Below are 42,652 nucleotides of genomic sequence, written 5' to 3'. Positions count from 1 at the left end.
CCGCCGCGATGGCCGCCGCCGCCGCCTCGGCCGCCGCGATCCCCGACAGCATCGCATTGTGGTTGCCCTTGATCCTGGGCACGTTCACGAGGCCCGCCGAGCAGCCCAGCAGCGCCGCCCCCGGCACGGTCAGCCTGGGGATCGACTGCCAGCCGCCCTCGCTGATCGCGCGGGCGCCGTAGGCCACGCGCTTGCCGCCTTCCAGCAGGTCCGCGACCAGCGGGTGATGCTTGAAACGCTGGAATTCCATATAGGGGTAAAGATAGGGGTTCTTGTAGTTCAGATGCACGACAAAGCCGACAAGCACCTGATTTCCCTCAAGGTGATAGATGAAGCTGCCGCCGCCGGCATTGCCGCCCAGGGGCCAGCCCATGGTGTGGGTGACGGTGCCGGGCTTGGCCTTTTCGGCCGGGATCTCCCAGATCTCTTTCATGCCGAGGCCGAATTTCTGCGGCTCGTGGCCCTTGGACAGGTCGTATCTGCCGATCAGTTCCTTGGCGAGGCTGCCCCTCACGCCCTCGGCGATCAGGACATATTTGCCGCGCAACTCCATCCCCGGCTCGTAATTCGGGCCGGGGGTGCCGTCGGCGTCCAGGCCCATCTCGCCCGCGACGACGCCGACCACCCGGTCGCCCTCATAGACCAGGGCCGAGCAGGCCATGCCGGGAAAGATCTCGACCTCCAGCGCCTCGGCCTGTTCGGCCAGCCAGCGGCAGACATTGCCCATGCTGACGATATACTTGCCGTGGTTCGACATCAGCGGAGGCATCGGCCAGTTCGGCACGCGGACCTGGCCCTGTGGGCCCAGGACGTAGAAATTGTCCTCGGTGACCTCGGTGGCGACCGGCGCGCCACGCTCGCGCCAGTCCGGGATCAGCCGGTCCAGCCCCGAGATGTCCAGAACCGCCCCCGACAGGATATGCGCCCCGATCTCGGACCCCTTCTCAAGCAGAACCACGCTCAGGTCCGGGTTCACCTGCTTCAGACGGATCGCCGCCGAAAGACCGGACGGACCCCCGCCAACGATCACGACATCGTATTCCATCGACTCGCGGTCGATCTCGGACATGGCTCGGCTCCCGTTTCCTGGCTCGCGATTTCGGCATAGACCTATCCCGTAATGCCGCCAGCGGCAATCTTGCCGCTGCGGAGTTTGTGCCGGTCGCGACCTTTTCCGGGGTGCGGCCGAGGCTGGAACGGTCGCGGGGACTTGCAACGGGCACAGGAAGTCGCCACCATGCGCCCGGTTTTCAGCGAACGCCCTCGGCCAAAGGCCGGGGGCGTTCCAGCAAGTTTGATGGGCGCCGGCAGCTTGATTGGCGATCAAGGCAGGCCGCGCTTGGCGACCGAAAGGACTGGGAATGGAAAAGATACCGATGACCCGCGGGGGTTTCGACCAGCTTGACGAGGAACTGCGCGAATTGCGCGCGGTCGAGCGTCCCGCCGTGATCCGCGCCATCGCCGAGGCGCGCGAGCATGGCGATCTGTCGGAAAACGCCGAATATCACGCCGCGCGGGAAAAGCAGAGCTTCGTCGAGGGGCGCATCAAAGAGCTTGAAAGCATCATCTCGCGCGCCGAGGTGATCGACCCGTCCCGCCTGTCGGGCAGCATCAAGTTCGGCGCCACCGTCACGCTTCTGGACGAGGATACCGAGGAAGAGCGCACCTATCAGATCGTCGGCGAGGCCGAGGCTGATCTTGAGCGGGGGCTGCTGAACCTGCGCTCGCCTTTGGCCCGCGCCCTGATCGGCAAGGATGAGGGCGACAGTGTCGAGGTGGTGACCCCTGGCGGCGGCAAGTCCTACGAGATCATCTCGATCCGTTTCGTCTGATCCAGCGAGGAGAGGCCGATGGGCGCGCCGGAAAAATTGCAGCAGATGCTACTGGGCCAGGGCCGCGACCGGCTGAAGCTGATCGGTGTGCTGGTCAGCGTGGCTTGGCTTGGGCTGGTCTTGCTGGCCGCCTGGATGGCCCCCGAGGCCGAGGCCGAGGGGGCGCAGGCCATGGCCTGGTTGATCTGGCTTCTGGAGGCGCTGCTGCCGCTGGGCCTGATCTGGCTGGCCGTGGGCACCGCCCGCAGCCTGTTTGTCCTGCGAGACGAGGCCGAGGCCCTGCGCGGCCAGCTCAAGCTGATGCGTGAGCCGGGCGAGCCCCAGGCGCGTGCGTCCTTGGGTGCCGCCGTCGCGCCGCCGATGCCCGCGCCGGGGGCGCGGTCGCCTTTGCCAAAGCCCGCATCGACCCCTGCATCGGCCTCCGTGGCGGATCAGGTGGTCGAGAGCGCCGCGCCTGCCCTGCGCTTGACCCCGGCCGAGCTTTATTTCGCGCTGAACTTTCCCGAAGGCCCGGACGATCACGAGGCGATCCGCTGCCTGCGCTTGGCGCTGGGGGATCCCGAACTGGCCAAGCTGATCCGCGCCGCGCAGGATGTGATCACTTTGCTGGCCGCGCAGGGCCTTTATATGGATGACCTGACCGTGCCCGAGACCGACGCCGCCCTGTGGGGGCGCTATACCCAAGGCGCGCGGGGCGAGGAATTGCAGGGCCTGGCGGTGATCCGCAGCCCCGCCGCGCTGGCCCAGACCGGCGCCATGCTGGGACAGGACGAGGTATTCCGCGACGTGGCGCATCACTTCATGCGCCATTTCGACCGGCTTCTGGTCCAGCGCGCGCAAAGCGATGCTCCGGCCGTGCTGGCGGTCCTGTCCGAGACCCGCTCGGGCCGGGCCTTCATCCTGCTGGGGCAGGCCACTGGCACATTGGGCGGGCATGCCGCCGCATCGGCGTCCGGATCCCAGGCCGACGAGATCCCGGCCGAGGAACCCGAAGGCAATGGCGACGGGGCCGAGGGGGGAACCGAGGGCGGGGCCGAGTGGCCGCGCCAGGACGGTTGAGGCGGCGTCTCAATCGCCGGGCCGGACCTCGCGGCGCATGACATGCGCGGGCGAAAGCCAGGGCCAGCCCATTCTTTCACGGTAAGCCGCGCGGAAGCCCATCGCCGTCCAGGCATGCAGCGCCGCGCCATTGGCCGCGCGCACCTCGACGCGCAGGGCGGGGTGGCCCAGGTCGCGGGCCTGGACCTCGGCCTGGGCGATCAGGCTGCGGGCGACGCCCCTCTGTCGCCAGGACGCGGCAACGGCCACGCCGTCCAGGATCAGGTCCGGGCTGGCGCGGCCCTCAAGCATAAGAAGCTCCGTCGCACCATGGCCCAGCCGGCCCCGCCATGGTCCCAGCACCTCGCGGAATGCCTGGGGCCGCAGCGCCAGGAACCCGCCCTCGGTCCCGCGCAGACCGGCAAGGCCGATCAGCCGGCCGCTGGGCGCGATGGCGGCCAGCGCCCGCCTGGGCTGCATCAGCGCCCGGATCAGCGCCGCCCCCAGGTGCCGGGACAGGGGCCAGGGTTGTAGTTCGGGGCCGAAGCAATGCCAGTAAAGCCGCGCGGCCTGCGGCGCCAACTCGGGCGGGATGCCCGCCCGTATGGTCCAGCTTAGGCTCAATTCTCCGGCTCCCTTGCGCCGGCGCGGCGCTTTGGCCAATCTGCGCCCAATCCCTGGTGCAAGTCACGACGCAATCCATCATGTTCCGATCCCAGCCCTTTGCCGCGCCGACGCCCGAGGCCCGGCCCCTGACGCCCGAGCAGGCGCGCGTCCTGGCGCGCAGCCCGGCGCAATGCTTTCGCCATGGCCTGATCCAGGCGCTGCCCTTTCTGCTGGTGCTGGCGCCCTTCGGGCTGCTTTTCGGCGTGGTCTCGGGCGAGGCGGGGTTGGACCTGGGCCAGGTCATGGGCTTTTCGGTGCTGGTCCTGGCCGGAGCCTCGCAGTTCACGGCGGTCCAGCTTCTAAGCGATCATGCGCCGACCCTGGTGGTGATCCTGTCGGCCTTGGCGGTGAACCTGCGCATGGCGATGTATTCGGCCTCGCTGGTGCCCTGGCTGGGCAATGCCCGTCCGCGCCAGCGGGGGTTGATCGCCTATGTGCTGATCGATCAGACCTATGCGCTGGCGATCCAGCATTACGAGGCGAATCCCAGGCTGCGCATGGACCAGCGCGTGGCCTATTTCCTGGGCACGGCGCTTTGCGCCTGCGTGCCCTGGGCCGCCGCCTCGGCGCTGGGGTTCACGCTGGGCCGGGCGATCCCGGAAAGCTGGGCGCTGGATTTCGCTTTGCCGATCACCTTCATCGCCATGGTCGCACCCATGCTGCGCACGCCCGCGCATCTGGCGGCGGCCTTCGTCTCGATCACGGCCTCGCTGGCCTTCAGCGGGCTGCCCGCCGGGATGGGCATCCTGCTGGCGGCTCCCCTGGCCATGGCGGCGGGATCGTGGGTCGAGACCCTGGCCGAGCGGCGGAAAGGAGCCGGCGCATGAGATCCGATCTGACCATCTGGCTGGTGATCCTGGTCCTGGGCATCGGCACCTATCTGATCCGCTGGTCCTTTCTGGGCGCCATCGGCAACCGCGCCATCCCGGCCTGGGCCAGCCGCGCGCTGCGCTATACGGCGGTGGGCGTGCTGCCCGCTCTGGTCGCGCCGCTGACGCTTTGGCCGGCCGCGACCCAGGGTCAGCCCGATCCGGCGCGGCTGACGGCGGCGGGGGTGGCGCTGGCCGTGGGGATCGTCAGCCGCAACGTGCTGCTGGCGATCCTGTCGGGCATGGCCACGCTTTTCGCGGTGATTTACTGGACGGCGTGAAGCGCGCCGTCCGCCCCGTATCCGCGCACCACGCCGTTCTTCTGGCGCAGCAGCACGTTGTGGTTGTTGTCCGGGTCGCCATCCATGTGCTTTTTCGAGGTGACGCCGGGCAGGGTCAGGAACCAGCTTCGCAGCTTCAGCGGCGAAAAGCCCGTCGGCGCGCCCTGAAAGCCCGGCACCCGGCGCAGCGCCTCGCCGGTATTCACGGCGCAGAAGCTTTTGTTCGCGGCGCCCTGGGCCTCGACCGCGCGGATGGCCGCATCGGCGACGGAAAGCGGCACCTGCACCGTGTCCTCGGCGACCCAATAGGTCTCACGCGCGTGATAGTCGATGTAGAAATTCTTGAAGTTCGGCGTGATGCCGTAAAGCACGTCATGCCGTTCGGGGATGTCGGGATGGCGCCAGCTTCCGGCGGGATCGTAGATCACGCGCTGGCTGCCGTTGATCATCAGCGCCGAATGCCCGCCCTCGCCGCGCGGAATGCCGATCACCGTCAGCAGCGTGATCGAGGGCGGCTCGGGCGCGACATAGCGCGCGCGTCGCACGGCCTCGTCGCTGGCCCAGATATTGTCGGCACCGCAGGCGCCAAGCGCGACCGGCAGGGCCAGCGCCAGGAAGGCACGTCTTTGCATGAATGGCTCCGAAGATGGTCAGCTATTGGCCAGCGCCATGAAGATCAGCACGCCGATTGCCAGCCCCGCAACCCAAGTCGATGCCTTGATGAAGCCTGCGAAGGTCTTTTCGTGGTCGCGGATGTCCATTTCGCCGTGCTTGTGTTCGGCGATTTCGTGATGCGAGGCCATGGCTTCCCCCTGTTCGGCGCTGCTTGGCGAAAGGGATAGCCCAAGGCCGCGCCTCTGTCACGCCCCCCAAAGGACGGCGCCGTCCGAGGTGGTGCCGACCTGCTCCACCAGGCCCCGGCGGCGCAGGTGGTTCACATGGCCCGCCGCTTCGGCCAGGGCCAGGCCGAACTCGGCATCGCCGATCAGCCGGCGATAGAGCAGCTCGAAGCAATCGACGGTGCTGCGCGGCCCGACCCGCAGCCCGGCAAGCAGGCGCCGCAAGGCGGCCTCCTGGTTGTCGATCAACTGCGCCAGCCGCGTCGGCAACCCGCGATAGGGCAGGCGGTGGCCGGGCAGGATCAGGTGGCGGGCTTCGGCATGGGGCTGGAAGCGGCGGCAGCTTTCCAGCCATGCGCCGACCGGATCGGCGTCCGGCTCGTTCGGCTGCACGCCCAGATTGGGCGAGATCGCGGCCAGAAACTGATCGCCGCCGATCACCAGATCGTCATCCTGGGACCAAAGGGTCAGATGCTCGGGCGCGTGGCCCTCGCCCATGCGGACCAGCCAGGCGCGGTCGCCGAAAACGATGCGCTCGCCCTCGGTCAGGCGCTGATAGCCGGGTGGCAGGGGCGCCGCGCTGTCCGACATGTTGAAGGGGCGTTCTGCGGCGCGCCGGGCCAGCATCTTGGCCGGCATCCCGGCGCGGGTCCAGAAGGCCAGCGCCTGGGGTGTCGGACGCTCCTGCACGTCGAGGATCGCCATGCGCGCGGTCAGCCAGGCCGTCCGCGAGGTGATCAGCCGTGCCCCCTGCGCCTGAAACCAGCCCGCAAGGCCCATATGGTCAAGGTGGTGATGCGTGACGATCAGCCGCGTGACCGGGGCGCCGCGAAGCGGCCCGTCCAGCAGGCGCCGCCAGGCCGCGCGGCTGCGGGCGCTGTCGATGCCGGTGTCGATCAGGGTCCAGCCCTCGCTGTCGCGGAGGGCATAGACGTTCACGGTATCGGGCTTGAAGGGCAGGGGCATCTGCATCCACAGCACGCCCGGCGCGATCTCATGCGCTTCGCCCTCGGGCGGGGGGGTATGGGGTTCGGTGCGGATCACACGGTTATCTGGCCCAGCAGCAGCGCATCGTCAAGCTGTTCCAGATCCGCGACGCCCGCCCGCGCGGCGGCAAGATCCCCCGCCACCTGCGGCAGCACGCGCGAGGCATAGACCCGCGCCAGCGCGACCGAGCCGCCCCGCGTCGCGGCGCGCAGATGGAAATGCGCGCCCAGCACGCGGGCGAAGGCCGAAAGATAGGGCACCGCCCCGGCGAAACGGTCGGCCATGCCCAGATCCACCATGGCCCGCGTGGCGTCATGCAGGCTTTCGGCCGCATGCCAGACCTGATGCGCCAGTTCGGGGTGCGCGACCTGCGCGGCCTTGGCGCCGTCCAGCACCTCGTCCAGCAGCGCCAGCCCCGCCGCGCCCGCGTCCGAAAGCTTGCGCCCCACCAGGTCCATCGCCTGGATGCCGTTCGTGCCCTCATAGATCGCGGTGATGCGCACGTCGCGCAGGTATTGGGCGATGCCGGTCTCTTCGATATAGCCCATGCCGCCATGGACCTGAACGGCGGTATCGGCGACGCGGCAGCCGACATCGGTGCCATGGGCCTTGGCGATGGGGGTCAGGAAGGCGGCGCGCGCGGCCCATTCGGCGCCGCCCGTGGCCCTGGCCATGTCGATGGCGACGGCGCAGGACAGGCAGATGGCGCGCGCGGCGAAGACCTCGGCGCGCGAGACGGCCAGCATCCGGCGCACGTCCGGGTGGCGGATGATCGGTCCCATCTGCACCCGCTCCGCGGCATAGGCCACGGCCTTTTGCAGCGCCGCCTCGGCCTGGGCCACGCCCTGGACGCCGACGCCCAGGCGCGCGCAGTTCATCATGGTGAACATGGCGGCCATGCCCTTGTGCTCTTCTCCGACCAGCCAGCCGGTGGCGCCCTCGAAGCTCATGACGCAGGTGGGGCTGCCATGGATGCCCAGCTTGTGCTCAAGGCTGACGACGCGCAGACTGTTCGCGACGCCGGGCCGGCCCTGATCGTCGGGGATCAGCTTCGGCACCATGAACAGGCTGATCCCGCGCGTGCCCTTGCCCCCGTCGGGAAGGCGCGCCAGCACCAGATGGCAGACATTTTCGGTCACGTCGCTGTCGCCCCAGGTGATGAAGATCTTTTGCCCGGTGATGCGATAGCTGTCGTCGCCCGCCCGCTCGGCGCGGGTGGCCAGAGCCCCCACGTCCGAGCCCGCGCCCGGCTCGGTCAGGTTCATCGTCCCCGACCATTCGCCCGAGATCAGCCTGGGCAGGTAAAGCGCCTTCATCCTGTCGCTGGCGTGATGCTCCAGCGCCTCGATCTGGCCCTGGGTCAGCATCGGGTTCAGTTGCAGCGCCAGGCAGGCGGCGGCGGTCATCTCGTTGACGGCCATGTTCAGCGTCTGGGGCAGGCCCATGCCGCCATGTTCGGGATCGGCGGGCAGCCCGATCCAGCCGCCCTCGGCCAGCGCGCGGAAGGCATCGGCGAAGCCGGGGCTAGAGCGTAGCCCGCCATTTTCAAGCCGCGCGGGGGTCAGGTCGCCCAGCCGGTTCACGGGCGCGATCACGTCGCTGGCAAGCCTGCCCGCCTCGGACAGGACCGCGCTGACCGTTTCCGGGGTGGCCTCGGCGAAAAGCGGGGTTTCGGCCACTTGGCGGAAGGCGACGACCTGGTCCAGGATGAAGCCGATCTGCTCGACGGGTGCGCGATAGGACATGGGGCCCCTTTCTCTGGACGCCTTGGCAAAGCGGGCGCCGGCGCGTAACTGGTCCCTTGATCCGCATCATATGGACGCCATGGGCGCCAGCAACCCGAACCCGACGTAACACCATGCATACCCGCCTGCTTTCCCCCGACGATCAGGGCCTGGCCCAGGCCAGCGCGCTGCTGGCGCGCGGAGAGCTTGTCGCCCTGCCCACGGAAACGGTCTACGGCTTGGGGGGGGATGCCCGCGACGGCGCGGCGGTGGCGCGGATCTATGAGGCCAAGGGCAGGCCCAGCTTCAACCCGCTGATCGTGCATGTGCCCGACCTGGAGCATGCGGAACGTTATGCCCGGTTCGACACGGCGGCGCGGCACCTGGCGGAATGCTTCTGGCCCGGCGCGCTGACGCTGGTTCTGCCGCTGCGCGAGGGGGCGGGTATCGCCGCGCTTGTGACGGCGGGTCTGCCGACGGTCGCGATCCGCCTGCCCGCGCATCCGGTGGCGCAGGCGCTGCTGCGGCATTTCGGCGGCCCGCTGGCCGCGCCCTCGGCCAATCCCTCGGGGCGGATCAGCCCGACCAGCGCGGCGCATGTGGCCGACCCGCAGACGGGCCTTGGCGGCCGGATCGCGGCGGTCATCGATGCGGGCGCCTGCCCGGTGGGCGTGGAATCGACGATCATCGGCTGGCGGGACGGCCAGCCCCTGCTGCTGCGCCCCGGCGGCATCTCGGCCGAGGCGATCGAGGCCGCGCTGGACCGGCCCCTGATCCGCCCCGCGCTTGACCCCGAGGCGCCGAATGCGCCCGGCCAGCTCACCAGCCATTACGCCCCGCGCGCAAGGCTGCGCCTGAACGTCACGGTCCCTCGGCCGGACGAGGTGCTGATCGGCTTCGGCCCGGTTCGGGGCCAGATGTCGCTTAGCGAAACCGGCGACCTGACCCAGGCGGCGGCCCGCCTTTTCGACCTGCTGCGCCGCGCGGATGAAACCGGCCTTCCCATCGCTGTGGCACCCATTCCGCAGACGGGCCTTGGCGCCGCGATCAACGACCGCCTGAGCCGCGCCGCCGCCCCGCGCTGAGCGTCCCGGTCCATCCCGTTTTCCAGATCATCAGCGCCCGCCCGCCTGGCGGCGTCCCAAGGCGACAGCCTCAGGCGTGGCCCGCGCTGGGTGACAGCACCAGCGGGTCGATCCCCATCCCCTTCAGCGCCGCGCGCCATTTGCCGGGATTGTCATGGCCGAAGATGATCTCCTCGAAACAGTCCGAGGTCAGCCAGCCATTCTCCAGGATCTCGCCGTCCAGTTGCCCCGGCCCCCAGCCGGCGTAACCCAGCGCCAGCATGGCGGGCTGCGGGCCGCGGCCATTGGCGAAATCCTCCAGGATGTCGCGGGTGGTGGACATGGCCAGGCTCTCGCCGATGCGCATGCGGGTCTCGTCGATCTGCTCGCCCTTGGGGATGCGGTGCAGGACGAAGCCGCGCCCCGGCTCGACCGGGCCGCCGAAGCGCACGGGAATGTCCAGCGCGTTCTGCGCCACGTCGATGCCGAGCTGGCCCAGAAGATCGGCGAATCCCACCTCGGGCAGGGGACGGTTCACCACCAGCCCCATGGCGCCATCCTCGGAATGGGCGCAGACGAGGATCACGGAATGCTGGAAGCGTTGATCGCGCATTCCGGGCATGGCGATCAGCATCTTCCCGGTAAGGTTGCTTCTTGGGTCCAACGGACTCTCCCCTTGGCTTTCCCCCAAGATCGGCCCTTGGCGCGGTTTTCGCAAGTCCCTGCCGGTTTTGTGACTTCACCCCGCGCGGCCTGGCTGCCTATGAAGGACGCCATGAGAATGCTTGCGGCCCTTCTGTTCCTCCCCCTCGCGGCGCTTGCGCAAGAGCCGCCCCCGCCCGGCCAGCCGCTGCCGCCGGGTGTCGTCTCGGCCCGCCTGCTGCCCGGCTGGACCACCGCCGATGGCCATCGCATGACCGCCCTGGAACTGCGGCTGGAACCGGGCTGGAAGACCTATTGGCGCAGCCCCGGCGATGCCGGCGTGCCGCCGCGCTTCGACTGGCGCGGATCGGCCAACCTGGCCCTGGTCGAGCCGCATTGGCCCCGCCCCGAGGTGATCGAATCGGGCGGCACCCGCACGCTTGGCTATCATGACCGGCTGGTGCTGCCGCTGGAGATCACGCCCGTCCAGCCGGGCCAGCCGGTCGATCTGCATGCGATGGTGGATTTCGGCCTTTGCCGCGACATCTGCGTGCCGGCGCGGATCAGCCTGACCGCGCCCCCCGCCGGTCCCGGTCCCGATCCGCAGGTCGAGGCGGCGCTGGACCGCGTTCCCCACCGCGCGTCGCGCCAGCCCGAATGCCGGGTCGAGGAGATCGCCGACGGCATGCGCGTCACCGCGATCTTTCCCGAACTGGCGCCCGAGGTGGCGATGGAACTGCCCGATGTCCCGGTCTGGGTCTCGCAACCGGAACTGAGCCGCCGCGACGGCCTGCTCAGCGCCAGCGCCGATTTCGTCGCCGAGACCGGCAAGCCCTTCGCGCTGGATGTATCGCGCCTGCGCATGACCCTGATCGACGGCGACAGCGCCACCGAATACCTGGGTTGCAGCCGGGGCTAGCTAGCCGTCCAGCCGGGCCGACAGCGACAGCAGATCCGCCCATGCCTCGCGCTTGGCCAGGGGGGTGCGCAGCAGATAGGCGGGATGGGTCATGGGCAGGACCGGCAGGCCGAATGCCTCGGCCCATTGCCCGCGCAGCTTCAGGATGCCCTGCCGGTTCAGCACCGCCATGCAGGGGGTGTTGCCCATCAGCACCAGCACCTGCGGCTGCGCCAGTTCGACATGGCGGCGCAGGAAGGGCAGCATCATCGCGATCTCGGCCGGCTCGGGGCGGCGGTTGCCGGGGGGGCGCCAGGGCAGGACATTGGTGATATAGATCGCCCTTTCCGCATCGACGGCGCCGCGCGAAAGTCCGATGGCACCGAACATGCGATCCAGAAGCTGGCCCGCGCGGCCGACGAAGGGCTTGCCCTGCTGGTCCTCTTCCTCGCCCGGAGCTTCGCCGATGATCATCACCCGCGCGCGCGGGTTGCCGTCCGAGAAGCAGAAATTCCGCGCCCCCTTCTTCAGGTCGATGCCGTCGAACCCCTCTTGCGCCTCGGCCAGTTGTTCCAGCGTCATGGCCTGCGCGGCCAGCACCTCGGCCTGCGCGCCCTGGTCCTGGGCGGGGTCGGGAATGGGGTCCGGGATCGGGGCCCGCGCGGACGGGGCGGGGCGGGGCGGGGCGGCCCGGTCCGGCAGGTCATAGCGGTCGATGGGCGCGTCCAGGCACGGCTCATCCGCGCCCAGCTCTGCCTGCCATTGCAGAAGAGCAAGCGCCGTCCGCGCATCCAGCGCGAATCCCCGATAGGTCGGATCAGCCGTCATGCCGGACAGGCTAAGGCCGGCGACGGGCGGCGGCAAGTTCCTTGCGGCCGTCGGGTCCGCGCCCGGCCCCGCGCCGTGTCTTGCTCCTTGTCCCGCGCCGCCGAACTCGCCTGAACTTGACGCAGGCGCGAGGCTTGTCTAGGCGGTCTGGCAAAACGACATGCGAGGAGATGCCTGCGATGACCACCCATTCCCTGCTGATCCTGCCCGGCGACGGCATCGGCCCCGAAGTCATGGCCGAAGTGCGCAAGGTCATCGGCTGGTTCCAGTCGAACAAGGGCATCGAATTCGAGGTGTCCGAGGATCTGGTCGGCGGCGCGGCCTATGACAAGCACGGCAAGCCCCTGGCGGATGAGACCATGGCCAAGGCCCAGCAGGTCGATGCCGTCCTGCTGGGCGCCGTCGGCGGGCCGAAATACGACAATCTGGACTTCAGCGTGAAGCCCGAGCGCGGCCTGCTGCGCCTGCGCAAGGAGATGGACCTGTTCGCCAACCTGCGCCCGGCGCAATGCTTCGACGCGCTGGCCGACTTCTCGTCGCTGAAACGCGAGGTGGTGGCCGGGCTGGACATCCTGATCGTGCGGGAACTGACCTCGGGCGTCTATTTCGGCGAGCCGCGCGGCATTCATTCCGACGACAACAACCCCGAGAACGAGGGCGGCCGCGTCGGCATCAACACCCAGCGCTACACCAGCGGAGAGATCCGCCGCGTCGCCCGCGCCGCTTTCGAACTGGCGAAAAAGCGCGGCAACCGCGTCTGTTCGATGGAAAAGGCCAATGTGATGGAATCGGGCATCCTCTGGCGCGAAGAGGTGCAATGGGTCCACGACAACGAATATCCCGAGGTCGAACTGTCGCACATGTATGCCGACAACGGCGCCATGCAGCTTGTGCGCAATCCGCGTCAATTCGACGTGATCGTGACCGACAACCTGTTCGGCGATCTTCTGTCCGACGCGGCGGCGATGCTGACGGGCAGCCTTGGGATGCTGCCCTCGGCCAGCCTTGGCGCGCCTATGGCGAACGGCAAGCCCAAGGCGATGTATGAGCCGGTCCACGGCTCGGCCCCCGACATCGCCGGCCAGGGCAAGGCCAACCCCATCGCCTGCATCCTGAGCTTTGCCATGTGCCTGCGCTATTCCTTCGACCTGGGCGCCGAGGCGGATCTGCTGGAGGCCGCGATCGAGAAGGTGCTGGCCGACGGATTGCGCACCGCCGACCTGATGGGCCCCGATGGTGGCACCCCGGTCTCGACCTCGCAGATGGGCGACAAGATCCTTGAGGCTCTTTCCGGGCTTTGACGATTTCCGGGCCGCGCTTTCGGGCGCGGTCTTTTCCGGCCGGCTCGGGCAAGGGGACATGATGACGGGCAATCTGCGCGGAGCCTTGCTGGGGCTGCTGGCGATGGGGATCTATTCGACCCATGATGTCATCATCAAGTTTCTGGGCGAGACCTATCCGCCGCTTCAGATCCTGTTCTTTTCGGCTCTGCTCAGCTTTCCACCGCTGGCGGTGTTGCTGCTGCGCGATCCGACGCATGGAACCCTGCGGCCGCGCTCGCCCTTCTGGGTCGGGCTGCGCTCGCTCTGCATCGTCAGTTCGGGGATCGGCGGCTTCTTCGCCTTTTCGGTGCTGCCGATGGCGCAATGCTATTCCATCCTTTTCGCGGCTCCGCTTCTGGTCACCGTCCTGTCGGTTCCGATCCTGGGAGAGCGGGTGGGCCTGCAACGCTGGATCGCGGTAGCGGTGGGGCTGGCCGGGGTGCTGGTGGTGCTTCGCCCCGGCGCGACCTCGCTGGGGCTGGGCCATGCGGCGGCGCTGCTGGGGGCCTTCTCTACCGCCATGTCGGCGGTCTCGGTGCGCAAGCTCGGCCGGTCCGAGCGCACGGTGATCCTGATCCTGTGGCCGATCATCGGCAATTTCGTCCTGACCGGGATCTCGCTGGGCTTCGCCTATCGCCCGATGCTGGCGGGGGATCTGGCGCTGGCCGGGGCCATCTCTCTTTTGGGTCTGACGGCGGGGTTCCTGCTGATCCTGGCCTATCAGTCGGCCGAGGCGGCCAATGTCGCGCCGATGCAATATTCGCAGATGATCTGGGCCATCGGCTATGGCTGGCTGCTGTTCGGAGAGCGCCCCGATGGCGCCACCCTGCTGGGGGCCGCGCTGATCATCGGCTCGGGGCTTTACATCCTGATGCGCGAGCGCAAGGGCGGCTCGCGCCTGCGCCCGGCGACCGAGGCGAGGTTGCGGGCCGAGACCGTCACCGCCCCGCGCCCCAGCCTGCTGGGCCGGCTGTGGTGGCGCGGCTGATCGGGTTGCGGTGGAGACAGCCGGTCGTGGCGAAAACCGAAAGATGCCCCTTGCAATCCCCTGCGCGACGGGCTACCTGCCGCCTCACGGTCGGAGCGTAGCGCAGCCTGGTAGCGCACCTGCTTCGGGAGCAGGGGGTCGGAGGTTCGAATCCTCTCGCTCCGACCATTTTCCCGTTATAGCGTTTCAGATTATTTCAAAAATGCGGTCTTTCTGGATGATAGATGAGCCAAACGCGTTGGCTAATCTGTCAAATGCGTGACTTACAGCATTTTTGTCTGCTTAACGTAACGCCCGGAGCGTCGATACCGGCCCATAGCCGCTGACCTGCCCCTCGGAACCCTGACCAACCTTGCGCGGTTGGACGTCGCCATCTTGCCGAAGAGGGATCACTACCGGGGCCTGTCGCCGCCCCGATCCATCGCATGACGAGACGGACTTTACCGCCTGCAAATAATGTCGAGAACCTCGGGACCCGGGTGAGAGAGACATGAGGCGATCCCACACGAATGACAACGCTGGGAGGTCGTAATTTGAAGGTGGTCTGAAAGTTTGGGCAGCAAGACGCGTGCGATACGTTTAAAATGAAACAAGAGGCAGCCGGCAAAAAACATGCTGGTCAAAGCCGCTGGATTCGTTCAAGGTTCTTAGGAGAATAGAGCAAGATTTGGCGAAATTCCATACCGTGATGGCGTTTCAGAGAGTCTTGCCTTTTGTGTCAAAAGGTAGCCCTCTGGTGAGGTCAAGAGCTTCGCGGCTGGGTTCGCCGGACCGGACCGGGCCACTCACATGAAACTTTGCCATGTAACCCTAGAGGCGATGACCAGCCCGGCCCCATAGCGGTCGGTTGGACCGGCTCTTTGCTGCACTGCCGCATAGTTCTGACCATGGAGAGTTCGACGCCGGTTTGGGTGTGTTAATTCGGGTCGACCGAAAACTGCCTAGTGCAGAAATCTACCACACGATCGATTCGATTGGTGGAGTAACTCGGGTAGCTCAACAAAATTCCGTCGCGCGCGATCTTCAAGTTCATCGATGTCGGCTCCGTCAAGCATCGCCCCATACGCATCATAGAAAGCCGTCAGCGTGGGTGCCGCATTAATTCTAAGTCTGCGGACAGGGCCCGGTTTTGCTGCCAAGTAGCTCCGCAACGCTTCATCCGGCATCGCGGCAAGCTCTTCGGGGGACGCGTTCAAACGCAAGCAGAGCCGGCCATTGGGTTGATCCGGATCGGGGCCGAGGCAGACGACCGGCGTGTGATAGGCTTGGTTGGCAAAGAACTCCGTGAGGAAAACCCATCCTCTGAGACAACGAAATCGCCTACTGCCGATTGCTCTACCGGGTGGACGGTGACAGCGCCACGGTGCTGGCGGTCAGGCACCAGAAGGAAGCGGGGTATTCCTGAAGGCCGACCGACATAGCTCTGTCGCTGTTCTGGTCGGTTTGAGCCCTTAGCGGACGGTTAGTCGGCCTTTCCCCCGCGAAGCCATGAACGGTCCGCCGGAACGGTTTTGAACCCTTGCGCACCTTCCGGGATGACAACCCACTTCTGGGCGCTTCGCAGAAAAACGTGGTGACTGGGGTTCAGCCATGAGGTGTCGTCCAGCGTTCCGGGCTTGAGGCTGATCTGGCCGGGGCTTCGGTCGGTCTGATGTTGGATGCGGGTGCCGCAATCCGGGCAGAATGAGTTGGTGAAAACCTGACCGCTATCCGCCGTGCGCCTGAAGGTTTTTAGCGTTCCCTTCGTCAGGGAAAAACTCTCGGCAGGAATCCGCATCGCCATGCCAAACGCGCTTCCTGACTGGGTTTGGCAGATCGTGCAGTGACACGCATAAACAACTATAGGGGCGGCGCTGATCGTGTAGCGGATCGCGCCGCATTCGCAGCCGCCATGATAGGGAGGTTCCACCTGTTTGTTCCTGAAGACCCTGCGCGAGACCATGCTTTCATATTCCGGGAACGGCAGCAACGTCCGCATATCCGTATCTATGCGCGCTTGGCCAGGCGGGCTGCGGGATCTGCCCGGATGTCGGCGCGGGGTGAGTGGCCGATGCGAGCGCCCCTGCCATGACGCTCCTTTTTGTCCTGTCAGGATGCCAGCCGGGGAATCGCGTCCAGCAGCATCCGCGTATAGGGCTGCTTCGGTGCGTGGAAGATGTCCGAGGCGCTGCCTGTCTCGATGATCTCTCCGTGGCGCATCACCACCACGCGGTCGCACAGGTGATGCACCACCGACAGGTCATGGCTGATGAACAGCAGCGTCAGGTTCAGGTGGCGGCGCAGTTCCATCAAAAGATTGATGACCTGCGCCTGGATTGACACGTCTAGCGAGGCCACCGGCTCGTCGCAGACGATCACCTCGGGCTGCATGGCCAGGGCGCGGGCAATGGCGATGCGCTGGCGCTGGCCGCCCGAGAACTGGTGCGGATAGCGGTTCGCCAGTGCCGGATCGAAGGCCACGGCGCGCAGCCAGCGTTCGACATAGGCGCGCGCCTCGGCCCTTGTGCAAAGACCGTGCGCGATCGGCCCTTCGGCCACCGATTGAAAGATCGTGCGGCGCGGGTCGAGCGAGGCGAAGGGATCCTGGAAGATCATCTGGACCTTGGTGCCGCGCTTGCGCTCGCCTTGCATCACCGGCTCGCCGCCGACGCTGACCGTGCCGGCGCTTGGCGCGATGATGCCGCAGAGGATGCGCCCCAGCGTCGATTTCCCCGAGCCGGATTCGCCGACAAGGCCCAGGATCTCGCCCCGCGCGATGCTCAACGAGGCCGATTTGACCGCATGAACTCGCGCCGGCTCGCTTGCCAGGCCCAGCCGTATTCCCAGCCGCCGCAGCATTCCGGCCGGGCGCTGGAACAGCTTGTCGATGCCCCGCATCTGGATGAATTGCGGATCGGCGGGCGCGCCCACGGCCGAGCCGCTCAGCTTCGAGGGGTCTAGCCTGCCCGCCGCCTCGGTCGCGCCCGAGGCCAGCAACTCGCCCGGTTGCGAGCGCGAGGGCAGGGCATCCAGCAGCGCCTGCGTATAGGGATGCTTCGGGGTGTCCAGCACCGCGCGCACGGGGCCCGCCTCGACGATCTCGCCCCGCCGCATTACGGTGATATTGTCGGCGATCGAGGACACGGTGGCAAGGTCGTGGCTGATCCAGATCAGCGAGGTGCCCATCTCGGCGACCAGCGCCTTGACCACCTTCAGGATTTCCGCCTGGACCGAGACATCCAGCGCGGTCGTCGGCTCATCCGCGATCACCAGCCGGGGCCGATGCAGCAAGGCGATGGCGATGGCGACCCGCTGGCGCATCCCGCCCGAGAATTCATGCGGATACTGGTCCACCTTGCGCTCGGGCTCGACGATGCGCACGCGGTCCAGCGCCTCGACCGCCCGGTGGCGGAGCTCGGCATCCGAAACCTGTTCATGCGCGCGGATCGCCATGCCGATCTGGTCGATGATCCGCACCACGGGGTTCAGCGTCATCATCGGATCCTGGAACACCATCGAGATGTCCTTGCCCCGGATGGCGCGCAAGGCGCTTTCGTCCAGCCCGACCAGTTCGCGCCCCTCGAAGCGGATGGAGCTGCCTTCCTCGATCCGGCCGGGCCTGTCGATCAGCCCGATCAGCGAAAAGCCGGTGATCGACTTGCCCGAGCCGGATTCGCCGACCAGCCCCATGATCTCGCCGCGCGCCAGCGAAAAGGAGATGCCATCGACCGATTTCACGATGCCCCGGTCGGTGTGGAACCATGTGCGCAGATCGCGCACCTTCAGCAGGTCGGTCATTTGCGCAGCCTCGGGTTCAACTGGTCGCGGATCTGATCGCCGACCAGGTTGATCGCCATGATCAGGATGATAAGCGCCACGCCCGGATAGATCGCGATCCAGTAGCGGCCGGACATCAGGTATTGGAAGCCGTTCGCGATCAGCATCCCCAGCGATGGCTCGGTCGCCGGCAGGCCGACGCCCAGGAAGGACAGCGTGGCCTCAAGCGAGATCGCCGAGGCGACCTGGACCGTCGCGACCACGATCAGGGGCGGCAGGGCGTTGGGCAGGATGTGGCGGGTGATGACGAACCAGCCGCCCATCGGCACCGAAAGCGCGGCCTGGACGTAATCCTTTTGCCGCTCGGCGGCGGCGGCGCCATGGGCGGTGCGGACGAAATAGGCGTATTGGGCAAAGACCAGCGCCAGGATCAGTTGCTGCTTGCCCTGTCCCAGCACGGCGGCGACCACGAAAGCCAGAAGGATCGCCGGGAACGACAGCTGTATATCGACGATGCGCATGATCAGCGACTCGATCCGCCCGCCGACATAGGCGGCGCTGCATCCGACCACCGCGCCGATGGTGAAGGCGATGGCCCCGGCCATCAGCCCCATCTGCAGGGAGATCCGCAGGCCATAGACGATTGCCGAAAGCAGGTCGCGGCCCTGGCTGTCGGTGCCCAGCAGATGCAGGATCCCGTCGCGGCCGACATAGCCCGGCGGACGGCGCGCATCGCGCAGCACCAGCGATTTCAGGTCATAGGGATCCTGCGGCACGATGAAGGCGGCGAAGACCGCGGCAAAGACGATCAGGACCACCACCGCCAGCGCCACCAGCGCCACCTTGTTGCGGCGGAAGTCGCGCCAGAACTGCGCGAAGGGCGATATGGAACCCGTGGATGCTGCCGTCGCCATCTCAGTGCTTCCCATGCCGCAGGCGGGGATCAAGCGCGGCATAGGCCAGATCCACGCAAAGGTTGATGACCACGAACAGCGCCGAGACCAGCATGAGGTAGGCAACCATCACCGGCCGGTCGAGCGAGGTGATCGAATCCACGATCAGCTTGCCCAGGCCCGGCCAGCTGAAGATCGTCTCGGTCACCAGCGCGAAGGCCAGCGTCGAGCCCAGTTCCAGCCCGAAGACCGTGCCCAGCGGGATCGAGATCAGCTTCAGCACATGGCGGCGCAGGATGGTGCGTTCCGGGATGCCGGCGGCGCGGGCGAACTTGATGGTGTCGGTCAGCATGACCTCGCGCGTGCCGGACGCGGCCAGCCGGCACATCATCGACATCTTGAACAGCGACAGGTTCAGCGCCGGCAGGATCAGGTGCGACCAGCCGTCCAGCGTCAGGAACGAGAAAGGCACCCCGAAAAGCTCGCGCGTGGCGCCGCGCCCGCCGGCGGGCAGGACGCCCAGTTGCACGGCGAAGACCATGATCAGCATCAGCCCGATCCAGAAGGTCGGCACCGAAAAGCCCAGGATCGACGCCGCCATGATCACGCGCGAGATTTTGCCGTCGGGCCGGTAGCCCGCATAAACCCCCAGCGGTATCCCCACCGCCGAGGCGAACAGCACCGCGATCAGCGTCAGCTCCAGCGTCGCCGGCAGTTTCTGCGCGATGAGTGTTCCCACCGGCATGTTGAAGACGAAGGAACTGCCCAGGTCTCCGGTCAGAAGGCGTTGCAGGAATTGCAGGTATTGCTGCCAGATCGGCAGGTCGAAGCCATATTGCTCGATCACCTGCTGGCGGATGGCCTGCGTCGCATCGGGCGAGATCAGCACATCGACCGGGTTGCCGATGACATAGACGCCGGCGAAGACCAGCACCGACATGACCAGCAGCACGACCAGGGCTTGTGCGAACCTGTGGATGATAAACGATGCCATCGGGCCTCCGTGGGTCGGGGCTGTCAGTGCCAGCCGTGTTCGATCTCGTGCCGGGTTTCCTCGACCGCGACCTGCCAGATCGCCAGCATGTCCGCGTCGGGGCGTTGGAAGACGCCGTGATAGTTGCCCTCGGCGATGCGTTCGCGCTTGCGCCAGGCGTCCACGCGGGCGGTGGCGTCGAAGTCGATCCGCTGCTTGGCGAAGTTCGGCACCGGGGCACCCTCGATCCGGGTCCAGGGAAAATTCTCCATCCAGCTTGCATGCGAGGCGGCGGGATCGGTCTGTTGCACCTTGGCCCAGGTCCGGGGCGCGCGCCACCAGTCATGCAGCTTGACCGAGGTGTCGCGATGCGCGTTCATCCATTCGGTCAGCAGCGGATTGACCGGCGTATTGCCGCCATGGCCGTTCACGATCAGGATGCGGCGAAAGCCCGAGCGATAGACGCTGTCCAGCATGTCCTCGACCACCGCCAGATAGGTGCGCAGCCGCAGCGTCATCGTGCCCGGAAAGGCCGCGAAGCCCGAGGCCATGCCGAAGGGCAGGCAGGGATAGACCGGAACGCCCGTGGGTTCCGCCGCCTCGACCGAGACGCGCTCGGCCAGGATCATGTCGGTGGCAAGGCTAAGGTAGGCGTGCTGCTCGACCGAGCCGATCGGCAGGATGCAGCGGTCGTCCTGCGCCACGCGGGCTTCGACCTGTCCCCAGTTCATGTCCTGAATCCGCACCGCATTCCCCTCGCTTGCAGCTTGGCCCCGGCCTTAGCCATGCTGCCAAATATTTCCGCACCGGCCGATTGCGGTTCCATTAGGAACAACAATTCAGATTGACGCAAGATATTTTCCGCGCTTACGGTTCCATATGGAACTGTTGGTGAAAATGCGGGCATCCTGATGGATGATGAAATACGCCAGTCCCTGTATGAAGGCAGGGCCGGGCGGGACATGCCCCTGACTGCCGAGGGCATTCCCGAAGACAGCCCCCTGCGGACTCGCCTGTGGGGGAATCCCTGCTGGTTCTCGTTTCGGCTGAATTACCTGGCGCTGCTGTTCAACAACCCCGTCTACGGCCTCATCCAGAACAGGCTGGGCCTTTTGCGTCCCGATTTCGTCGTGCTGTGGTCGCTGTATCTGGGCGGGCCTTCAACCCTGACCGATGTCGTCCGCGCCTCGGGTTTTCCCAAGAACACGCTTAGCCGCGCGGCCAACAAAGTGCATCGCCTTGGCCTGATCGAGCGCGAGGGCGACGCGGACGATCAGCGGCGGGTCACATTGCACCTGACCGGCAAGGGCCGCGCCGCCGTCGCCTCGGTCAAGGCCGCCATGCTGGGGCACGAACGCCGGATGCTGGACTGTCTCAGCCCCGCGGAACGGCTGAACCTGTCCGAGATCCTGACGAAGCTGGTCGCGGCCTCAGGGGACTGGCCGCAATCGCTTTGCGACGACCTGGCGCCGCAAGACACCGAAAAGACCGGCCTGCTGCCGGCGGACCAATCCTAGCCCAAGAGGGAACCCATGCAACTGACCCCCATGCTTCGCGCAATCCTGCTGGCGACCGCGCTTGCGTCGCCGATTCCGGTGCTGGCCGAAGACCTGGTCATCGCGACCAAATCCGGTCCCGCCTCGATGGACCCGCATTTCACCGCGACCTCGGCCAATGCCGAGGCGACCAAGCAGGTCTTCGACACCTTGCTGAAATCCGGCAACGACCTTCAGGTCGAGCCGATGCTGGCGACCGAATGGAAGGCCATCGACGATACGACCTGGGAGTTCAAGCTTCGCGAGGGCGTGAAATTCCATGACGGCTCGGATTTCACCGCCGAGGATGTGAAATTCTCGATCGAGCGCATCCCGAACGTCACCGGGCCGAACCCGACGACGGTTTATGTCCGCCGCGTCGCCGGGATCGAGATCGTCGACCCGCATACCATCCGCATCAAGACCAACGGCCCGGCGCCGACGCTGCCCAACGACTTCGTGCGGCTGTTCATCGTCTCGCATGGGGCGGCGGCGGATTATTCCACCAAGGACAGCTCGGCCGAGGGCTTCAACTCGGGCAAGGCCGCCATCGGAACCGGCCCCTACAAATTCGTCAGTTGGGCGCCGACGCAGGATCTGGTGCTTGAGAAATTCGACGGCTATTGGGGCGGCGCGCAGCCTTGGGACAAGGTGACGCGCAAGGAAATCCCGAACGACGCCGCCCGCGTGGCGCAACTGCTGGCGGGGCAGGTGGACCTGATCTCGAAGATCCCGGCGACCGACCTGTCCAGCGTGGAACAGGACAGCGCGCTGAAGGTGGTCAAGAATCCCTCGGCCTTCATCCCCTATCTGGAATTCGACTTCCGCGAGGATACGCCGCAGGTCTGGGACAATTCCGGCAAGAAGGTCGAGAAGAACCCCTTCCTGGACCCGCGCGTGCGCGAGGCTTTCGACCTGGCCCTGGACCGCGAGACGATCATCGAATTCGCGCTGGAAGGCATGGGGGTGCCGGCCACCCAACTCGTGACCCCGACCGTCTTCGGCTATAACAAGGACATCGCCGCGCCGGTCTTCGACCTGGACCGCGCCCGCGCCTTGATGGCCGAGGCCGGCTATCCCGAGGGTTTCAAGGTGACGCTGGCCTATGCCAATGACCGCATGCCGACCGAGCTTGGCCCGACCATCGCCCAGCTTCTGGCCGCCATCGACATCAATGTCGATGTGCAGGGCGTGCCCGCGACGGTGTTCAACCCGGCCAAGACGCGCGGGGAGTATTCGCTTTACATGGCTTCCTGGGCCACGCTGACGGGCGAGGCCAACTATACCCTGTCCGCGCTGATGCACACTAACCAGCCGGAAAAGTCGCAGGGCGCGTTCAACGTGCGCGGCTATTCCAACCCCAAGATGGACGAATTGATCGAAGCCGCCGCCGCCGAGATGGACGAGGCCAAGCGCAAGGCCCTGCTTGAGGAAGCCAATATGCTGGTCGCGACGGATCGGCCGGACCTGCCTTTGGCGATCAACGTATCGGCCTGGGGGATGAAAGCCGACAAGGTGACCTATACGCCGCGCGCGGACGAAGACACCATCGCGATGGATGTTCACCCCGTGAAATGATCCCGCGCCCCCGCTGCGCCGGGCCGGGGCACGCCTCGGGCCGGCATCTTTCGCCGAAGGAGATCCCCGAATGAGCCTTGCCCCCGATACCCCACCCTATTCCTGGGACGAGCCGACCTGGCGCGGGCTGGTGGAATTCATCCGTGCCGGCCGGTCGCTGAAGCCGAAAAGCTGGCCGGGCGGGGCGCGTTGCGCCGTCGCGCTCAGCTTCGACAGCGATCACGAGACCAACGAGTTGCGTGACGGCGGAAAATCCATCGGCCGGCTTTCCTGGGGCGAATATGGCAGCCGGCGGGGCATTCCTCGTATCCGCGCACTGCTGGACCGCTTCGGCGTCAAGGCCAGCTTTTTCGTGCCCGGCGTCTGCGCCGAACTGCACCCGGACGAGCAGAGGGCGCTTGTCGATGACGGCCACGAGGTGGCGCTGCACGGCTGGATCCACGAGGTCAACACCCAGGTTCCCGCCGCGCAGGAACGCGAGTTGATGCTGCGCGCCGCCGACACGCTGGAACGCATCACCGGCATCCGCCCGGTTGGGATGCGCACCTGTTCCTGGGATTACAGCCCGGCCACGCTGTCCGTCGCCGAGGAATTGGGGCTGATCTATGACAGCTCGCTGTTCTCGGACGATGATCCCTATGAGATCCTGAACGATGGCCGCCCGACCGGCATCGTGGAACTGCCGGTGGAATGGATTCGCGACGACGCGCCTTACCTGTCCATGAACCGTTTCGGGGGGGCCAGGCCCTATACGCCGCCAACCGCCGTGCTGGACATCTTCCTGCGCGAATTCGAGGGAGCATATGCCGAAGGCGGGCTGTTCCTGCTGACGATGCATCCGCATGTGACGGGCTATCGCTCGCGTATCTTCATTCTTGAGGAATTGCTGCGCCGGATCGCCGATAAGGGCGATTGCTGGGTTGCGACCCATGCCGATATCGCCCGTTACTGTGCGCGCGAAGCTGGAATTGAGGTGAGAGGATGACGACCTTGGGCAAACCGATCTGGGCATTGGCCGTTCACGGCGGCGCGGGCACCATCTTGCGTAGCAAGATGACCCCCGAGAAAGAGGCCGCCTATCACGCCGCCTTGCACCGTGTGCTGGAGGCGGGGCAGGCCGTGCTGCGCGATGGCGGTCCTGCCGTCGAGGCGGTAACGGCGTCTGTCATGGTCCTGGAGGATGAGCCGCTGTTCAATGCCGGGCGCGGCTCGGTCTACACCTCGGCCGGCGAGCAAGAGATGGACGCCGCCGTGATGGATGGCCGCGACCGGCAGGCGGGTGCCGTGGCGGGCATCTTTGGACCGCGCAATCCGGTTCGCGTGGCGCGTCTGGTCATGGACAGCCCGCAGGTCATGATGGCCGGCGCCCCTGCCGTCGAACTGGCGCGCAAGGCCGGGCTGCCCTTTGGCGATCGCGACTATTTCTTTACCGAGGCCCGCTGGACCTCTCTTCAGGAAACGCTGGCGCTTCGCGCTTCGGGCGCGGTCGAAACCGATCCTGCCCGCCGTCACGGAACGGTCGGCGCGGTGGCGCTGGATCTGTCGGGCAACCTTGCGGCGGCGACCTCGACCGGGGGCATGACGGGCAAGGCGCCGGGACGTATCGGCGACACGCCGGTCATCGGTGCGGGCACATTCGCGGACAATGCCACTTGCGCGGTCTCGGCCACCGGCCACGGCGAGATATTCATCCGCTGGACCGCCTGCGCCGAGATCGCCGCACGCATGCGCCATGCGGGGCGGACCCTGGAACAGGCGGCGACGGCGGTGGTGATGGAGGATCTGATGCCGAACGACGGGTCGGGCGGTGTGATCGCCATAGACCGCCATGGCAATATCGCCATGCCGTTCAATTGCGAGGGCATGTATCGCGGCTCGGTTCGGCAAAGCGAAGCGCCGCAGACCTGGATCTATCGCTGAAACAAGCCGTTCCCTGATGATCGAAACGAGTATTTTGCCGGGCGCCCGAGGAAGCGGCGAGTGGCCGCTTGCCTTGGTCCGCTCAGCCACAGTTCTTGCCTGGACCAAGGCGGATCTTCTGACAAGGTGCCAGTGCCCGGGCGCGATAGGGTCACCTGACCTGTGATGCGGGCCGTGCGGGGTCAGGGTGCTTTTGCTTTTGTGCCATGGGGCGACCTTTCCGTCAGACTGACGAGACGGCGGCTTCGTGGCTTTTTCATCCACCCATGCGACATTCTGCAAGGCTGACGACCTGGATTGATGGCGTGAGGCACATGGCGCCGCGTCACCAGCCGGCTTAGATTGCGTATATCCGCCACCATGCCCGCCGGACCTAGGCCCTATCGGATAGCATGCACATCTTCCCAGGATCGGCCCGCGCAGCGCCTCTCACGGCTTCGAGGCTGCCTGACGGGCCGTGCCAAACCCCAGGAGTCAGGCGCTTTCCGGCACGCTGATCCCGCGCGCGCGGGCCAGTTCGCGGATGCGGTTCTGCAACTTCTCGAAGGCGCGGACCTCGATCTGGCGAATACGCTCGCGCGATACGTCATAGCGCGAGGACAGATCCTCAAGCGTCATCGGGTCATCGCGCAGGCGCCGCTCCATCAGGATGTCCTTTTCGCGGTCGTTCAGCACGTCCATGGCGGCAACCAGCATCTGGCGGCGGGCCGACAGTTCATCGGCCTCGGCAAAGGCTTCGGCCTGGTTGGCGTTGTCATCCTCAAGCCAGTCCTGCCATTGCGACGTGGATTCGCCATCGCCCGAGCCGACCGTCGCGTTCAGCGAGGCATCGCCCCCCGACAGGCGGCGGTTCATGTCGATGACTTCCTGCTCGGACACGTTCAGGTCATTGGCGATCTGGGCGACGTTCTCGGGGCGCAGATCGCCTTCCTCAAGCGCGCCCAGCTTGGATTTCGCCTTGCGCAGGTTGAAGAACAGCTTCTTCTGCGCGCTTGTCGTGCCCATCTTCACCAAGGACCATGAGCGCAGGATATATTCCTGGATCGAGGCGCGGATCCACCACATCGCATAGGTCGCCAGCCGGAAGCCCTTTTCCGGGTCGAATCGCTTGACCGCCTGCATCAGGCCCACGTTCGCCTCGGAGATCACCTCGGCCTGGGGCAGGCCGTAGCCGCGATAGCCCATGGCGATCTTGGCGGCCAGACGCAGATGCGAGGTGACCAGACGCTGCGCCGCTTCGGGATCCTCGTGATCGGTCCAGCGTTTGGCCAGCATGTATTCCTCCTCGGGCTCCAGCAGGGGAAACTTGCGGATCTCCTGAAGATAGCGGTTCAGCCCCTGTTCGGGGCTGGGTGCGGGAAGGTTCTCGTAACTGGCCATGACTTTCCAACTTTATGCCACCCGATGGTGGTCGATCTGGAACGCGATCAATGCGCCCCCGGTTCCCTGATGCAAGGGCCGTGGCCCGGCCCCTCGCGCAATTTGTCCAGAAGCCCGGCCATGTCGGCGGGAAGCGGGCTTTCGAATTGCAGCCAGTCGCCGCCGACGGGGTGCCGGAAGCCCAGCTCGGCCGCGTGCAGCGCCTGGCGGGGAAAGGCCGCGATCGCCGCCGTCGCCGCATCGCCCAAAGCCTTGGCCGAGGGGCGCCGGTTGCCACCATAGACCGGATCGCCCAGCAGCCCCAGTCCCGCATAGGCCATATGCACGCGGATTTGATGCGTGCGCCCGGTTTCTAGGCGGCATTCGACCAGCATGGCTTGGGTGGGGGTGCCGAAGGTCTGGATAGGCCGTGCCCGCGTCACCGCGTGACGGCCGCGGTCGAAGCTGACGGCCTGGCGCTGGCGGTCGCTGGGATGACGGCCCAGCAGGGTGGTGATGCGCAGGATGCCCCCCGGTTCGAACGCGATGCCTTTCAGGCCGCGCAGCCGGGGATCGGCCGCGTCGATGCAGCCATGGGCCAGCGCCAGATAGCGGCGATGCGCGGAATGATCGGCGAATTGCCGCGCCAGCCCCTGATGCGCGCGGTCGGTCTTGGCTGCGACCAGAAGGCCCGAGGTCTCTTTGTCGATGCGATGCACGATCCCCGGTCGGGCCGCGCCGCCAATGCCGGAAAGGCTGTCGGCGCAATGATGCAGCAGCGCGTTGACCAGCGTGCCCGAGGCGGCGCCGGGGGCGGGGTGGACCACCATTCCGGCGGGCTTGTCCACGACGATCAGATCGTCATCCTCATAGGTGATCGAAAGCGGGATGGCTTCGGGCCGGGCGTCCAGAGGCTCGGGCGCGCCCAGGCGGATCAGGTAGTCGCCGGGCAGGGCCTTGGCCTTGGCGTCAAGAACCGCGCCGGCGGGGCCGGTCACCGCGCCCTCGGCCAGCAACCTGGCCAGGCGCGAACGCGAGAGCGCCGCTTCCTCTGGCGCCAAGGCCGCCAGGGCCTTATCAATCCGGTCGGAAAACCCCTTGGGGATGTGGATGAGGATGTCGGGCATGGCACGGGATGATAGGGCCGAACCGGGGCCAGAGGAAGTGCTGCCGATGCTGCGCTGGCTGCGCCTTCTGGTCACTGCGCTGGCGGTTGTGATGGGGGTGGGCGTGCTGGCCATCGTCGCGCTGCTCTGGCTGCGCCTGTCGCAGGCGCCCCTGCCCGAGCTTCCGGCCCAGATCCACCTGCCCCAGGGCGCAAGCCCCGCCGCGATCACTTTCGCGCACGACTGGCTGGTGGTGGTGACCGAGACGGGCGAGGTGCTGCTTTACGACGCGCAGGGCCGGCTCCGGGACCGGGTGAAGCCCTAGGCCCTGGTCTTCAGCGCCTCGATCTCGGCGCGCAGCTCGGCATTCTCGGCGCGGGCCTTGATCGCCATTTCGCGCACCGCCTCGAACTCCTCGCGGGTGACGAAATCGCGCTCGGCCAGCCAGCGGTCGATCCAGCCGTTGAAGGCGGTCTGCGCCTCGTCCTTGGCGCCCTGGGCCACGCCCATCGCATTGGTCATCAATTTCGAGAGATCGTCGAAGAAACGGGTATTCGCGGTCATGGCGGGCCTTTCGGTTTCGGGTTGCCCCTTATATGGCCCCGAGAGCGCTGCGGTTCAATCGGGCGCATGTTGACACCCCCTGCCGCGCCGCTAGCCTGCGCCCGACAGCCGAGGAGCCCATGATCCCATTCCCGCAGATCTCGCCCGACATCTTCACCGTGCATCTGTTCGGCGCGTCCTTTTCGTTGCGCTGGTATGCGATGGCCTATCTGGTCGGGCTGATCGTCGGCTGGCGCATCCTGGTCGGGCTGATGAAGCGCCCCGGCCTTTGGGGCACCCGCCCGCCGATGCGCCCCGATCAGCCCGAGGAACTGCTGACCTGGGTGATACTGGGGGTCGTGCTGGGCGGGCGGCTGGGCTTCGTGCTGTTCTATGAGCCGGCCTATTACCTGGCCAATCCGGGTCAGATCCTGCAACTCTGGCATGGCGGCATGTCCTTTCACGGCGGTTTCCTGGGCGTGGTGATCGCCTCGTGGATCTGGTGCGGGCGGCACGGGGTGCCTGCGCTGCGGCTGGCCGATGCGCTGGCCGTCGCGGCCCCGATCGGGCTGGCCCTGGGCCGGATCGCGAATTTCATCAATGCCGAGCTTTGGGGCCGGCCGACCGATCTGCCCTGGGGCGTGATCTTTCCGGGCGAGGCGGCGCAGTCCTGCCCCGGCGTCACCGGGCTTTGCGCCCGCCACCCCAGCCAGCTTTACGAGGCCGCGCTTGAGGGCGTGCTGCTGATGGCGGTCCTGATCTGGCTGGTCCGATGCGGCGCCCTACGTCGTCCGGGGCTGGCGCTGGGGGTGTTCGTCGCCGGCTATGGCCTGTCGCGCTTCGTCGTCGAGTTCTTTCGCCAGGCGGATGCGCAGTTCATCACGCCCGAAAACCCGCTGGGCCATGTGCTGGGCGGGCCGGTCGTCGGCCTTAGCATGGGACAGATGCTTTCGCTGCCCATGGTGGCCGTCGGCCTTGCCTTCGCGATCCGGGCGAGGGCCGCATGACGCCTTTGGGGCGGCAGATCGCGGCGCGGATCCGGCTCTCGGGACCGATGCCGCTGGACGAATACATGCGGCTTTGCCTGCTGCACCCTCAGCATGGCTATTACGCCACCCGCGATCCTTTCGGGGCTAGGGGCGATTTCATCACCGCGCCCGAAATCAGCCAGATCTTCGGCGAGATGGTCGGGCTGGCATTGGCCCAAGCCTGGCTGGACCAGGGCCGTCCCGCGCCCTTCTGCCTGGCCGAGATCGGGCCGGGGCGCGGCACGCTGATGGCCGACATCCTGCGAAGCATCCGCGTCGTGCCCGGCATGGCCGAAGCCGCGCGGATCGCGCTGATCGAGGCATCTCCGCATCTGCGCGCGGTTCAGCGCGACAGGCTGGGATCCGTAAACCAGTTCAGGGAGGTCGAGGAACTGCCTGATCTGCCGCTGTTTCTGGTCGCGAATGAATTCTTCGACGCGCTGCCGATCCGGCAGGTCCAGCGCGTGGCCCAGGGCTGGGCCGAGCGGATGGTGGGCCTTGATCCGCAGGGGGGGCTGGGCCTTGTCCTGGCCCAAGCCCAGCCCGGTCCCGAGGCGCCCGAGGGCGAGATCCGCGAGACCTGCCCCGAGGCTGCCCCCATAGCCCGCCGGATCGCGGCGCGGATCGCCGCGTGCGGGGGGGCCGCGATCCTGATCGACTATGGCAACTGGCTGGGCCGGGGCGACAGCTTCCAGGCCCTGCGCGCCCATTGCCCCGAGGATCCCTTTCTGAACCCCGGCGAGGCGGATCTGACCGCGCATGTCGATTTCGCCCCGCTGGCGGGCGCGGCGCGGGATGCGGGAGCGCAGGTCTCGGCCATGCTGACGCAAGGGGAATGGCTGCTGCGCCTGGGTGCCGAGGCGCGCGCCATGCGGCTGCGTGATGCGGGCGACGGGGGTGCGATGGCTGCGCTTCATCGCTTGACCGCGCCCGCCGAAATGGGCGAGCTATTCAAGGTGCTGGGCTTCTGGGCACCCGGCGCTCCGCCCGTGGCGGGGCTTGACGCACTTGCACGGCAAGGCATTGGGGAATGATGCATACGACGCTGGAAATCCTGACCCACCCGCTGCTGCAACCTGTCCGGCACGGGTTTTTCACCCGGCGCGGGGGGGCGTCCTCGGGGCTTTTCGCGGGGCTGAACTGCGGCTTCGGCTCTAGCGACCTGGCCGAGATCGTGACCATCAACCGTGCCCGCGTGGCCGAGGCGATGGGGCTGGCCCCCAACCGCCTGGCCACCGTGAACCAGGTTCATTCGGCCGCCGTCGCCATCCTGGGGGATGACGATGAACCGACTGATTTCAGGAATTTTTCCGCCGACGCCCTGGTCACGGCGCGGCCGGGCGTGGCGCTGGCCGTGCTGACCGCCGATTGCCAGCCGATCCTTCTGGCCGACCGCGATGCGGGGGTGATCGGCGCGGTCCATGCCGGCTGGAAGGGCGCGCTTGCGGGCGTGATCGAGGCGACCGTCGGTGCCATGGCCGATCTGGGCGCGACGCGCATCCGCGCCGTCATCGGCCCCTGCATCAGCCAGGCCGCCTATGAGGTCGGCGACGACTTCATGGACCAGATCCTGGCCGAGGATCCCGACCACCACCGCTTTTTCGCCGCGGGTCCGAACGGACGACCGATGTTCGACCTGCCGGGCTTTGGCCTGATGCGCCTGCGCGAGGCCGGTGTCGAGGCCGAATGGACCCGCCATTGCACCTATGCCGACCCCGAGCGCTTCTATTCATATCGCCGCGCCACGCATCAGAGACAGGCGGATTATGGCCGGCTGATCTCGGTGATCGCGCTTTAGGGCGTCGGGTTCAGGCCCGGATCGTCCCGGCGGATACGGAGCACGAAGGGACGCCCGGCGAACGGATCCTGCTTCAGCACCGCCTGGGCTTGCGGCCCCGATTCGCGGCACATCTTGGGGCAGGGCAATAGTTGGATTTCCGTTCGCGCGGCCTGCATGATCGAGGCGCTTGCCGGAAGAACCCGTCCCATGCGGCATGTCCGCTTTCTGGAAAGGAAAGCGATATGAGTCAAATATAATCAGATAGTTATATCACCGGCACGCCGGAATGCTTTGCCTTGTGCTCTGGTTCGACATGGATGGTGATCTGGGCATCGGGCAGGGTCTTTTTCAGTGCCTGCTCGACCCGGTCGCAGATGTCATGCGCCTGCTCGACGGTGGTTTGGCCGTCTACGACCAAGTGGAAGTCGATGAAGGTGCGGGGACCGGCATGGCGGGTGCGCAGGTCATGCGCCTCGATCGCGCCGGTGGCTTGGTCCGAGATGATGTTGCGGATCTCGTCTAGCTGTTCCGGTGCCACGGCCTCATCCATCAACCCCGAAAGCGAGCTTGCCATCACCCGCCAGCCCGCCCACAGGATGTTCAGCGCGACCAGCCCGGCCAGCGCCGGATCCAGCATCGGCCAGCCCGTGATCACGGCCAGCGCCACGCCGACCACGACCCCGGCCGATGTGATCACGTCGGACAGAAGATGGTGCCCGTCCGCGACCAGCGCCGGGGATTGATAGACCCGCCCACGCGAAAGCAGCACCCAGCACCAGATCCCATTCAGCGCGCTGGCGCCCACGTTGACCAGCAGCCCCCTGACCGGGGCATCGAGCATCCGTGGGCTCAGGAAGCCGTGCCATGCCTCGCGCAGGATCAAGAGGGCCGCGACGATGATCATCACCCCCTCCAGCACGGCGCTGAAGAATTCGGCCTTGTGATGGCCGTAGGGGTGATCCTTGTCGGCGGGTTTGGCGGCGATGCGGATGGCGACCAGGGCCGCCAGCGCGGTGGCCACGTTCACCGTGCTTTCCAGCGCGTCCGAAAGCAGCGCGACCGAGCCGGTCAGCCACCAGGCCAGGGTTTTCAGGCCCAGAACGATCAGGCCGACGAGGATGCTGCCGCAGGCGATCTTTTCGGTCGAGGACATGCGCGCACCTTCCACCAGATTCTGCCCCGCGCGTTTTACCCGCGATCCCCCGGCGGGCCAAGCTGCCCGCTGACCGCCCGGCAAGGAATTGCCGCGATGCGGCAACAGTTTGTGCGTGGTTCGTGTGCATGGGTGGCAGGCGATGGTGCGGGCGTCCCCTTGGTCGCAGTCGCTCTGCCCTGGTGCATCGATTTTTACGGATTTCGCAGGAAAGGATGAACCGAAGGAAGGGCCATTGCCATCATGTGCAGCCCGATTTGCCTTGCCGTGTCCGCGACATCGAGTGCTGGTCTTCTGCCGCAGGGGCTTCGACAACTCGGGCATCGAAGCTTCGCGGCCTTTCAGTTTCGCCAAACCCTCTACTGCCCAGGTCCGGCCCGACCCTGCGCGTGCCCGTCACAGGCCGCCGTCAATGGTCATGAAAGCACTGCGGCTTTTCAGCCCAGGCCAGAACTGGAGCTTAAAGAAAAGCGGCGATGCCCAGGGAGGAGGAGGGGCACCGCCGCACAACGCCGGCCCAGGGAGGAGGAAGGGCCGCGTAGATGTGCGGTGTGGCAGGGAGGAGGAGCCATCACCGCGATGCACGGTCCAGGGAGGAGGAGGGACCGTCACATACCGTTCCGCCTGAGGCGGGAATTCAGCGGCGGCGCCCTCAGGGAGGAGGAGGGAGGGCACCGCCTGAACCGCAAGCCCAGGGAGGAGGGGGCCTGCCGTGTTGAAGCGGCGGCATCCCCAGGGAGGAGGAGGGGGGATGCCGCCTGAACTACGGACCCAGGGAGGAGGAGGGGTCCGCGGTATTCTGTCGGCGACCTCCCAGGGAGGAGGAGGGGAGGTCGCCTGAGAAGCAAGACCCAGGGAGGAGGAGGGGTCTTGCCTTGTCTGAGCGGCGGCATCCCCAGGGAGGAGGAGGGGGGATGCCGCCTGAACTACGGACCCAGGGAGGAGGAGGGGTCCGCGGTATTCTGTCGGCGACCTCCCAGGGAGGAGGAGGGGAGGTCGCCTGAGAAGCAAGACCCAGGGAGGAGGAGGGGTCTTACCTTATCGGAGCGGCGGCATCCTCAGGGAGGAGGAGGGAGGATGCCGCCTGAACCCGGACCCAAGGGAGGAGGAGTGGGTCGGGTATCGAATTCTTACTTCTTGCCCCAGGCGGCTTCGTGCGCCACCGAGCGGATCATCGAGCGGCTGATGCCCAGATCAGCCAGTTCGCGGGCATTCAGATCGCTCAACTCGCGAACGGTCTGGCGATAGACGGCGCGGCGCGCCATGTAGTTACGCAGCCCCAAGAAAAAGTTTGCAGTCCGCGTTTCGGTTCCAAAGCCATATGCGGCAGTGTGGTTCATTACAGCCATTTCATCACCCATCATCGTTGTGGTCATCTGCGGTGGTCCGGTCGGTCCTTTTGATCGGGCCATCGCTTTTGTTAGGGCCAACATGATCCCTTTGCCGCATCTGCACAATAGCCCGTCGCGTGATGCTGCTATGCAGAAACCACATGGCTTTCAAAAATCCCCTGTCGCAATTCCTTAATAATTATGAACTTTCTGGGGGTCTGGCAGATCAGTTTATAGAATGGCTATATAATCTGGGAAGATGACGCGATGTTACAAGTGCTTATGGATAGAGCAATTGCGCGCCTTGTCCCCGCCCGACGAAGTTGACATGCTGCGCGCGGCTGCGATCAGACGGGGGTTGCCATGTCCGTGTCACGAGAATCTGTGCTTTCCGAGTTACAGCAGGTCGCCGTTCCGGGCGGCGGAAGCCTGGTTTCGGCGGATATGGTGCGGGCCTTGCAGGTCGAGAATGGCCTTGTGCGATTCGTTATCGAGGCCCCGGACGCAGTTATAGCGCGCGCTCTTTCGGATGCGCAGGCCGAGGCAGAGCGCCGCTTGCGGGCGATTCCCGGTGTCGAGAAGGTGCAGATCGTCGTTACCGCCCCCGCCGTGCCGCGCGGTGCCGCCCCCCAGCCGGCCGCGCGCTCGGGTCCGCCGGGCCAGGCGCCCAGCCTTAAGATCGGACGCCATCCGACGCCCCAGGCCGGGCCGCTGCCGGTCAGCGGGGTGGCGCGGATCCTGGCCATCGGCTCGGGCAAGGGTGGGGTCGGGAAATCCACGCTGACCTCGAATCTTGCGGTGGCACTGGCGCGGGCGGGCCGGCGGGTCGGGTTGCTGGACGCGGATATATATGGTCCCTCGCAGCCGCGCATGTTGGGCCTGACCGGCCAGCGTCCGACCAGCGAGGGCCAGATGCTGCAACCTTTGCGCGCGCATGGCGTCACCGTCATGTCGCTGGGCCTGATGATGAAGGAGGGCGAGGCGCTGGTCTGGCGCGGCCCGATGCTGATGGGCGCGTTGCAGCAGATGCTTAATCAGGTGAGCTGGGGCGAATTGGACGTGCTGCTGGTCGATCTGCCCCCCGGCACGGGCGACGTGCAGCTTTCCCTGTGCCAGAAGGCGCAGGTCAGCGGCGCGATCATCGTCTCGACCCCGCAGGACGTGGCGCTGATCGACGCCCGCCGTGCCATAGACATGTTCGACAAATTGAAAACCCCGGTGCTGGGCCTGGTCGAGAACATGTCGACCTATATATGTCCCAATTGCGGCCATGAGGCGCATCTTTTCGGCCATGGCGGTGTCGCGGCCGAGGCCGTGGCGCTGGGCCTGCCCTTTCTGGGCGAGATTCCCCTGGACCTGGAGGTCCGGCTGGCAGGCGATGGCGGCACGCCGATCGCCGCGACCGACAGCCCGGTCGCGCGGGCCTTCGCGCGGCTGGCAGAGCGTCTGATCGGTGGCGGCATGGCCTGACACGCCCCGATTCCCCACGAGAGTGAGGCCGGAATCCTGACCGGGAATTCATAGGAATTCATCTTATGCAAGAATCGCGCGCGTGTGAATTCCCGTGATCTCGTGGCTCACAAGCCGAATCAAAAGCGGCAGCCCGAGAGTTTTCCCCAGATTTCCGCCGAACGGCAGGGTGTCAGGCAGACTTTCCGGGAAAATGTGGGATTTTTGTCCCACTGGCTCTAGTCTACTAGATATAGTGGCGCGGTTCTTAAAATTTTCCATACTTGCTGCGTATAAATCTTTGTTACTGACAGGTTCCTGTCATGTTCTCGCATGGAGGGGCGCTTGCCGCAGTGCGGCGACCGAATAAACCCATTGCGTCCCGTGAATTCCCATGTCATCCCTTTCATCACGGAAACGGGCTCAGGGGCGATAAGACCCCAAGGCGACAAGCAGGCTTCATACAGGCACCCGGCTTCCGGAACATGACCCTGAGGCGCGCGAGCAGCACCTCCCCCAGGTGGCGTGAAATCAGGGCGCGATCCCCGAAACTACGGGGCCCAGAGATGGGAACGAGGGCGGCGGATCGGGCAGTGGCAGCAGCCCGATCCGCCCTTTCCTTTTCGGGATGCCGAAAAGGCTGGGACAGTGGAAGGAGCACGGGCCGTTGGCACGCAGGTTCAGAGGCTCGGAAGAGGTCAAGATCGACGCGAAGGGTCGCGTTTCGGTCCCGGCCAAGTTCCGCCGCGTCTTCGAGGCCAGCGACCCCGGTTGGGACACCGGCAAGCGCCCGCAACTGGTCATCGTCTACGGAACCCGTGATTGGAACTGGCTGCAACTTTTCACCATCGAGGCCATGGAAGAGATCGAGGAGGGCATCGCCAGGATGCCTCGGGGCTCGGCTCCGCGCAACCTGCTTGAAACCATCTACCAGGGCCATGCAGACGAGGCCGAGATCGACGGCGACGGCCGGCTGGTCCTGCCCCAGAAGCTGCGCGAGAAGATCGGGCTGACGGACAGCGCCTTCTTCATCTCGGCCGGCGACAGCCTGAAGGTCTGGACCCCCGCCGCCTATGCCGAGGAAGAGCGTCAGATCGAGGCGCGCGTCCCCGAGCTTGAGCCGGGCGCCGACCCTCTGTCCCTGCTGGTCCCGGTCGAAAAGGCCGTGGTGTGACGATGGCGGGCGATCCGCATATCCCTGTCCTGCTTGGCCCTCTTCTGCGCGCCGTGGCGCCGGTCGAGGGCGTGTGGGTCGATGGCACTTTTGGTGCGGGCGGCTATGCGCGGGGCCTTTTGGCGCAGGGCGCGCGGCAGGTGATCGGCATCGACCGCGATCCTTCGGTCTTCACCATGGCCGCTTCCTGGGCGGGGGAATATGGCGACCGGCTGGCGCTGCGGCAGGGCACCTTCTCGGATCTGGACGAGCTGGCGGGCGGGCTGGTCGATGGCGTGGTGCTGGATCTGGGCGTCAGTTCGATGCAGCTTGACCAGGCCGAGCGCGGCTTTTCCTTCCTGCGCGACGGCCCACTGGACATGCGCATGGGCGCGGAGGGTCCCAGCGCGGCCGAGTTGCTGAACTCGGCCCCCGAATCGGTTATCGCCGATGTGCTTTACCTTTACGGCGAGGAGCGCGCCTCGCGCCGCATCGCCAAGGCCATCGTCGCCGCCCGCCCGATCAGCCGCACGGGCGAGCTTTCGGATATCGTTGCCGGTTGCCTGCCGCGCCCCAAGCCGGGGCAAAGCCATCCCTCGACCCGAACCTTCCAGGCCATCCGCATCTGGGTGAATGACGAATTCGGCCAATTGGTTGCGGGCCTTGCCGCGGCCGAGCGCGCGCTGCGCCCCGGCGGCAGGCTGGCCGTCGTCAGCTTCCATTCGCTTGAGGACCGGATCGTCAAGCGTTTCATGCAGGCGCGCGCCAGCGGCGGCGGGGGCGGCAGCCGCCATGCCCCGGCCGTGGCGGCCGAGGAACCCGCCTTCACGCTGCCCTTCCGCCGCGCCATCGGCCCGGATGAGCAGGAGCTGGCCGCGAACCCCCGTTCCCGCTCGGCGCTTTTGCGCGTGGGCATCCGCACCTCGACCCCGGCGGGCCGCGTCGATCCCGACGCCCTGGGTCTGCCCCGGCTGACGGAAAGGCGGGTCTGATGCGCTCGGTCCTTTATCTTGTCACCACGCTGGTCGTCATGGTCCTGGCCTTCTGGGCCTATCGCGAGAATTATGCGACCCAGGCCGCGCTGAACGACATGGGCAAGGTTCAGCGCGAGATCGCTTCGCTGCGCGAGGATCTGGGCGCTTTGCGCGCGGAATGGGCCTTCCTGAACCGGCCCGAGCGCCTGCGTGAACTGGTCAACATGAATTTCGCCAAGCTGAAGCTGGTTCCCTTCGATTCCAGCCAGTTCGTCGATGTGGGGCAGGTGGCTTTTCCGACGCCGAAGCCCCCCGAGCCCGGTCCCGGCCAGGCCGGTGCCGAGGCCCAGGCCGTCACCCCGCGCCCCGCGGGCTTCCCGCCCATCAGACCACAGGAGAGGACGCCATGATCCGCACCCCGCTGCGCCCTTTGGCCCGCATTCTGCGCGCGCGTGAAACGGGCGAGAATCCCGATGCCATCGAGGCCGAGAACCGCGCCCAGCGTCATGCCGCCATCCAGGACAAGGCGCGCGGCCAGGCGCAGCGCCGGTTGCTGATCATGTCCTGCGCCTTCGCCCTGGCCTTTGGCACGGTGGGCCTGCGCATGGGCGCCATGGCGGCAAGCCAGCCCAGCGAGCCGCGCGCCCAGGTCAGCGGCGCGCAGATCATCTCGCAGCGGGCCGACATCACCGACCGATACGGCCGGGTGCTGGCGACGAACCTGCTGACGCACTCGCTTTACGCCCATCCCCGCCAGATGGTCGATCCCCAGGGCGCGGCGCGGAAGCTGGTCAAGATCTTTCCCGACCTGAGCACCGAGCGGCTGGAAAAGGATTTTTCCGGCAAGCGCAGCTTTGTCTGGATCAAGAAGAAGATCTCGCCCGAGCAGATGCAGGCCGTCCATGACATCGGCGAGCCGGGGCTGCTGTTCGGCCCGCGCGAGATGCGGCTTTACCCGAACGGGCGGCTGGCGAGCCATATCCTGGGCGGCTCGACCTTCGGCAAGGAGGATGTGGCCAGCGCCGAGGTGATCGGTATCGCCGGCGTCGAGAAGGCGTTCGACCGCTGGCTGCGCGACCCCTCGAACGACGGCGCGCCGCTGCGTCTGTCGGTGGACATGACGGTGCAGACCGCGATGGAGGAGGTGCTGGCCAACGGCATGAAGGTGATGAGCGCCAAAGGCGCCACCGCCATCCTGATGGAGGTCCAGACCGGCGAGATCGCGGCCATGGCGAGCCTGCCCGATTTCGACCCGAACGACCGCCCGCGTCCGCTTCTGAAGGGCGATCCCTCGGACAGCCCGCTTTTCAACCGCGCGGTGCAGGGCCAGTATGAGCTTGGATCGACCTTCAAGATCTTCCCGGTGGCGCAGGCGCTGGACCTGAAGCTGATCAGCCCCGGCACGATGATCAATTCCCGCACGCCGATGAAGATCGGGAAATACCTGATCAACGATTTCCACAATTACGGCGCGCAGCTTTCCGTGACCGAGATCATCGTGAAATCCTCGAACGTGGGCACGGTGCGGGTGGCGCAGTTGCTGGGCGTCGAGCGGCAGAAGGATTTTCTGGAGAAGCTGGGCTTCTTCGAGCCGACGACGATCGAGACCAGCGAAGGCCCGACCGGCAAGCCCCTGGTGCCGCAACGCTGGCCCGCCGTGACCTCGGCCACCGTGGCCTTCGGCCATGGCCTGGCGGCCAGTCCGCTGCATCTGGCGGCGGCTTATGCGACGATCGCCAATGGTGGCAAGCGCGTGCGCCCGACGCTGATCCATGGCGATGCCCGGCGCGAGGGCGAACAGGTCCTGTCCCCCGCCGCCGCCCATACCGCGCTGCAACTGTTGCGCCAGGTGGTGACGCGCGGCACCGCGCGTTCGGCCAATGTCGAGGGTTATGAAGTCGGCGGCAAGACCGGCACCGCCGACAAGCCGCGCCCGACCGGCGGCTATTACAAGAACAGGGTGGTCGCCACCTTCGCCTCGGCCTTCCCGATCAGCGATCCGAAATATGTGCTGGTGCTGACCCTGGACGAACCCTCGGTCGGTCTGGCGGGCGGGGGCGAAAGCCGCACGGCGGGCGCCACGGCGGCGCCGGTCGCCTCGGAACTGATCCGTCGCGTCGCGCCGCTTCTGGGCCTGCGCCCGCAGGTGGAAAAGCCCCTGCCGATGGTTGAACGGCCTTTGACGAATGGGCTAAAGCTGGTCTCGAACTAGAAAACGAGGCTTGGCGTGACTGACAGGGCGATGCGGCTGTCCCTTCTGGGGCTTCGAGGCGACAAGGGGCGCGACCCGCAGGTGACGGGGCTGGCGGTGGACAGCCGCGATGTGCGGGCGGGCCATCTGTTCGTGGCGCTGCCGGGTTCGGCCGCGCATGGGGCCGAGTTCATCCAATATGCGCTGCGCCAGGGCGCGGTCGCGGTGCTGACCGACCGCAAGGGGGCCGAGATCGCGGCCCAGGCGCTGGCCGGCTCGGACGCGGCGCTGGTCGTGGCCGAAGATCCGCGCGCGGCGCTGTCGGGGGCGGCGGCGCTGTGGTTCGCGGTCCAGCCCCAGACCGTGGTGGCGGTGACGGGCACCTCGGGCAAGACCTCGGTGGCCAGCTTCACCCGCCAGATCTGGCAGGCCCTGGGCCGCAAGGCGATCAGCCTGGGCACGATGGGGGTGCAGGGCGACTATCAGGCCAAGCTTGCCCATACCACGCCCGAGCCGATCACCCTGCACCGCGTCCTGGCCGAGGCGGCGGGCGCGGGCGTCACCCATGCCGCGATGGAGGCGTCCAGCCACGGCCTTGATCAGCGCCGCCTGGACGGGGTGCGGCTGAAGGCCGGGGCGTTCACTAACTTCAGCCAGGACCACCTGGATTACCACAAGAATTTCGACGACTATTTCGCCGCCAAGGCGCTGCTTTTCGACCATGTGCTGGACGAGGGCGCGGGAGCGGTGATCAATATCGACGACCCGCGCGGCCGCCAGATGGCCGGGATCGCGCGTGAGCGGGGGCTGGTCCCGACCACCATCGGGCGGGCCGAGCAGGCCGATCTGCGCATTCTCGCGCAGCGTTACGACGCCACCGGGCAGGATCTGCGCTTTTCCTGGCAGGGCCAGGCGCATCTGGTGCGTCTGGCCCTGATCGGCGGCTTTCAGGCCGAGAACGTGCTGGCGGCGGCGGGCCTTGTCATCGCCTCTGGCGAGGATGCGGCGCGGGTCTTCGAGACGCTGCCCGGCCTTTCCACCGTGCGCGGGCGCATGGAACTGGCCGCGCTGCGCGAGAACGGCGCGGCGGTCTTTGTCGATTACAGCCACAAGCCGGGCGCGCTGGCCTCGGCGCTGCAATCGCTTCGCCCGCATGTGATGGGCCGGATCGTGGTCGTCTTCGGGGCCGGCGGCGACCGCGACCGGCTGAAGCGCCCGCTGATGGGCGAGGCGGCGCGGCAATTCGCCGATCTGGTCTTTGTCACCGACGACAACCCTCGCAGCGAGGACCCGGCCGCGATCCGCGCCGAGGTCATGGCCGGTGCCGGACCCGATGCCATCGAGGTGGGCGACCGCGCCGAGGCGATCCTGCGCGGCGTCGATGCGCTGCAACCGGGCGATGCGCTGCTGATCGCGGGCAAGGGCCACGAGACCGGCCAGATCATCGGCCAGGACATTTTCCCCTTTGACGACAGCGAGCAGGCCTCGGTCGCCGTCGCTGCGCTGGATGGCAAGATATGACGCTTTGGACCGGAGCGGACGCCGCCGCCGCCACTGGCGGGCGGGTCAGCCGCGATTTCGCCGTCACCGGCGTTTCCATCGACACCCGCACGATCCGGCCGGGCGACCTGTTCGTCGCCCTGCAAGCCGCCCGCGACGGTCATGACTTCGTGGCCCAGGCGCTGGAAAAGGGCGCGGGCGCCGCGCTGGTCAGCCGCATCCCCGTGGGGGTGGCCCCGGATGCGCCGCTGCTGGTCGTCCCCGATGTGCTGTCGGCCCTTGAGGCGCTTGGCCGCGCGGGCCGCGCGCGGATGGCGGGCAAGGTCATCGCCATCACCGGCTCGGTCGGCAAGACCTCGACCAAGGAAATGGCCCGCGTCGCGCTGGCCGGCCAGGGGCTGATCCATGCCGCCGAGGCCAGCTACAACAACCATTGGGGCGTGCCGCTGACCCTGGCGCGCATGCCCGCCGAAACCGCTTTCGCCATCATCGAGATCGGCATGAACCACCCTGGCGAGATCGAGCCCCTGGCCCGCCTGGCCCGGCCCCATGTCGCCATGATCACCACCATCGCCGCCGCCCATCTTGAGGCTTTCGGCCAGATCCAGGGCATCGCCCGCGAAAAGGGCGCGATCTTCAGGGGCCTGGCCTCGCCCGGAACCGCGATCATTCCCGAGGATCTGGAGACCACCCAGATCCTGCGCGATTGCGCCGATGAGGTCGGGGCCATCGTCGCGGGTTTCGGCGCCCAGGGAATGGCCCGGCCCGTGACCGTTCAGACCCAGGAAGGCCAGACCCGCGTGCGCGCGCGCATTCTGGGCGAAACGGTAGATTTCACGCTGCAAAGCGCCGGCACGCATTTCGTGATGAACGCGGTGGGGGTCCTGGCCGCGCTTTCCGCGGCGGGCGCCGATCTGGCTCGGGCGGGCCTGGAGATTGCCGGCTGGACCCCGCCCGCCGGGCGCGGCGCGGTCGAGGAGACAGGCGGCATCCGCCTGATCGACGACGCCTTCAACTCGAACCCGACCTCGCTGGCGGCGGGGCTGGCGACGCTGGCGCGGCTGACCGGCGGGCGGCGCGTCGCGATCCTGGGCGACATGCTGGAGCTTGGCCCGGACGAGATGGCGATGCATCGCGCCATGGCGGACGACCCCGCGATGGCCTCGGTCGATCTGGTCCATACGGCGGGTCCGCGCATGGCCGCGCTGAACCAGGCCCTGCCCGAGGCGCGGCGCGGCATCCATGCCGAGACCGCCGCCGCCCTGGCCGCGCGCCTGCCCGAACTGGTCGCGATGGGCGATATTGTGCTTGTGAAGGGCTCCAAGGGCTCGAAAATCTCGACGGTGGTTGACGCCCTGCGGCAGAGACGGCAAAGCACAGCGCCTGGCGAAAGGACCGAGTAATGCTTTACTGGCTCACATCCCTCTCGGACGGGGGGGATTTTTTTAACCTTTTCAGATATATCACATTCCGCGCCGGAGGGGCCTTCCTGACCGCGCTGCTTTTTGGCTTTCTTTTCGGCAGGCCGCTCATCGACCTCTTGCGCCGCAAGCAGAAGAAGGGCCAGCCGATCCGCGACGACGGGCCGCAAAGCCATCTCTCCAAGGCCGGCACGCCGACCATGGGCGGCCTCTTGATCCTGGCCGCGCTGACCATCGGCACGCTGCTTTGGGCGCGGCTGGACAATGGCTATGTCTGGATCGTGCTGCTGGTGACGCTGGGTTTCGCCGCCATCGGCTTTGCCGACGATTACGCAAAGGTGACGAAACAGCACCATGCGGGCCTTTCCGGGCGGGTTCGGCTGCTGATCGGCCTGGGCATCGCGGCCATGGCGGGCGCCGCCGCCGCCTGGCTGCATCCGGCCGCGCTCAGCGGAGAGCTGGCCTTGCCTTTCCTCAAGAACACGCTGCTCAACCTCTCGATCCTTTATGTGCCCTTTACGGTGCTGGTGATCCTGGGCGCGGCCAATGCGGTGAACCTGACCGACGGGCTGGATGGCCTGGCGATCATGCCGGTGATGATCGCGGCGGCCACTTTCGCGGTGATCGCCTATATGGTCGGTAACGCCAATTTCGCCAATTACCTCGGCGTGCATTTCGTCCCCGGCACGGGCGAGCTTGCCGTCTTCGTCGCCGCCCTGATCGGCGGGGGCCTGGGCTTTTTGTGGTATAACGCCCCGCCGGCTGCGGTCTTCATGGGCGATACCGGCAGTCTGGCCCTTGGCGGCGCCCTTGGCGCGATCGCGGTGGCCACCAAGCACGAGATCGTGCTGGCCATCGTCGGCGGGTTGTTCGTGGTCGAGGCGCTTTCGGTCATCATCCAGGTCCTCTACTTCAAGCGCACCGGCAAACGCGTGTTCCTGATGGCCCCGATCCACCACCATTTCGAGAAGAAGGGCTGGGGCGAGGCCCAGATCGTCATCCGCTTCTGGATCATCGCCCTGATCCTGGGG

Annotated in this window: 43 protein-coding genes and 1 tRNA gene; 25 read left to right on the top strand and 19 right to left on the bottom strand. The window is 66.8% G+C overall.

Translation table 11 applies throughout. The features are described 5' to 3' along the window. The coding region (locus tag QM682_RS15995; protein ID WP_415131496.1) for an NAD(P)/FAD-dependent oxidoreductase at positions 1 to 1,069 on the bottom strand (1,069 nt) is incomplete at its 3' end. A 292-nt stretch (positions 1,070 to 1,361) separates the two neighbouring features. Between QM682_RS15995 and greA the strand changes: the two genes are divergently transcribed. Together greA and QM682_RS15985 are read left to right on the top strand one after the other, a co-directional pair. Continuing rightward, a complete protein-coding gene (gene greA, locus QM682_RS15990) occupies positions 1,362 to 1,832 on the top strand; it encodes a transcription elongation factor GreA (protein ID WP_415131494.1) in 471 nt (156 codons plus the stop codon). 18 nt (positions 1,833 to 1,850) lie between these two features. Next, positions 1,851 to 2,891, top strand: coding sequence for a hypothetical protein (locus QM682_RS15985; RefSeq protein WP_415131492.1), 1,041 nt, complete (start codon positions 1,851 to 1,853; stop codon positions 2,889 to 2,891). 9 nt (positions 2,892 to 2,900) lie between these two features. Here QM682_RS15985 and QM682_RS15980 read toward each other — a convergent pair whose 3' ends face one another. Further along, complete coding sequence (locus QM682_RS15980) at positions 2,901 to 3,494, bottom strand: GNAT family N-acetyltransferase (protein WP_415131490.1); 594 nt, start codon at positions 3,492 to 3,494, stop codon at positions 2,901 to 2,903. 80 nt (positions 3,495 to 3,574) lie between these two features. Here QM682_RS15980 and QM682_RS15975 point away from each other — a divergent pair, with 80 nt between their 5' ends. Then, on the top strand, positions 3,575 to 4,363 hold the full coding sequence (locus QM682_RS15975) for an AzlC family ABC transporter permease (RefSeq protein ID WP_415131488.1): 789 nt from the start codon (positions 3,575 to 3,577) through the stop codon (positions 4,361 to 4,363). After that, positions 4,360 to 4,686: an AzlD domain-containing protein gene (locus QM682_RS15970; RefSeq protein WP_415131486.1), complete on the top strand. Its 327-nt coding sequence runs from the start codon at positions 4,360 to 4,362 to the stop codon at positions 4,684 to 4,686. The genes QM682_RS15975 and QM682_RS15970 overlap by 4 nt, the downstream gene beginning before the upstream one ends. Here the strand turns inward: QM682_RS15970 and QM682_RS15965 are convergent. The 4 genes from QM682_RS15965 to QM682_RS15950 are packed head-to-tail and all read right to left on the bottom strand — an operon-like array spanning position 4,671 to position 8,257. Further along, complete coding sequence (locus QM682_RS15965; protein WP_415131484.1) at positions 4,671 to 5,318, bottom strand: hypothetical protein; 648 nt, start codon at positions 5,316 to 5,318, stop codon at positions 4,671 to 4,673. The two genes, QM682_RS15970 and QM682_RS15965, sit on opposite strands and share 16 nt — an antisense overlap. A gap of 18 nt (positions 5,319 to 5,336) precedes the next feature. Beyond that, on the bottom strand, positions 5,337 to 5,489 hold the full coding sequence (locus tag QM682_RS15960; RefSeq protein ID WP_415131482.1) for an aa3-type cytochrome c oxidase subunit IV: 153 nt from the start codon (positions 5,487 to 5,489) through the stop codon (positions 5,337 to 5,339). Positions 5,490 to 5,546: 57 nt separating this feature from the next. Next, on the bottom strand, positions 5,547 to 6,569 hold the full coding sequence (locus tag QM682_RS15955; protein WP_415131480.1) for an MBL fold metallo-hydrolase: 1,023 nt from the start codon (positions 6,567 to 6,569) through the stop codon (positions 5,547 to 5,549). Next, the gene (locus tag QM682_RS15950) at positions 6,566 to 8,257 is read right to left on the bottom strand and encodes an acyl-CoA dehydrogenase (protein ID WP_415131478.1); all 1,692 of its coding nucleotides are present in this window, start codon (positions 8,255 to 8,257) and stop codon (positions 6,566 to 6,568) included. Before QM682_RS15950 ends, QM682_RS15955 begins: the two co-directional genes overlap by 4 nt. Before the next feature lie 113 nt (positions 8,258 to 8,370). Here QM682_RS15950 and QM682_RS15945 point away from each other — a divergent pair, with 113 nt between their 5' ends. Continuing rightward, positions 8,371 to 9,321: an L-threonylcarbamoyladenylate synthase gene (locus QM682_RS15945; RefSeq protein WP_415131476.1), complete on the top strand. Its 951-nt coding sequence runs from the start codon at positions 8,371 to 8,373 to the stop codon at positions 9,319 to 9,321. Positions 9,322 to 9,391: 70 nt separating this feature from the next. On the opposite strand, the gene QM682_RS15940 is transcribed toward QM682_RS15945, so the two are convergent. After that, positions 9,392 to 9,964 (bottom strand): YqgE/AlgH family protein, encoded by a 573-nt coding sequence (locus QM682_RS15940; protein ID WP_415131474.1) that lies wholly within the window; start codon positions 9,962 to 9,964, stop codon positions 9,392 to 9,394. A gap of 117 nt (positions 9,965 to 10,081) precedes the next feature. On the opposite strand from QM682_RS15940, the gene QM682_RS15935 reads away from it, so the two are divergent. Then, positions 10,082 to 10,861 (top strand): protein-disulfide reductase DsbD domain-containing protein, encoded by a 780-nt coding sequence (locus tag QM682_RS15935; protein ID WP_415131472.1) that lies wholly within the window; start codon positions 10,082 to 10,084, stop codon positions 10,859 to 10,861. On the opposite strand, the gene QM682_RS15930 is transcribed toward QM682_RS15935, so the two are convergent. Continuing rightward, on the bottom strand, positions 10,862 to 11,668 hold the full coding sequence (locus QM682_RS15930) for a uracil-DNA glycosylase (RefSeq protein WP_415131470.1): 807 nt from the start codon (positions 11,666 to 11,668) through the stop codon (positions 10,862 to 10,864). Positions 11,669 to 11,847: 179 nt separating this feature from the next. On the opposite strand from QM682_RS15930, the gene leuB reads away from it, so the two are divergent. From leuB to QM682_RS15915, 3 genes are all read left to right on the top strand, one after another. Further along, positions 11,848 to 12,969: a 3-isopropylmalate dehydrogenase gene (gene leuB, locus QM682_RS15925; protein WP_415131468.1), complete on the top strand. Its 1,122-nt coding sequence runs from the start codon at positions 11,848 to 11,850 to the stop codon at positions 12,967 to 12,969. Positions 12,970 to 13,027: 58 nt separating this feature from the next. After that, on the top strand, positions 13,028 to 13,978 hold the full coding sequence (locus tag QM682_RS15920; RefSeq protein WP_415131502.1) for a DMT family transporter: 951 nt from the start codon (positions 13,028 to 13,030) through the stop codon (positions 13,976 to 13,978). A gap of 91 nt (positions 13,979 to 14,069) precedes the next feature. Further along, positions 14,070 to 14,146, top strand: a tRNA-Pro gene (locus QM682_RS15915). Between the two features lie 1,294 nt (positions 14,147 to 15,440). On the opposite strand, the gene QM682_RS15910 is transcribed toward QM682_RS15915, so the two are convergent. The 5 genes from QM682_RS15910 to QM682_RS15890 all read right to left on the bottom strand — a co-directional run bounded on the left by QM682_RS15910 (position 15,441) and on the right by QM682_RS15890 (position 20,331). Beyond that, on the bottom strand, positions 15,441 to 15,956 hold the full coding sequence (locus tag QM682_RS15910) for a GFA family protein (protein WP_415131466.1): 516 nt from the start codon (positions 15,954 to 15,956) through the stop codon (positions 15,441 to 15,443). Positions 15,957 to 16,066: 110 nt separating this feature from the next. After that, the gene (locus QM682_RS15905; protein ID WP_415131464.1) at positions 16,067 to 17,755 is read right to left on the bottom strand and encodes a dipeptide ABC transporter ATP-binding protein; all 1,689 of its coding nucleotides are present in this window, start codon (positions 17,753 to 17,755) and stop codon (positions 16,067 to 16,069) included. After that, positions 17,752 to 18,648 carry an ABC transporter permease gene (locus QM682_RS15900; protein WP_415131462.1) on the bottom strand — a complete coding sequence of 299 codons (897 nt, stop codon included), beginning with the start codon at positions 18,646 to 18,648 and terminating at the stop codon, positions 17,752 to 17,754. The genes QM682_RS15905 and QM682_RS15900 overlap by 4 nt, the downstream gene beginning before the upstream one ends. Before the next feature lies 1 nt (position 18,649). Further along, on the bottom strand, positions 18,650 to 19,621 hold the full coding sequence (locus tag QM682_RS15895) for an ABC transporter permease (protein ID WP_415131460.1): 972 nt from the start codon (positions 19,619 to 19,621) through the stop codon (positions 18,650 to 18,652). Between the two features lie 23 nt (positions 19,622 to 19,644). Then, positions 19,645 to 20,331: a creatininase family protein gene (locus tag QM682_RS15890; protein WP_415131458.1), complete on the bottom strand. Its 687-nt coding sequence runs from the start codon at positions 20,329 to 20,331 to the stop codon at positions 19,645 to 19,647. A gap of 180 nt (positions 20,332 to 20,511) precedes the next feature. On the opposite strand from QM682_RS15890, the gene QM682_RS15885 reads away from it, so the two are divergent. The 4 genes from QM682_RS15885 to QM682_RS15870 all read left to right on the top strand — a co-directional run bounded on the left by QM682_RS15885 (position 20,512) and on the right by QM682_RS15870 (position 24,633). Then, on the top strand, positions 20,512 to 21,117 hold the full coding sequence (locus QM682_RS15885) for a MarR family winged helix-turn-helix transcriptional regulator (RefSeq protein WP_415131455.1): 606 nt from the start codon (positions 20,512 to 20,514) through the stop codon (positions 21,115 to 21,117). A gap of 15 nt (positions 21,118 to 21,132) precedes the next feature. Then, positions 21,133 to 22,713: an ABC transporter substrate-binding protein gene (locus QM682_RS15880; RefSeq protein WP_415131453.1), complete on the top strand. Its 1,581-nt coding sequence runs from the start codon at positions 21,133 to 21,135 to the stop codon at positions 22,711 to 22,713. A gap of 70 nt (positions 22,714 to 22,783) precedes the next feature. After that, a complete protein-coding gene (locus QM682_RS15875; protein ID WP_415131451.1) occupies positions 22,784 to 23,698 on the top strand; it encodes a polysaccharide deacetylase family protein in 915 nt (304 codons plus the stop codon). Then, the gene (locus QM682_RS15870) at positions 23,695 to 24,633 is read left to right on the top strand and encodes an isoaspartyl peptidase/L-asparaginase family protein (protein WP_415131449.1); all 939 of its coding nucleotides are present in this window, start codon (positions 23,695 to 23,697) and stop codon (positions 24,631 to 24,633) included. The genes QM682_RS15875 and QM682_RS15870 overlap by 4 nt, the downstream gene beginning before the upstream one ends. A gap of 474 nt (positions 24,634 to 25,107) precedes the next feature. On the opposite strand, the gene rpoH is transcribed toward QM682_RS15870, so the two are convergent. Next, positions 25,108 to 26,013 carry an RNA polymerase sigma factor RpoH gene (rpoH, locus tag QM682_RS15865; RefSeq protein ID WP_415131447.1) on the bottom strand — a complete coding sequence of 302 codons (906 nt, stop codon included), beginning with the start codon at positions 26,011 to 26,013 and terminating at the stop codon, positions 25,108 to 25,110. Between the two features lie 47 nt (positions 26,014 to 26,060). Further along, a complete protein-coding gene (locus QM682_RS15860; RefSeq protein ID WP_415131445.1) occupies positions 26,061 to 27,119 on the bottom strand; it encodes an RluA family pseudouridine synthase in 1,059 nt (352 codons plus the stop codon). Here QM682_RS15860 and QM682_RS15855 point away from each other — a divergent pair. Next, positions 27,118 to 27,423: a DUF6476 family protein gene (locus QM682_RS15855; RefSeq protein WP_415131443.1), complete on the top strand. Its 306-nt coding sequence runs from the start codon at positions 27,118 to 27,120 to the stop codon at positions 27,421 to 27,423. The genes QM682_RS15860 and QM682_RS15855 overlap by 2 nt on opposite strands. Here the strand turns inward: QM682_RS15855 and QM682_RS15850 are convergent. Then, positions 27,420 to 27,662, bottom strand: coding sequence for an accessory factor UbiK family protein (locus QM682_RS15850; RefSeq protein ID WP_415131441.1), 243 nt, complete (start codon positions 27,660 to 27,662; stop codon positions 27,420 to 27,422). The two genes, QM682_RS15855 and QM682_RS15850, sit on opposite strands and share 4 nt — an antisense overlap. A gap of 119 nt (positions 27,663 to 27,781) precedes the next feature. Between QM682_RS15850 and lgt the strand changes: the two genes are divergently transcribed. The 3 genes from lgt to pgeF are packed head-to-tail and all read left to right on the top strand — an operon-like array spanning position 27,782 to position 30,467. After that, positions 27,782 to 28,648, top strand: a complete 867-nt coding sequence (gene lgt / locus QM682_RS15845; RefSeq protein WP_415131439.1) for a prolipoprotein diacylglyceryl transferase — start codon at positions 27,782 to 27,784, stop codon at positions 28,646 to 28,648. Continuing rightward, entirely contained in the window at positions 28,645 to 29,703 is a 1,059-nt protein-coding gene (locus QM682_RS15840; RefSeq protein ID WP_415131437.1) for a class I SAM-dependent methyltransferase, read from the top strand. The genes lgt and QM682_RS15840 overlap by 4 nt, the downstream gene beginning before the upstream one ends. Then, entirely contained in the window at positions 29,703 to 30,467 is a 765-nt protein-coding gene (pgeF, locus tag QM682_RS15835) for a peptidoglycan editing factor PgeF (RefSeq protein ID WP_415131500.1), read from the top strand. The genes QM682_RS15840 and pgeF overlap by 1 nt, the downstream gene beginning before the upstream one ends. On the opposite strand, the gene QM682_RS15830 is transcribed toward pgeF, so the two are convergent. From QM682_RS15830 to QM682_RS15820, 3 genes are all read right to left on the bottom strand, one after another. Beyond that, a complete protein-coding gene (locus QM682_RS15830) occupies positions 30,464 to 30,658 on the bottom strand; it encodes a hypothetical protein (RefSeq protein ID WP_415131435.1) in 195 nt (64 codons plus the stop codon). The two genes, pgeF and QM682_RS15830, sit on opposite strands and share 4 nt — an antisense overlap. Positions 30,659 to 30,714: 56 nt before the next feature. Further along, positions 30,715 to 31,602, bottom strand: coding sequence for a cation diffusion facilitator family transporter (locus QM682_RS15825; RefSeq protein WP_415131433.1), 888 nt, complete (start codon positions 31,600 to 31,602; stop codon positions 30,715 to 30,717). Between the two features lie 1,130 nt (positions 31,603 to 32,732). Next, positions 32,733 to 32,978 carry a DUF1127 domain-containing protein gene (locus QM682_RS15820; protein ID WP_415131431.1) on the bottom strand — a complete coding sequence of 82 codons (246 nt, stop codon included), beginning with the start codon at positions 32,976 to 32,978 and terminating at the stop codon, positions 32,733 to 32,735. A 318-nt stretch (positions 32,979 to 33,296) separates the two neighbouring features. On the opposite strand from QM682_RS15820, the gene QM682_RS15815 reads away from it, so the two are divergent. The 8 genes from QM682_RS15815 to mraY form a co-directional block, all read left to right on the top strand. Then, positions 33,297 to 34,403, top strand: coding sequence for a P-loop NTPase (locus tag QM682_RS15815; RefSeq protein ID WP_415131429.1), 1,107 nt, complete (start codon positions 33,297 to 33,299; stop codon positions 34,401 to 34,403). Positions 34,404 to 35,049: 646 nt separating this feature from the next. Then, on the top strand, positions 35,050 to 35,556 hold the full coding sequence (mraZ, locus tag QM682_RS15810) for a division/cell wall cluster transcriptional repressor MraZ (protein WP_415131427.1): 507 nt from the start codon (positions 35,050 to 35,052) through the stop codon (positions 35,554 to 35,556). A 2-nt stretch (positions 35,557 to 35,558) separates the two neighbouring features. Then, positions 35,559 to 36,527, top strand: coding sequence for a 16S rRNA (cytosine(1402)-N(4))-methyltransferase RsmH (gene rsmH, locus QM682_RS15805; protein WP_415131425.1), 969 nt, complete (start codon positions 35,559 to 35,561; stop codon positions 36,525 to 36,527). Then, positions 36,527 to 36,919, top strand: a complete 393-nt coding sequence (locus QM682_RS15800; RefSeq protein ID WP_415131423.1) for a cell division protein FtsL — start codon at positions 36,527 to 36,529, stop codon at positions 36,917 to 36,919. The genes rsmH and QM682_RS15800 overlap by 1 nt, the downstream gene beginning before the upstream one ends. Next, positions 36,916 to 38,721 (top strand): peptidoglycan D,D-transpeptidase FtsI family protein, encoded by a 1,806-nt coding sequence (locus QM682_RS15795; RefSeq protein WP_415131421.1) that lies wholly within the window; start codon positions 36,916 to 36,918, stop codon positions 38,719 to 38,721. Before QM682_RS15800 ends, QM682_RS15795 begins: the two co-directional genes overlap by 4 nt. 30 nt (positions 38,722 to 38,751) lie before the next feature. Then, the gene (locus tag QM682_RS15790) at positions 38,752 to 40,221 is read left to right on the top strand and encodes a UDP-N-acetylmuramoyl-L-alanyl-D-glutamate--2,6-diaminopimelate ligase (RefSeq protein ID WP_415131498.1); all 1,470 of its coding nucleotides are present in this window, start codon (positions 38,752 to 38,754) and stop codon (positions 40,219 to 40,221) included. Continuing rightward, positions 40,218 to 41,603 carry a UDP-N-acetylmuramoyl-tripeptide--D-alanyl-D-alanine ligase gene (locus QM682_RS15785; protein WP_415131419.1) on the top strand — a complete coding sequence of 462 codons (1,386 nt, stop codon included), beginning with the start codon at positions 40,218 to 40,220 and terminating at the stop codon, positions 41,601 to 41,603. Before QM682_RS15790 ends, QM682_RS15785 begins: the two co-directional genes overlap by 4 nt. Beyond that, on the top strand, positions 41,603 to 42,652 hold a 1,050-nt coding region (mraY, locus tag QM682_RS15780), incomplete at its 3' end, for a phospho-N-acetylmuramoyl-pentapeptide-transferase (RefSeq protein WP_415131417.1). The genes QM682_RS15785 and mraY, both read left to right, overlap by 1 nt.

It is taken from the genome of Paracoccus sp. (in: a-proteobacteria), assembly GCF_047605025.1.
Classification (GTDB): domain Bacteria; phylum Pseudomonadota; class Alphaproteobacteria; order Rhodobacterales; family Rhodobacteraceae; genus Paracoccus.
This window is presented reverse-complemented; position numbering and strand designations above follow the sequence as displayed.

What these genes read in the sequence shown, in the direction of transcription:
- QM682_RS15905 (WP_415131464.1), bottom strand. Translation starts at nt 17,755, where the DNA reads ATGACCGACCTGCTGAAGGTGCGCGATCTGCGCACATGGTTCCACACC.
- rpoH (WP_415131447.1), bottom strand. Translation starts at nt 26,013, where the DNA reads ATGGCCAGTTACGAGAACCTTCCCGCACCCAGCCCCGAACAGGGGCTG.
- QM682_RS15870 (WP_415131449.1), top strand. Translation starts at nt 23,695, where the DNA reads ATGACGACCTTGGGCAAACCGATCTGGGCATTGGCCGTTCACGGCGGC.
- QM682_RS15815 (WP_415131429.1), top strand. Translation starts at nt 33,297, where the DNA reads ATGTCCGTGTCACGAGAATCTGTGCTTTCCGAGTTACAGCAGGTCGCC.
- QM682_RS15840 (WP_415131437.1), top strand. Translation starts at nt 28,645, where the DNA reads ATGACGCCTTTGGGGCGGCAGATCGCGGCGCGGATCCGGCTCTCGGGA.
- QM682_RS15875 (WP_415131451.1), top strand. Translation starts at nt 22,784, where the DNA reads ATGAGCCTTGCCCCCGATACCCCACCCTATTCCTGGGACGAGCCGACC.
- leuB (WP_415131468.1), top strand. Translation starts at nt 11,848, where the DNA reads ATGACCACCCATTCCCTGCTGATCCTGCCCGGCGACGGCATCGGCCCC.
- QM682_RS15920 (WP_415131502.1), top strand. Translation starts at nt 13,028, where the DNA reads ATGATGACGGGCAATCTGCGCGGAGCCTTGCTGGGGCTGCTGGCGATG.
- greA (WP_415131494.1), top strand. Translation starts at nt 1,362, where the DNA reads ATGGAAAAGATACCGATGACCCGCGGGGGTTTCGACCAGCTTGACGAG.
- QM682_RS15820 (WP_415131431.1), bottom strand. Translation starts at nt 32,978, where the DNA reads ATGACCACAACGATGATGGGTGATGAAATGGCTGTAATGAACCACACT.
- QM682_RS15935 (WP_415131472.1), top strand. Translation starts at nt 10,082, where the DNA reads ATGCTTGCGGCCCTTCTGTTCCTCCCCCTCGCGGCGCTTGCGCAAGAG.
- QM682_RS15885 (WP_415131455.1), top strand. Translation starts at nt 20,512, where the DNA reads ATGGATGATGAAATACGCCAGTCCCTGTATGAAGGCAGGGCCGGGCGG.
- QM682_RS15985 (WP_415131492.1), top strand. Translation starts at nt 1,851, where the DNA reads ATGGGCGCGCCGGAAAAATTGCAGCAGATGCTACTGGGCCAGGGCCGC.
- QM682_RS15930 (WP_415131470.1), bottom strand. Translation starts at nt 11,668, where the DNA reads ATGACGGCTGATCCGACCTATCGGGGATTCGCGCTGGATGCGCGGACG.
- QM682_RS15895 (WP_415131460.1), bottom strand. Translation starts at nt 19,621, where the DNA reads ATGGCATCGTTTATCATCCACAGGTTCGCACAAGCCCTGGTCGTGCTG.
- QM682_RS15910 (WP_415131466.1), bottom strand. Translation starts at nt 15,956, where the DNA reads ATGCGGACGTTGCTGCCGTTCCCGGAATATGAAAGCATGGTCTCGCGC.
- lgt (WP_415131439.1), top strand. Translation starts at nt 27,782, where the DNA reads ATGATCCCATTCCCGCAGATCTCGCCCGACATCTTCACCGTGCATCTG.
- QM682_RS15945 (WP_415131476.1), top strand. Translation starts at nt 8,371, where the DNA reads ATGCATACCCGCCTGCTTTCCCCCGACGATCAGGGCCTGGCCCAGGCC.
- pgeF (WP_415131500.1), top strand. Translation starts at nt 29,703, where the DNA reads ATGCATACGACGCTGGAAATCCTGACCCACCCGCTGCTGCAACCTGTC.
- QM682_RS15970 (WP_415131486.1), top strand. Translation starts at nt 4,360, where the DNA reads ATGAGATCCGATCTGACCATCTGGCTGGTGATCCTGGTCCTGGGCATC.
- QM682_RS15960 (WP_415131482.1), bottom strand. Translation starts at nt 5,489, where the DNA reads ATGGCCTCGCATCACGAAATCGCCGAACACAAGCACGGCGAAATGGAC.
- QM682_RS15830 (WP_415131435.1), bottom strand. Translation starts at nt 30,658, where the DNA reads ATGGGACGGGTTCTTCCGGCAAGCGCCTCGATCATGCAGGCCGCGCGA.
- QM682_RS15880 (WP_415131453.1), top strand. Translation starts at nt 21,133, where the DNA reads ATGCAACTGACCCCCATGCTTCGCGCAATCCTGCTGGCGACCGCGCTT.
- QM682_RS15975 (WP_415131488.1), top strand. Translation starts at nt 3,575, where the DNA reads ATGTTCCGATCCCAGCCCTTTGCCGCGCCGACGCCCGAGGCCCGGCCC.
- QM682_RS15785 (WP_415131419.1), top strand. Translation starts at nt 40,218, where the DNA reads ATGACGCTTTGGACCGGAGCGGACGCCGCCGCCGCCACTGGCGGGCGG.
- QM682_RS15890 (WP_415131458.1), bottom strand. Translation starts at nt 20,331, where the DNA reads ATGAACTGGGGACAGGTCGAAGCCCGCGTGGCGCAGGACGACCGCTGC.
- QM682_RS15900 (WP_415131462.1), bottom strand. Translation starts at nt 18,648, where the DNA reads ATGGCGACGGCAGCATCCACGGGTTCCATATCGCCCTTCGCGCAGTTC.
- QM682_RS15860 (WP_415131445.1), bottom strand. Translation starts at nt 27,119, where the DNA reads ATGCCCGACATCCTCATCCACATCCCCAAGGGGTTTTCCGACCGGATT.
- rsmH (WP_415131425.1), top strand. Translation starts at nt 35,559, where the DNA reads ATGGCGGGCGATCCGCATATCCCTGTCCTGCTTGGCCCTCTTCTGCGC.
- QM682_RS15850 (WP_415131441.1), bottom strand. Translation starts at nt 27,662, where the DNA reads ATGACCGCGAATACCCGTTTCTTCGACGATCTCTCGAAATTGATGACC.
- QM682_RS15795 (WP_415131421.1), top strand. Translation starts at nt 36,916, where the DNA reads ATGATCCGCACCCCGCTGCGCCCTTTGGCCCGCATTCTGCGCGCGCGT.
- QM682_RS15825 (WP_415131433.1), bottom strand. Translation starts at nt 31,602, where the DNA reads ATGTCCTCGACCGAAAAGATCGCCTGCGGCAGCATCCTCGTCGGCCTG.
- QM682_RS15790 (WP_415131498.1), top strand. Translation starts at nt 38,752, where the DNA reads ATGCGGCTGTCCCTTCTGGGGCTTCGAGGCGACAAGGGGCGCGACCCG.
- QM682_RS15855 (WP_415131443.1), top strand. Translation starts at nt 27,118, where the DNA reads ATGGCACGGGATGATAGGGCCGAACCGGGGCCAGAGGAAGTGCTGCCG.
- QM682_RS15800 (WP_415131423.1), top strand. Translation starts at nt 36,527, where the DNA reads ATGCGCTCGGTCCTTTATCTTGTCACCACGCTGGTCGTCATGGTCCTG.
- QM682_RS15950 (WP_415131478.1), bottom strand. Translation starts at nt 8,257, where the DNA reads ATGTCCTATCGCGCACCCGTCGAGCAGATCGGCTTCATCCTGGACCAG.
- QM682_RS15965 (WP_415131484.1), bottom strand. Translation starts at nt 5,318, where the DNA reads ATGCAAAGACGTGCCTTCCTGGCGCTGGCCCTGCCGGTCGCGCTTGGC.